This is a genomic window from Reyranella sp., assembly GCF_030651995.1.
Taxonomy (GTDB): domain Bacteria; phylum Pseudomonadota; class Alphaproteobacteria; order Reyranellales; family Reyranellaceae; genus Reyranella.
The window spans coordinates 1-55,822 of record NZ_JAUSBN010000021.1 but is presented as its reverse complement, the minus strand read 5'-3'; the positions used below and the strand labels follow the sequence as shown (position 1 = coordinate 55,822).

Below are 55,822 nucleotides of genomic sequence, written 5' to 3'. Positions count from 1 at the left end.
AGGGCACGAGATACGCGACGGTCTGGTACGCCGGCCCGCTGTCGATCAACAACCGGCGCGGCGCGTTCCAGTACATTCCGACGAACCTGATGAGCTTCACGGCGGCGGACGGGCGGACCGACCTCGACATGCCGGCCGATCCCGCCCTGCCGGACGACAAGCGCGACCTGCAGTTCACGGTGAACGGCCAGTTCCAGCCGGTGATCAAGAGCAGGCCCGGCCAGACCGAGATCTGGGTGCTCTCCAACGTGAGCGACATCGCCTACATCACCGTGCAGCTCACCGAGACGGCAACCGGCCGGCATCCGCCGATCGCCCTCGTCGGCCAGGATGGCGAGCCCTACGGGGCCGTCGAGCATCCGCCGACCCATGGCGGCACGCGGCTGCTGATCCCGCCGGCCAGCCGCTTCGCCATCGCCGTCACGATGCCGGCCCGCGGCGATCTCGTCCTGGAGATGCCGGACCGCGGTGGTGGCGCCCGGACGATGACCATGCCCGGGATCCTCTACACCAACGACGGCACCGACAAGCCGCCGGCGGTGCTGGGCAGCCTCACCGTGCTGCCCTCTGCGATCAGCTATGCCGATGGCTTCTTCGTGTTCCCGACGCAGGTGCTGGCGCACGCGACGGCCCCACAGGGATCGGCGCCCGGCGTGACGGTGCCCTTCCCCAAGGGCCAGCGTTTGCGCGGGCGGACGCCCTTCGTCGACCTGTCACGCGCGACGCCCGACGTCACGCGCAAGATCATCATCAACGGCGGGTTCCTGAACGACCTCGTGAGCAAGTCCGACGCCAAGTCCTTCACCTACGCCTTCGACGGCGCCGCCTTCCCCAACATGCCCCTGGTGCAGCCGCGGCTGGGTTCGATCGAGGAGTGGCAGTTCATCAACCGCAACAACGACGAGCACCCGATCCACGTGCACGTCAACGACTTCCAGGTGACGGCCTATCACGACCCGACCACCGGCCTGCGCACCGGCCCCGACAAATTCTTCGTCGACAATGCCAACGTGCCGGCGCCCGTGATGATGCCGGACGAGACCGTCGTGCAGCCCGGCTACATGGCGATGCGCACCCGCTTCGACGACTTCATCGGCCTCTACGTGATGCACTGCCACCGCCTCAACCACGAGGACAACGGGCTGATGGCGCTGGTCAACGTGATCCCCGCCGTCTCGGCCTATGCTGTCGTGGTGCCGGGTGGTGGCGGCAAGCCCACCACCGTGCGCGTACTCGACGCCAACGGCGACAGGCTGTTGGCCACCGTCACGCCGTTTCCCGGCCATGAAGGTCCCGTCAGCGTCGCGCTGGGCGATCTCGACGGCGACGGGGTACTCGACCTCGTGGTCGGCGCCGGCCAGGACCATGCACCGGACGTCGTCGCCTACGCGGGCGCCGCGAAGCCGGGCAAACCAGCCTTTTCCAGCGAGCTGGCACGCTTCCAGGCCTTCGGCGCCGATGCGCGCGGCGGAGTCAGCGTGGCCGCGGCGCAGATCGACGGCGCGACGTCGGACAACATCATCGTCGGCTCGGGCCCCGGCATCGCCAGCGAGATCAAGATCTATGGCGCGAAGCTGCCCAGGCCCGGCACCGTCCCGCCGCTCTTCACCTCATTTGCGCCCCATGCCGGCGAGTCCTCGGGGGTCTCCCTCACGACCGGCTTCGTGGACTTCTCGACCGGCCGCAACAGCATCGTCGCAGCCCCCGGCCCCGGCAGCGTGTCCGAGGTGAAGGTCTTCGTCTTCCCGCTGCTGAACCAGATCGGCGATTCGCCCGTCACGTCGCCCCAGCCCGGCATGACCGCCAGCTTCCAGCCGTTCGGCGACGACTATCGCGGTGGCGTGTCGCTGGCGACCGGCTGGCTGGCCGGCACTCTCGGCGGCGCCAAGCGCATCGTCGTCGGCCGGCTGGCCGACGAGGCGCAGGTGAAGGTCTACTCGAGCGGATCGGCGCTCGATGGCGGCCCTTCCATGTACCTGCACAGCCCGGTCCATCACGGGCACGGCGCGGCGTTCCGCGAGATCGCCGCCTTCACGCCCTTCGAAGGCACGGCCGGCGTGCGGGTGGCAGCGACCAGCACGACGACCGGTGCGGATCTCCTGGTGAGCGGTGTCTCCGCCCAGGGCGCGGCGATCGTCCAGAAGTACGATTTCGCGCGTGCCGACCCGAAGGCCACGACGCTCCGGGCCGTTAAGCTCGGCGACGTCGCGACGTGGGTGGCCGGGACGGTACCAGCAGTGCTGGCGGGCGACTGAGCGCCGTCAGACGCTGCCGGCCGAGAGCACCAGCTTCTGGATGCCCGTGTCCGCTTCGGGCGACAGGGTGACGGTGCCGTTCAGGCGGCCTTTCGCGCAGGCCAGCACGAAGCGGCCTGCCAGCGCGTGGATCGGCTCGATGCGCTCGAGCCGCCCTTCGCCGAGCCGCTGCTTCAGCGACGCGAGTTCGGCGTCACGCAGGGATGCCGGCGTGTCGAGCAGGAAGTTCACCGCGAACGGCCGGTCGCCGCCCTCGATACTTCCCGATGCATAAGCCGCGACGACCGCGTTTACCGCGCGCAGCAGCGCCGGCGACGGGTCCGCGAGAGCGGGTGGCGGCGAGGCGGCGTGCAGCCTCTCCGCGACGTCGAGCGTCAGGCGCGACATCGGGGCATAGGTGCGGTTGCCGAACGCGAAGACGCCCCAGCCGCGCTCCGGCAGCATCAGCACATGCGAGCCGTAGCCTGGCAGGCCGCCGGCGTGATGGATCCGCATGCCGAGCAGCGCGTCGGTCGAATGGGTGAGACCATAACCATAGGCGCTGGGCTGTCCGCCGCGGGCGCCAGGCGCCGTCTCGGGCACAAAGGGTGGCGCGTGCCACAGCACCATCTCCCGCACGCTCGAGCGGCGCGCCGGGCCGGACTCGGGCGCGTCGCGCGCCGGCCAGGCACTCAGCAGAAACGACACGTAGCGCGCATAGTCGGGCACGGTGGTGGCCAGGCCGCCCATGGCGCCGACCTCGCCGTCCGGCTCGATCCGCTCGCGCGACCAGGTCTCGCCGTCGAGGCGATAGCCGAAGGCATAGTCCCCGCGCGAAGCGGCGGCCGGCGCATCGAACGTCGTGTGCGCCATGCCGAGCGGCTCCAGGAAGGTGCGTCGCATATAGGCCTGGTAGGGCTCGCCGCTCACGTTGGTCAGCACGCGCCCCAGCAGCGCGTAGCCCAGGTTGCTGTACTCGAAGGCGAGACCGGGCGGGCGGGCGAACAGATGGCCGGTGGTAATCACCGTGTCGAGTTCCGCCGGCGACAGGCCCAGCACGCGGTCGCCCCACGGGTCGTCGGTGACGAAGCCCGCGGTGTGCGTCAGCAGGTGGCGCACCGTGACCGGCGCGCTGTCGAGTGTGGCCGGTTTCACCGCTGCGAACTGCGGCACGTAGTGGGCCAGCGGCGCGTCGAGCTGCAGCCATCCCCGGTCGCGCAGCGACAGGATGGCCAGCGCCGTCATGTTCTTGGTCATCGAGGCGATGCGGAAGGCGGTTCCCACCTCCACGTGACGCCCGGCTTCACGGTCGGCAAGGCCAACCGTCGTCGCATGGACGAGGCGGCCCTCCTGCACGATCCCCAGGGCAAGCCCCGGAATCCGTTCCTGTTCGGCGAAAGCGGCAGAGGCCGCATCGATCTCGGCGAGCAGTGTCGCCGGGTGCTCTGGGTCGGACATGCCTGCATCGTATCACAAGCTTCGGTCGCCGCGATTTTGCCTTGCTCACCCGGCAAGGTTGCGCGGCATGGCAAAGAGTCGCTCTCACCTCAAGCCCGTCGAGGCGTCCCCTCCCGCAGCGGGTCCCGACGACTCGGCGCTGTTGACGCTGCTGGCCCAGGGGCTCCGGCTGCAATCGTCCGACGGCCTGTGGCGGGTGAGCGGCAACACCCTGCCTCACCGGATCCTGCTGCGCGAGGCCGGCGGCATCTGGAACCGGCTGGACCAATGCTGGGACTTCGCGGGCGAGGATCCCACCACCCGGCTGGCCGCCGCCCTGGAAGCGGCACCGGCAGCATCGACCGGCCACAACAGCGGCGAGACGGCGCCGCCCAAGCCGCACTATCACGGCCATCGCGGCCGGGTGCGCGAGCGCGTGCTGAAGGCCGGCGTCGAGCCGCTGGCCGACTACGAGCTGCTGGAGCTGCTGCTCTTCTATTCGATCGAGCGGATCGACACCAAGCCGATGGCCAAGGCGCTGCTGGAGCGGTTCGGCACTCTGGGCGACGTGTTCGCCGCCGAACCGGCGCAGCTGCGCGAATTCGAGATCGACCAGCGCACGCTGGTCCACTTCAAGGCGATGCGCGAGGTCGGGCGGCGACTGGCCGAGCGCAAGGTCAAGGACATGCCGGTGCTGACCAACTGGCAGCAGCTCATCGACTATTGCCATGCGGCGCTCGCGCACGAGAAGACCGAGCAGTTCCGCATCCTCTTCCTCGACCGCAAGAACGTGCTGATCGCCGACGAGGTGCAGCAGCGCGGCACCATCGACCACACGCCGGTCTATCCGCGCGAGGTGGTGAAGCGCGCCCTTGCCTTGAATGCCGCCGCGCTGATCCTGGTGCACAACCACCCGAGCGGCGATCCCAAGCCCAGCCGCGACGACATCGAGATGACGCGCGAGATCAAGACGGCGTCTGAGGCGCTGGGCATCACCATCCACGACCACCTGGTGATCGGCCGCAAGGGGCACGCGAGCTTCAGGAGTCTGGGGCTGCTCTGACCATGGAGCGTCAACGGGTTGTCCCCGGCCGGGCCGATTCTCTGCTGACGGTGGCGCCGCAGGCCCCCTGGGTGTCGGGCCTACGACACCGCCCCAGTCACGGCAGGAAGACCGCAGCCGCCCGAGCAAACAATACAGCCGCTCGGTCGACCACCACGTCGGCGCGGGCAGACAGCAGGAGGCTCCTCAAGGAGGTCACTTCGTCAGCTGGTCGGTGCGGACACGCCTTTCGGCACACACAGAATATGTCCGGCAGCGAAGGAACGCCTCAGAACCTGAGAAGTTCCCTCTATCCGAATATATATGGACTCGACAAACCCAAGGGCGCATCAGCTGTTGCTACGGCGGAGTCGGCATGACCAAGGTTCTACCTTGTCTTGAGGACCGATGGCAGCCCACTAGGCGCTGACAGACCGCAAGAGCGGCAAGCCGTAGCTTTCACACAATCCCGACGGGCACCCACCGCAGGCGCGGTTCGCAAGACCAGCAGGACGGTGCGAGTTATGTCCGCTGCCCAGATAGAGGCGGAAAATTGCAATGGCCGTGATCCTCGTCGTTGAAGACGAAGCACTTCTCCGCATGTTGGCGGAGGGGATGATCCAAGGCTTGGGGCACCAGACCTTTTCAGCCGGCGATGTAGACGAGGCGCTTTCCCTCGTGCGTTCCCCCCAGCATCTCGATGCGCTCTTTACCGATATCCGCTTAAAGTCAGCGCCGCTGGGCGGCTTTGAACTTGCCCATGAGGCAATCACGCTTCGGCCGAGATTGCGTGTGCTCTACGCGACAGGCAATTCCCTGACCGACAAGACAAAAGCTCTGTTTGTCGAAGGCGCACATTTTCTTCCAAAGCCATACATGGATCATCAGCTTCAGAGCTCCATTGAAGCCATGCTCGCAGCGTAACCGTGAGTCGAGCCATTCATGAGGAACAACGACCATGCCTGGCGTGACGACGAACGTTCTGCAGGAGAACGACGAGCGCTATCGGACCTTGTTCGACCTGTGCCCCACAGCCGTCTATTCCTGTGATGCCTCGGGTGTGATTCAGCAATTCAATCGCCAGGCTGCGGAACTATGGGGCCGCGAGCCAGCGACAGGAGACACCGACGGCCGGTTTTGCGGCTCATTCAAGTCGTTCCGTTCGGATGGCAGTTTTCTGCCGCACGAGCAGTGCCCCATGGCCGATGTGGCGAGTGGCAAAACATCCGAGGTGCACGACGCGGAAGTGCTCATCGAGCGGCCTGACGGCTCGCGGGTCACGGTCGTCGTCAATGCTCGTCCAGTGAAGAACAAGCTCGGAGTAGTCACGGCGGCAATCAGTTGCTTTTATGACATCACCGCGCGCAAACAGGCGGAAGAGGCACTGCTCAAGGAAGGGGCCCTGCAGAGCGCGATTTTCAACAGCGCCAACTTTTCGAGTATTGCCACCGACGCCAAGGGCGTCATCCAGATTTTCAACGTCGGCGCCGAGCGGATGCTGGGCTACACGGCCGCCGAGGTGATGAACAAGATCACGCCGGCCGACATTTCCGATCCGCAGGAAGTGGTCGCGCGCGCCAAAGCGCTCAGCGTCGAGCTTGGGACCCCGATCACGCCGGGCTTCGAGGCCCTGGTCTTCAAGGCCTCGCGCGGCATCGAGGACATCTACGAGCTGACCTACATCCGCAAGGATGGCAGCCGGTTCCCGGCCGTGGTGTCGGTGACGGCGCTGCGCGACGCGCAGGCGACCATCATCGGCTATCTGTTGATCGGCACCGACAACACGGCGCGCAAGCGGGTCGAAGCCGAGCAACAAAAGCTCGATCAGCGCCTGCGCGACCAGCACTTTTATACCCGCTCGCTGATCGAATCCAACATCGACGCGCTGATGACCACCGACCCCTCGGGCATCATCACCGACGTCAACAAGCAGATGGAGGCGCTGACCGGCTGCACGCGCGACGAGCTGATCGGCGCGCCGTTCAAGGCCTATTTCACCGATCCCGAGCGGGCCGAAGCGGCGATCAGGCTCGTTCTGAGCGAAAAGAAGGTCACCGACTACGAGCTGACGGCGCGCGCCCGCGACGGGACGAAAACGGTGGTGTCCTACAACGCGACCACTTTTTACGACCGGGACCGCACGCTGCAGGGCGTCTTCGCCGCGGCACGCGACGTCACGGAGAGCAAGCGGGTCGAGATGGAGCTGAAGCAGGCCATGGCCGTGGCCGAGAGCGCGAGCAGGACCAAGTCAGATTTCCTGGCGAGCATGAGTCATGAGATCCGAACGCCCATGAATGCGATCATGGGTATCGCGGACCTGCTCGCGAAGACCACCCTTTCCCCGGAGCAAGACAAGTATGTGCAGATTTTTCGCCGTGCCGGCGACAATCTGCTGAATCTCATCAACGACATCCTCGATCTCTCCAAGGTCGAGGCCTCGCAGCTCGAGCTGGAACACACCGGGTTCTCGTTGAGCGAACTGCTGGAGAAAGTAACGGAGATGGTGTCACTCCGGGCTCATGAGAAAGGCCTGACACTGGTGTGCGAGATCGCGCCGAACGTGCCCATCGACCTGGTCGGCGACCCGACCCGGCTGCGGCAGGTGTTGCTCAATTTGCTCGGCAACGCGATCAAGTTCACGGAATCCGGCAAAGTGGCCCTGCGAATCACACTGGATGCGGACTCCTCCGTTCCGACCGCATTGCGTTTCGAGGTCTCGGACACCGGCATCGGCATTCAGGGCGCGAAACTGGGCCAGGTGTTTGAGCGATTCACCCAGGCCGATTCATCCACCACGCGCAGGTTCGGGGGCTCGGGGCTGGGGCTGACGATTTCGAAGCGGCTGGTAGAGCTGATGGGTGGACGCATCTGGGCCGAAAGCGATGTCGGGGAAGGCAGTGTGTTTTCCTTCGCCGTGCCGCTGGAGATCTGGGCCGGTGCCAGGCGGCAGGCGACCGTGCCGGTCGGTGCGGGTCCCGAGCCGCCGCTACCGGCGCTTCGTATTCTTCTGGCGGAGGACTCGCCTGACAACTGTACGATCACGATGGCCTATCTGGCGGACACGCCGTATCGGGTCGACATCGCCGAGACCGGAGCCATCGCCTGCGAGAAATTTGCATCGGGACAATACGACCTCGTCCTGATGGACCGCCAAATGCCGGTCATGGACGGCTTGACCGCGACGCGGACGATTCGAGCGTGGGAGCGGGCGAACGGCCAGCTGCCCACACCGATCATCGCGCTTACGGCCTCAGCCTTGAAGGGCGATCGAGAAATGTGTCTGGCGGCGGGGTGTACGGCCTATCTGTCGAAGCCAATCAAACAGGAGGTGCTGCTGCAAGCCATCAAGGAGCACTGCATCGTCGCGCCTCCGTCATCAGGAGAGGAAAGCCGCCCGGAGGGCACGATCCTTGTGCGCACGAAGCCTAAACTCGCAGACCTGATCCCGGCGTATCTGCAGAACTGCAGGCAGAACGTCATCGCGATGGCGGACGCCCTGGATCGGGTCGACTTCGAGACCGTGACGTTTCTGGGTCACCAGATGAAGGGCTCCGGCGGTGCCTTTGGCTTCCAGGCCATCACTGACATCGGCGCCGCCCTTCAAGAGGCGGGCGAGAGTGCCGACACCGCCGCATCGCGCAAGTCGATGGGCGACTTGTCCAGCTACCTCGATCGTGTCGCAACCATTTCCGATTAGTCCAGACGCGACGACATCGGGATGACGCGCGGGATCACGGCGGCAGCCGGGGCGCTGGGCATCACGATCCACGATCACCTGGTGATCGGCCGCAAGGGGCACGCGAGCGTCAGGAGCCTGCGTCTGCCTTGAACTGGCTGCGCCTTGAAGGAAGCTCGGCCCAAGCGGGTCCCTTCTCTAGATGCGCCTCATCGCGCGCGCTGCGTGGCGGAGACGATCTCTTCCTCGACCTCCCGCAACCGGTCCTTGCCGAAATACATTTCGTCGCCGACGAAGAATGTCGGGCTGCCGAAGTTGCCGCGCGCCACCGACGCCTCGGTGTTCGCGATCAGCTTGTCCTTGATCGACTGCTCCTGGGTGCGATCGAGGATCGCCCGGCCATCGAGTCCCGAGGCATCGAGCGCGTCCTGGATGACCGCGGCATCGTCCATCTTCTTCGGCTCCTCCCACATATGGCGGAAAACCTGATCGACGTAGCGGTCGAAGAATCCATCGCACTCGGCGACCAGTGCGCCGCGCATGATCTGCACGGTGTTGACGGGGAAATGCGGGTTCCTCCGGAACCCGGTGAGACCGTGCTTGCGGATGAACCGCTCGGTCTCGCGCTGCGCGTACTCGCCCTTGTTCCTGATGCCCTTGAACTGCACCATGGGTGGCTGGTTGTTGGTCAGCTTGAAGACGCCGCCGAGCAGCACCGGAACATAGGCGATCTGCACGCCGGTCCGCGCCGCAAGGGCGGGCAGGACCTTGTGGCAGAAATAGGCGTTGGGGCTGCCGAAATCGAAGTGAAACTCGACTTTTGGACTCATGATCAAACCCTCCGAGGGTACATGGTACTCACTTGGCCTGTTGAAGAGGCCGTTGCAAAAGGGCCAGCGCCGCGCCGGTCATCAACACGCCCGCGGCCACCAGCAGACTGATGCCGATGTTGCCGAACAGGTCTGCCACCAGCCCGGCTCCGTAGGGGCCCGCGATCTGGGCCACGGCAAAGATCAGCGTAAACAGGCTGATGGCGCTTCCCCAGGCTTGTGGCGGCAGGTTCTGCCGCACGAAGTTAGCACCCGCGCCGGGGACCATGAAGAGAAGACCACTGCCGACACCAGCAACACGGGCCCTTTCGGCAACACCACCGGCAAAGCGGTGCCGATGGCGATGCAGGTCATGATCAAGGCCATCGGCAAGCCCGAGGCATGGCGCGCCATGACGCGCCGCCACACGAACGGCGACACGCAGATGCTGGCGCCCAGCACGACCCACACGAAGGCGATGAAGCCGGCGCTCGCCCGCTGCTCGCTCATCCACGCAGACAGGAAAGTCAGGTAGACGAAGTAGCCGAGGCCGAAGCACGCATAGCCGGCCATCACGGGCAGCATGCGGCGCACCGGCAAGGGCGTCGGCTCGGTCAGTCCCGCCTGCACCGGCGCGTGCAGCCGCGAGGCCGCCCATAGGCCGAGCGGCAGGGCACAAAGGCTGACGGCACCGATGGCCATCCAGCCCACCGGCCACGACGCCGGTCCCCATGTGTCCAGCATCAGCGGCAAGCTCCCGCCGGTCAGCACCACGCCCAGGCCACCCCCCGCGCCGAATACTATGGCGATGGCCAGCGCGCTGCGGCGTGCATCACCCGGGAACAGCCCCGCCGCGAGCGCGCCCGCGGTGGAGAACGACAGCGCCCCCAGCAGGCCCACGGCGAAGCGCCAGAACGTCTGCCACGCCAACCCGGCGTCCAGCCCCGTGGCCAGCAGGGCCACGGCGGTGGTGGCCATGCCGAAGGCGAAGATGCGTGCGGGGGAGACGCGGCGGATGATCAACATGGTGAGCACTGCGCCCCCGAGGTAGCCCAGTGCGTTGGCGGTATTCAGCCAGCCGGCTTGCGCGTAGGTCCACCCCATCTCGGACTTCATCGCCGGAAGCAGCAGACCGTAGGCCAGGCGGGCAAAGCCGTGGGTCACGCAGACGCCCAGCGCAAGGCCGGCCAGCACCAGCCAGGGCCGCGCCCGGGCTGCGGTCTTCATGCGGCGCGCTGCCGGGTGTTCATGTCTGTCCTCGGAAGGTTACCGCCCCTGTCCCAACGCGCGTGCGAGATCGGCTCAATCGAACCCGTGGAAATGCGCGACATTGGCCAGGGCCTCGCGCTCGCTCACCAGCGTGTTCTCGATCTTGGAATGATCGGCGAAGCCCAGCGCCAGGCCGGAGACGAGCGCCTGGTCCGCCGGAATGCCCAGATGCTTGAAAACGGGCTTCTGATACGGGATCCACGCCGCCTGCGGGCAGGTGTCGAGGCCGAACTCCCGGGCCGCGAGCATGATCGTCTGCAGGTACATGCCGGCATCCGCCCAGTTGCCGCGGCCCAGGTAGGAATCCACCGTCACGAACAGGCCGACCGGCGCGTCGAAGAACAGGAAGTTGCGGGCCGCCTGCCGGGCGCTGGCGACGCGGTCCCCCTTGGGAACGCCGACGAGGCCATAGAGCGACCAGCCGACGCCGCGACGGCGATCGCGGTGCACAGGCTTCCACTCCGGCGGATAGTAGTCGTAGTCCTCGTACTTCTCCCCGCCGCCGCTGCGCACGAGCGCGAGCACGTCGTCGGTGATGGCCTGCTTGACGGCGCCGGCGCAGACGTAGACGTGCCACGGCTGCGTATTGGTGCCGCTCGGCGCACGCTGCGAGACCTGCAGGATCTTCTCGATCGTGTCCTTCGGCACCGGATCGGGCCGGAAGGCGCGGATCGACTTGCGGCTTGCGATGGCGTCCAGAACGTTCATGGGATTTCCCTTTGGTGGCAATGCTGCTGTCGACCTGCCGCGAGGCGCCGCGCGCGACTAGGCGCCCTTGAAGACCGGCGGGCGCTTCTCGATGAAGGCGCGCACCGCCTCCTTGTGGTCCTGGGTCTGCGCGACCCGGACCAGGCGATCGGCTTCCCAGTCGAGACAGGTCCTGAAGTCGGCCTGCGTGGCACGGTTGATGTTCTGCTTCATGTATCGGAGGGCAAGCGGCGGGCCGCTGGCAATCTGCTTCGCCAGCTCGGCCGCCCGGGTCGCCAGGTCTTCGTCGGCGACGACCTCGTTCAGCAGGCCCAGCGCCAATGCCTCCTCGGCGTACACGCGGCGCCCGGTGAAGTAGATCTCCTTTGCCTTCGCCGGGCCGACGATCTGCGTGAGCTGCCACGAGCCGCCATAGTCGCCCGAGAGCCCGATCGCGGCAAAGCCGGACGCATAGAAGGCGCTGGTTGCGCCGATCCTGATGTCGCACGCGAGCGCGATCGACATGCCCGCCCCGGCAGCGGCGCCCGGCAGGGCGGCGATGGTTGGCTTCGCCAGCTCGTACAGGCGCAGGGTCAGGGTCTGCTGGCGGTGCTGGAGCGCGCGAATCCTGTCGTCGATCGTGCGATCGTCGGGGCTGCCGCCGGCCATGCCCTTGACGTCGCCACCGGCGCAGAAGGACTTGCCGACGCCGGTGAGGATGATCGCGCGGACGTCCGGATCGGCCTCCAGCACGAGCAGGATCTCGCGCAGCGCGGGCGTGACGACATCGCCCAGCGCGTTGCGCTTCTCCGGCCGGTTGAACGACACGGTGGCGACGTGGTCCGCCACCGCGCACAGAAGCTGGTCCGTGCCGGTATCGACCGCCCGGGACATCACGCCGCCCAGGCGCGCTTCAGGGCCGGCCGCGCATTCAACCGCTCGATATAGGCGGCGACGTTGGGCTTGTCAGAGACGTCCGCTCCAAGCCGGCGCGCCACCGTGCAGGCATGCCCGGTCATGATGTCGGCGCCGCTGAAGTCTCCGGCGAGGAATTCGCGTCCGGCGAGATGGACGTCGATGGCGCCGAGCATGCGCGACAGGAGCTTGGTGGCTCGGTCGACGTTGACCTGATTGCGACGATCCGGCGGAAGGAGGATGGTTTCGACCACGATGATGTTCACCGGCGGCATGATCATGCCCTCGGCGTAATGCAGCCATTGCAGATACTGCGGGAACTCCGGCGAGGCCGTGTCCGGCACCAGGCGCCCCTTGCCATGCTTGGCGAGAACATACTGAACGATCGCACCCGACTCGAAGATCGTGGTGTCGCCATCCTGCAGGGCCGGCACCCGGCCCATCGGATGGACCTTGAGATACTCGGGCGAGCGCATGCCGGGATCACCGAGCTTGTGCTTTTCGAGATCGTACGGCAGCCCCAATTCCTCGAACAGCCAGACGATGCGGACCGAGCGGGTGTTTGGGGCGTGGTAGATCTTCATGACGTTCCTCGTGGCCGAAGCAGATGTGCCGGCGCGTGCGGTGCGACCGGACGACCGGCAAGACTGATTGAATCGGCCGACCGCCTGTGCGAGCGTAGCTTCAATAATTGAAGTGAGTCAACATGAGCCGCTCCGACTTGTCGCGATCGACTTGTAGTGTCGCCCGTACGATCGAGATCGTGGGCGACACTTGGGCGTTGATGATCTTGCGGGAGATGTTCCTCGGATCACACCGGTTCGACGAACTGCAGCAGTTCACCGGTGCCTCTCCGCTCATCCTGAGCCGACGATTGAGAAGGTTCGAAGCCGAGGGCATCGTCGAGCGCCGCCTCTATTCGGAGCACCCGCCGAGGCACGAATATCGGCTGACGCGGAAGGGACGCGACCTGTGGCCACTGATCATTGCGCTCAAGGAGTGGGGCGACCAATGGCTCTCGGGAAAGGGGCCACCGCCGGTCGCCTTGCGGCACACGGGCTGCGGGCAAACCACCCGACCCATCCTGGTTTGTTCGGCGTGCGGCGATCCGATCGACGCAATCACCGCGCGGCCTCATCTGTCAGCCGCAATGGCACGTGAACGCAATGCGCTGAGGTCCAGGTGACGCCGCGGGCGTGATCTCCAGCATCCTTCGGCCGATCCCAAACTCTCACGCGACAACACCGAGGCGATCCGCCAGGTCATGGGAATGCCGGCCTTTTGGACTGGACCGCCATCCACCAGCTGAACGGCGTGCCGAGGCAATGGCGTCCCGACCCTGTCGCTTCCTCGGCGCCTTCACGAACTCGGGATCACCGCAGCCGCCATCGGCATCAGGAGGCAATTCTGTCCGCACGGCTTCCCAAAGCCACGTCACATGCGTGGGAAAGCGTGCTTCGGTTCACTCAAGTCCAACCGCCTTCCGGAACTGGCGACTTCTTTCGCATCGGCGGCTGGACCTGCTCACCTCGATCGAGATCAGCAGCACCTCCTATTCGAGGTTCCAGCCGGCGAGCCAAGCCAGGTGGCGCGCCGCGCGCCGTTACCCTCTATCCCCCTGGACCTGCCGCGCCCTCACCTGCTCAGGCTCTTAGCCACCCGGCGATTGCGTCCTGACGTGGCAGTCCACCCGCATGAACGACCTTGCCTTCGACGACGATGCCCGGCGTCGAGGCGATTCCGTAGCCGGCGATCGCGGCGTAGTCGGTCACCTTCTCGACCGTCACCGCGATGCCGAGTTTGGCGGCTTCGGTCTTGACCATCTCGGCCGCGGCGTCGCAGCGCTTACAGCCGGGGCCGAGAATTTTAACGTCTTTCATGGGATCTCTCCTCTGTCAGTGGAACAGCGCATTGAACAGGAAGCCGACTGCCAGGATGCCGGTGCCGACGACGGCCACGAACACGGCGATCAGCTTCAGCGACAGCACCTTGCGCAGGATGATCATCTCGGGGAGCGAGAGGGCGATCACGCTCATCATGAAGGCGAGCGTCGTTCCGAGCGCGGCTCCCTTGCCGAGAAGGGCTTCCACGACCGGGATGATCCCGGCGGCGTTCGTGTACATCGGGATGCCGAGCGCGACGGCTGCCGGCACGGACCACCAGGCGTCAGCCCCCATGATCCGTACCATCAGCTCGGCGGGCACGTAGCCGTGAATCAGCGCGCCCGCGGCAATGCCCGCGATCAGCCACATCCACACCCGCCCGACGATATCCGTCACGGCCTCGACGCCGGCCTTCAGGCGGTCCACGATCGTGATCTGCTCGTCGGGCAACTCGAGGGCGCCGGCCCGGATCTCGCGCACCCAGGGCTCCAGCCAGCCCTCGAGCTTCAGCTTGCCGATGACGAATCCGCCGACGATCGCTACGGAAAGGCCGAAGGCGAGATAGGTCAGCGCCACTTCCCAGCCGACCAACGCGAACAGGAGGCCCAGGGCCACCTCGTTGATCATGGGCGCGGCGATCAGGAACGAGAAAGTGACCCCCAGCGGCACGCCGGCACTGACGAAGCCGATGAACAGGGGCACGGCCGAGCACGAGCAAAACGGCGTCAGAATTCCAAGCCCGGCGGCAGCGACGTTGCCGACGCCCTCGGCGCGCCCCGCCAGCATGGCGCGTGTCTTCTCGGGCGAGAAGAAGCTGCGCACGATACCCATGGCAAACACGACCAGGGTGAGAAGCAGGAGCACCTTCGGCGTATCGTAAACGAGGAAGGCGATTGCCTCGCCGAGGTGGCTCGAGCGCTCGACCGGCAGCACCGAGACGATCCATTCCGAGAACGGGATGAGTTGCGAATAGAGCAAGCCCCAGAGGACGAGACCGGCCACGGTGGCGGCAAGCCACCTCCAGGTGGCGTCACGTTCGCCGCCGGGCTGACGCAACGACGATTCGATCGACATCCGGCTGCTCCTTTCAGGTCATCTGGCAGAGCCTGAGAATGATCGCTATGGATACACGAACCTTCGGCCTTCTCTCGCTCTGCCACCTTGATCCACCGCAAGGAGCGGGCCGGCCAGACTTGCAATGTTCCAGCGTCGCCGCGATCGTGGCTCGGGAGCTGGGCTACCGCTGCACATCGAGCGCATCTTCGGCCTGTCGCCGTAGATCAGGGAGGCTTTCGTGATCTTCCAGAAGATTCTCGTGGCTGTCGACGGCGCGCCAATCTCGGCGCACGCGGCTGATATCGCGGCAGAGTTGGTGCAACTCGCGGGAGCGGAGATGGCATTCGTCCATGTCATCGACGCCGAACTCGTGAACGCCGCCGACACCGGCATTCAACCCGATGTATTTGTCGCCTCCGCCAAGGAGGACGCGCGAAAGCTGATCGACGATTTTCGCAAACGCCTCCCGCAGCAGGTGGCCGCCCTGGACTTCGTTCCGATCGGTGCTCCGCATACCGAGATCGTCAATGCCGCGAGGGACTGGCCGGCCGACCTGATCGTGATCGGCAGCCATGGACGGGGCGGCATAAAGCGCGCCCTGCTGGGGAGCGTCGCCGAGAGCGTCATGCGCAATGCCCCCTGTCCGGTTCTGGTCGTGCGGGCAAAAACCTAGCCTCGTCTCATCTGCGCCCGCAGCGGACTTGTTGAGTTCCATTTCGAGCTATACTTCCCGCCATGACTGGAAAAATCCTTGTCGGCATCGGCGGCTGGACCTTCGAGCCGTGGCGCGGCGTCTTCTATCCCGAGGACCTGACCCAGAAGCGCGAGCTGGAATATGCCAGCCGGCAGCTCACTTCGATCGAGATCAACGGCACCTATTATTCAAGCTTCAAGCCGGCAAGCTGGGCCAAGTGGCGCGACGAGACGCCGGACGGCTTCGTCTTTGCCGTCAAGGCCTCGCGCTTCTGCACCAATCGAAAGGTGCTGGCCGACGCGGGCGAATCGGTGCAGCGCTTCGTGACGCAGGGGCTGGTCGAACTGAAGGACCGGCTGGGCCCGATCAACTGGCAGTTCATGGCCACCAAGAAGTTCGAGCCTGCGGACTTCGAGGCCTTCCTGAAGCTGCTGCCGCGCGAGATCGGCACGCTGCCGCTGCGCCATGCGCTGGAGGTCAGGCACGACAGCTTCAAGGACGAGCGCTTCTACGCTCTTGCCGCCAAGTACAACGCCGCGATCGTCTATGCCCACGACAAGGATTTCCCCGAGATCGACCAGCCGACGGCCGACTTCACCTATGCCCGCCTGATGCAGTCCGAGGAGAAGGTGAAGACCGGCTACAAACCGGCAGACATCGACAAGTGGGCCAAGCGCGCCAAGGCCTGGGCGAAGAAGGGCGACGCCTTCGTCTACTTCATCTCCGGCGCCAAGGTCCGCAATCCCGCCGCGGCCCAGGCGATGATCAAGAAGCTCGGGAAATAGCAGCCGCCGCTTGACTCCTGCAGGGTCGGCACCTAATTGTTAACTCTATGGTTAACAATAAAAGCGTCACGCTCGACCGCACCTTCGCCGCCCTCGCCGACCCGACGCGACGGGCGCTGCTGGCCCGCCTCGACGCCGAGGAAGCCGTCACGGTCAGCGAGCTGGCGCGGCCCTTCCCGGTCTCGCTGCCGGCCATCATGAAGCATCTCGACGTGCTCTCCGACGCCGGCCTGATCGTGCGCTCCAAGTCCGGCCGCACCGTCACCTGCCAGCTCAAGGCCGAGCCGATGGAGCAGGCGATGAACTGGCTCGCCCACTACCAGCGCTACTGGACCCAACAGCTCGATCGCCTCGCCACCTTCCTGGAGGAAGAAGACAAATGGCCAGCAAGCCCAGCCTCGCCCTCAAGCGCCGCCTCAACGCCCCGCCCGAGAAAGTCTACGAAGCCTGGACGCAGCCCGAAAAAATGATCCGCTGGTGGGGGGTCACCGGCCACCACAAGACACCCATCGCCGAGACCGACCTCCGGGTCGGGGGCCGTTTCCGGGTCCAGTTCTGGACGCCGGACGACGAGCATCACAGCGTGAGCGGCGTCTATCGCGAGATCGCGCCGCCCACCAAACTGGTCTTCTCCTGGGCCTGGCAGAGTACGCCGGAGCGCGAGTCGCAGGTCACGATCGACCTGAAGGCGGACAAGGACGGCACACTCCTCACCCTGACCCACGAGCAGTTCTTCGACGAGAAGGCACGCGACGGCCATCGCGGCGGCTGGGGCATGGCGCTCGACAAGCTCGAGGAGCTGTTTGCGTGAACCACGCCGCCTTCCGCACGCCCGTCGGCCTGAGCGACGCCGGCCTCTGGGCGTTGCAGTTCGCCGCGTTGCCCGACGATGTCGCCGGGCTCGCGAAGGTGCTGCAGGGACTGCTCATCCACGAGCATATGCCGGATGTCTATGGCGTCAGGCTCTCGGACCGACAGCGGGGCGAACCCCATACCCGCAGCGCGGAGGAGATCCTCGAGCGGATCGCCGTCCAAGACCCGCAGCCGCTGTCCCGGGCCCGCTCGCCTGCAGAGCGTTTCGCGGGGTGCTGCCGACACTACGCTCTGCTGCACGTCGCGATGCTCAGGAGCAAGGGGATCGCGGCCCGGGCGCGCTGCGGCTTCGGCGCCTACTTCACGAAGGACAGGTTCATCGACCACTGGGTGGCGGAGGTTTTCGACGCGGCGCGGCGGCGCTGGATCCTCGTCGACGCCCAGATCGACGACCGGCAGCGCACCCTGTTCGGCATCGACTTCGACACCTTGGACGTGCCGCGCGACAGGTTCCTGGTGGCGGGCGATGCCTGGCGGCTGTGCCGCGCCGGCCAGGCGGACCCGCAGTGCTTCGGGGTCCTGGACATGGCCGGCCTCTGGTTCATCGCCAGCAACGTCATTCGCGATGTGGCCGCGCTCAACAACCGCGAGATGCTGCCCTGGGACGTCTGGGGCGGCATGACCCTGGTCGACAGTGAGATCGATCCCGCCTTCATCGACCGGCTGGCCCGCCTGACGCGCAAACCCGACGAGCACCTCGACGATCTGCGGGCCGTCTACGACGACCCGCGCATCGCGGTGCCCCCGACCGTCTTCAACGCCGTCCTCCGCCGCCCGGAAGCGGTTTCCCCGTTCGCCCTTTCGGCCTAAGCTGCTCCGGTCTGACCGGAGCTTCCAGAACCGAAGGAGGCATGCATGCCTGCACTCTCGCTCGACCACTACAACGTCTACTGCGCCAACCTCGAGGCGACCGTGCGCTTCTACGAGCGCTATGTCGGCCTGACCAACGGCGACCGTCCGCCCTTCCCCTTCCCCGGCGCCTGGATGTACGCGGGGGACAAGGCGATCCTGCATCTCATCTCCGAGAGCGGCCGCACCGACCAGGGCAGCGGCGCGATCGACCATATCGCCATCAACTGCGCCGACATCCGCGGCACCCTCGACCAGATCAAGCAGGACGGCCTGCCCTTCGAGGTCAAGAAGGTGCCGGCGCGACCGCTGCAGCAGGTCTTCGTCCATGATCCCGACGGCGTGATGATCGAACTCAACTTCTGGCACGAGGAAGACGTGGCGGAGCTCCAGGGTTACGACCCGATGAGCAACAAGATCACGGCCGAGAAGCAGAAGGTCCCGGCCTAGATGTTTCGGGCGGTGCGCGTCGCCGCCCTAACGCTGCTGCTCTGCGCCTCGGCCTTTGGTGGAGCGCAGGCGCAGAAGCGCGAGACGATTTCCTTCGAGAGCCGGCAGAAGGGCGAGCCCGTACAGGTTACAGCGGAGATCACCTGGCCGGCAAATCCCGGCGGAGGCCCCGTGCCGGCGATGGTGATCCATCACGGCAGCGGCGGTGTCGGGGAGCGCGAGGCCCACTACGTCCGCGAACTCGTGCCGATGGGCGTCGCCACCGTCGTGATCGACTCCTTCAAGCCGCGCGGCGTCACCTCGACCGTGCTCGACCAGTCCGCCGTCACCGGCCAGGACTTCAACCTCGACGCGCTGGCCGCGCTCAAGGCGCTCGCTGCCGATCCGCGCATCGACCGGCGCCGCATCGGCATCATGGGCTTCTCCAAGGGGGGCACGTCGGCACTGATGGCCTCACACGAGCAGCTCGTCCTCGCCGCCGGCGGCACGCCGGGCGGGCCGCGTTATGCGCTGCACGTACCATTATATCCGTCGTGCTATTCGCACTACTACCAGCCTCATACGACCGGCGCGCCAATCTACCTGCTGCTGGGTGGCGCCGATACCTATGTCGGTTACGAGCCCTGCGTGTCCTACGGGGAAGCACTGCGCGCGGCGGGCGCCACGATCCAGACCAAAGTCTTTCCCGGCGCGATGCATGGGTTCGATTACGGTCCGCGCTACTCAATTCCGAACGGCGAGAACTACTCGAAGTGCGTGAACCAGCAGCAGCCGGACCGCTCCTGGGTGATGCGCGACAGCGGTATCGTCACCTTCGGTCCCGGCGGAAAGCCGATTCCCGGTGCGATCGCCAACGCCGTGGCCGCCTGCAAGACACTGGGTGTCAAGGGTGGCGCCGACGACGCGGCGGCGAAGCAGTCGATGGAAGACCTCAAGGCCTACGTGCGGCGACACCTGCTCGGCGGCTAGCCTCAGTCGAGCGTCTGCGTGGCGGCGAGTTCATCCCAATAATCCGGCGGTAGCAGGTCGCGCCCGGCCAGTAGGCAGTCGAGATAGGCGCGTTGCGGCTTGAGGCCTTCAGCCTGCATCAGGGCGACGTAGACGATCGCCTCGACCTTCTCTCCGGTATCGCCGCGCATCACGCCGATCGTGCGACGCTCGTAATGCCGGTCGGCGACGCCTTCGTAGATGTCGAGTACGGCGAAGCCCGCGTCAGGCAGGGCGTTCAGCGTGCCATGCACGACGCCGCCCCCTGCCGGCACGATGTTGGCAGCCGCGGCGCCCTTCAAGTGACGCGCCGGCTTGTCGAAGACGAGCCGCCAGCCGTCGAGCCGGCCCGCGATACGCTCGCTGCGCGGCACCCCTCGTGGCGCCAGCCGCTGATCGAACAGGCGTACGGGGTCCATGTTGGAGCCGTAGGCGAAGTACCAGGTCAGGCCATCCGCCATACGCGCACCCCTTCTTCGTAACCGCGGATCTCGACGGGACCGAGATCCACTGCCCCGTCACACGGGGTCGAATCATGCACCGACTGCGAGATCAGCAACTGCGCTCCGACTTCCTTGGTGAGCTGTTCGAGGCGGGCGGCGAGGTTCACCGTGTCGCCGATCACCGTGTATTCCTTGCGTTGCGGCGAGCCGACCGTGCCCGTCACCGCCTCGCCGAGATGGACGCCGATCCCCACTTTCAACGCCCAGCCGGGATGGGTGTCGTTCCACCGTCCGACCGTGTCGATCATGGCGCGGGCCGCCGCCAGCGCGTTGCGCGCCGCCGCGGGATCTTCGAGCGGTGCCCCGAACACCGCCATGAATCCGTCGCCCAGGAACTTGTTGATGATGCCGTTGTTGCGGTCCACCACCTCGATCATCTCGGCGAAGAAGGCGTTGAGCAGTGCCACCGTCTCCTCGGCGCTGCGCCGGCGCGTCATCGCCGTGAAGCCGCGAATGTCGAGGAACAGCACGCACACGGGGCGCATCTCGCTCGGCGGATCGGTGCGCGTCGCCAGCAGGCGGTCGACCACGGCGGGCGAGACATGCTGGCCGAACAGGTTGGTCACCCGATCGCGCGCCGCCACGGCCCGCACCGACTTCTCGAACTGGGCGCGCAGGCTGGTTGCGACGAAGCCCGCCACCAGCCCGCAGGCGAACAGGACGAGGGTGCGGCTGAAATGGAACAGCAGTGTTTCCTGCGGGATGTTGCCCCACGGCTCGAGTGGCACCAGCCACAGGACCAGTACGATCTGCTGCAAGGCAGCGACGCTGCCGGTCCAGACCGACAGCCAGAAGTCGAGCCGCAGGGTCGAAAGCAGGATGAAGATGAAGTAGAGCAGCGGCGGCCAGAAGCTGAACACCAGCAGCGGGTCCATGTAGTGGCTGAGCGAAATGATGACGGCAGCCGGTAGCGACGTCTCGATCAGCGCATTGGCGAATCGCCCCACTCGCGGGAAATCGAGGTCCCGCATGGCCCTGAAACGCAGGAAAGTCAGCGAACCCAGTTCGTAAAGGAGAAAGGGGGCCACGCCCAGCAGAGGAACCCAGCCCGGCACGTCGCGCTGGAACATGCGGGCGGAATAGCCGGGAAAGAAGTTGGCGACCACGAGCGTGCCCGCCAGCAGCACAGCGAGAATGATCGCAAGGGCGCGCATGCGCTGCTGCTCGCTGCGGATGATCTCGCGGCGGAGCGCGTCTGAGAAGAAGTCGGGCGCCGCGGGAGGCATCGGCCGCCAAACTAGCCAGAGCCGCCGGGCTCCACAACGGGCCGGGGCGGTGCTAGGTACACTTCATGTCGATGAAGGAGATCGCGCGGGAGATCCAGGGCAAGGTCGCCAACCTCGCACTGCGCATGCCGATTTCCTGGGTGAACATCCTGGCCGGCCCGCCGATCGGGGTCGACGGCCGCACCCTGGATGGCCGTGCCCAGTGGTTTCTGAGGCTGCTCGCGTACAGCGGTCAGCCGGCCATGCACACGATGAGCGTCGCCGAGGCGCGCGAGGACTACGACGCCTTCATGAAGATGCTGGGCGGCCACCCCGCACCGGTGAGTTCCATCCTCGATCGCACCCTGCCTGGCCCCGCCGGACCGATGCGGATCCGCATCTACCGGCCGGCCGGCAGCGTGGCGCGCCTGCTGCCGACCATCCTCTATTTCCATGGAGGCGGATGGGTTATCGGGAGCCTCGAAGGCTACGATCTGGCCTGCCGCTACTTCTGCGCGCGCTCGGGCTGCGCCATCGTCTCGGTCGATTACCGGCTGGCCCCCGAACACAAGTTCCCGGCCGCGGTCGAGGATGCGGTCGCCGCCCATCGCTGGGTGGCGGGCGAGGCCGTCTCGCTTGGCCTCGACCCCGATCGCATCGTCGTGGCGGGCGATTCGGCCGGCGGGACGCTCGCCGCCGTTGTCGCCCAGGAATTGCGCCACGAGCCGCATCCGCCCTGCCTGCAGTGGCTGATCTATCCCGCGACCGACATGGCGGGCGACACCCGTTCCCATCAGAGCTGCGGCGACGGCTTCCTGCTCACCGAGGCAGACATGAGGTGGTTCCGCATGCACTACCTCCATGGCGACGGCGAGATCGGCGATCCCCGGGCCTCGCCGCTGCGCGCCGCCGACCTCGCCGGCGTGGCGCCGGCGCTGGTCTTCACCGCCGGTTTCGATCCGCTGCGCGACGAGGGCCGCGCCTATGCCGAGCGCCTGCAGGCGTCCGGCGTCAAGACCATCCATCGCGAGTTCGAGACGCTGATCCACGGCTTCATCGGCATGCGGGGTGTGGTGCATGCCGCGGCACGGGCGATGGACGACATGGTCGCAGGACTGCGCCATGAACTCGCGCAACTCGGACGATGACGGAGCATCGCAACATGGGCGACGGCACGACAGGAGCGGAAACGCGCGGCGAACGGGCGGGCCGGCGCGAACAGAACAAGGCCGAGAACCGCACCGCCCTGATCAAGGCGGCTCGTGCGGTGTTCGCCGAAATGGGCTACGGCGCGGCCAGCGTGCGCGACATCGTGCGCCGCACCGATCTCGCCTCGGGCACCTTCTACAATTACTTCAAGGACAAGGACGAGATCTTCGAGGCGGTGGTCGGGGAGCTGACCAGCGTGCTGCTGCAGCGCCATCGCGACGGCCGCGGTCGCGCCACCACGGCCGAGGCGTTCGTCCGCGAGCACTATGCCGCCTATTTCAACTTCCTGGCCGAGGATCCCGAACTGCTGGCGCTGGCGCGGTCGAGCTTCACGGCCGTCCGCACGCTCCTCGACAAGCCCGACGTGCGGGCGCTCGCGAAGGCCCTGAACGACGACATCCGCGCCGCCATCGCCCGCGGCATCCTGCCCAGCGTCGACGTCTCCTATCTCAGCGCCTCGATGTCCGGCATCGCCTTCGAAATCTCGATGGTGATGGTGGCCCGCGACCCGGTCGATCCCGCCGCCGCCGCCGAGTTCGCGACGCACCTCATGCTGGGTGGCCTCGACAAGCTGCCGCGGCGCTAATTCGAAAAGCTCCCGTCGTCTCTCCACTTCGCGCCTTCGGCGCTCCGGTCGAGACGACGGGATGAGTTATAGGCGTCGTTTCCATAACTCAGGAACGCTGCTCTTCTTGAGCTATAGGCGCCGGCGGGCCGCGCTATCCTCACAGCAAAACGGCGGCCCCTTGCGGAGCCGCCGCTTGATCTCAAGAACGACCTGAAACGCTTACGCGCCCTGGGCGATCGTGTTGCTCAGGATGCCGATACCCTCGATCTCCACCTCGCAGACGTCGCCCGGCTTCAGCCAGGGCTGCGGCTTGCGGGCCATCGCCACGCCCGAGGGCGTGCCGGTGATGATGATGTCGCCCGGATCGAGGGTCATGCACTTGCTGAGCTCGTGCACGAGGGTCGGCACGTCGAAGATCAGGTCGTCGGTGCTGCTGTCCTGCATGGTGACGCCGTTGACGCGGGTCATGATGCGCAGCGGCGCGGCACCCTTGGGCAGTTCGTCCGGCGTCACGATGTCCGGGCCGAAGCCGCCGGTGCCGTCGAAATTCTTGCCCAGCGTGAACTGCCCGCCCGACTTGCGCTGCCAGTCGCGGATCGAGCCGTCGTTGAAGCAGGCGTAGCCGGCGATCACCGAGAGCGCCTTCTCCTTCGGCACGTTGCGGCACTTCTTGCCGATCACGATGGTGAGCTCGGCCTCCCAGTCGAACTCCTTGGAATGCGTCGTCGCCAGCATCTTGCCCTTGTGCGGCACCAGCGTGTTGTTGAAGCGCGTGAACACCACCGGATACTGCGGGATCGGGCTGCCGGTCTCCTCGGCATGCTTGCGATAGTTAAGGCCGATGCAGAGGATCTTGCCGGGCGCCGGGATCGGCGTCAGGTACTTGGCCGACTTCTCCGACACGGTGGCGCCGGCCTTGGGCTTGGCGCAGGCCTTGAGCACCGCCTGCTGGAGCTTCTTGCCGCCCGCCAGGATCTCGACGACCGACTTCGGCCCGCGCGGCATCTGCTTGCTGAGATCGACGATCTTGCCGTCGCCCAGTTTGACGCCGACGGCGGGCTTGCCGCCGCTCAGGATGGTGCAAAGACGCATGAATTTCCCCCTTGAAGATTTCGTCCGAAATACGGCCGCGCGTAAAGTCCTCCCTCCCGCATCTTCGGTCAAGCTTGCCGCTTTTTTTGCTAGTCTCCGCCGATGCGTTTCCTCCTCCTGCTCCTCCCTCTGCTCTTCGCCGCCCTGCCCGCCTCGGCGCAGCTCGTCGTTCCGCTCACCACGCCAGACGGCCGGGTCGGCTGCACCCAGGGCAAGACCGGCATCGGCCGGCCGGCCGACTGGCGCGCCGTCGCCGATCCCGACGGCCCGGGCGGCTGGGCCCTTGTCGAGAGAGAGCCCGACCCGACCGATCAGCGCTTCCCGCTCTGCATTTCCGAGCAGGCGTCCGGCCGCGACTTCGACGCCACCCTGCGCTTCAAGCCGATCTCGGGGTCGCGCGACCAGGTGGCCGGCTTCATGTTCCGTGCCCAGAGCGCCAACGACTATTACGTCGTGCGGGCCAATGCCCGCGACAACTCGGTCCGCCTCTACCGCATGGACAAGGGCAAGCGCAGCCAGCTCGGCATGAAGGAAGCGCCGGTGACGCTCGGGCAGTGGCACTCGCTCCGGGTGATCGCGGTCAGCGACCGCATCGAGGTGGCTCTCGATGGCAAGAAGCTGTTCGACGTCAACGACCGCTCGCTGATGCAGCCCGGGCCCGTAGGGGTGTGGAGCCAGGGCGACAGCGTCACCCATTACGGCTCCCTGCTGATCGGCCCGCCGCCCTCGCGCTGAGCTAGCGGCGCGCCGCCAGCAGCGCGTTCGCCAGCTCGACGAACCCGTCGCCGGAGCGTGATCTCGTGACCCAGCGCGGCCGATGCTCCAGCAGCTCGGCAAAGTCCACCACGTTGGCCACGCCGACAGCGTTCGGGAAATAGCCGAACATCGGCGCGTCGTTGGGCGAGTCGCCGGAGAACACATAGCGCGCCTTCTCGGCCGCGAGGTCGATGCCGAACAGCTCCTGCATCATCGAGCGGCTGGTCGTGAGCTTGTCGTAATCGCCGAACCAGCCGTTGACGTGGATCGAACTCACCTTGGCCTTGGCGCCGTGGCGCTCGAAGATGGCCACGATGCGCTTGATGTCCGCGGGTGGCAGCGGCGGCACGTCCTCGCAGAAATCGACGGCGAGGTCGGCCAGGCGATACGGCTGGTCGGAGGCGATGCCGGCGCCGGGGACTTCCTGCAGCATCTCCGTCCGCACCCTTTCCAGCCGCCGCCGGCCTTCCGCGCGCTCGGCCTCGGACTGGATGAAGCGGGTGCGCAGGCGTTTCTGGCTGCGATCATGCCACATCCAGAAGGCGCCGTTCTCGCCGACCACGGCATCGACCGGCCAGAAGCGGGCGATGTGGTCACACCACCCGGCCGGCCGGCCGGTGACCGGCACGACCAGAAGACCGGCCCGCTTCAGCGCCTGCAACGCGCCATAGGCCTCGGCGGTCAGCGTCCCGTCGCTGGAGACGGTGTCGTCGATGTCGGTCAGAATCCCGCGTATGGCGGCCAGGGTCTCACGGGGGCAGTTCTCGAGCGGTTCCATGCGTCGTCTTCTAACATGGCGACCGAGGCCTTCGGGCGCTAAAAGCCCGGTCATGATCCCGCGCTATTCACGGCCGCAGATGGCCGCCATATGGGCCCCGGAGAACCGCTTCCGCATCTGGTTCGAGATCGAGGCGCATGCGTGTGACGCCATGTCCGAGGCGGGCATCATTCCCGAGGCCTCCGCTCAGGCGATCCGGGACGGCGGCCGGAAGGCCATGGAGGCACTCGACACCGACCCCGCCGGCAATGTCGAAAAGATCGACGCCATCGAGCGCGTGACGCGCCACGACGTCATCGCCTTCCTCACCTGGCTGGGCGAGTTCATTGGCCCCGACTCGCGTTTCGTGCACCAGGGCATGACCTCCTCCGACGTGCTCGACACCGGCTTCGCCGTGCAGCTCACCCAGGCCGCCGACATCCTGCTGGACGACGTCGACAAGCTGCTGGCGGCCCTGAAGAAGCGCGCCTTCGAGCACAAAGACACGCTCACGATCGGCCGCAGTCATGGAATCCATGCCGAGCCCACGACCTTCGGTGTGAAGCTCGCGGGCCACTACGCGGCCTTCGTGCGCAACCGCCAGCGGCTGGTGGCGGCACGCGCCGAGATCGCGACCTGCGCCATCTCCGGTCCCGTCGGCACCTTCGCCAGCGTCGATCCGCGGATCGAGGAGCATGTGGCGAAGAAGCTCGGCCTCGCCGTCGAGACGGTCTCGAGCCAGGTGATCCCACGCGACCGCCATGCCGCCTTCTTCGCGACGCTGGGCGTCGTCGCCTCCTCGCTGGAGAACCTGGCCACCGAGATCCGCCACCTGCAGCGCACCGAGGTGCGCGAAGCCGAAGAGTTCTTCTCGGCCGGCCAGAAGGGCTCGTCGTCGATGCCGCACAAGCGCAACCCGGTGCTGAGCGAGAACGTCACCGGCCTCGCCCGCGTCGTGCGCTCAGCCGTGGTTCCGGCGCTGGAGAACGTGACCCTGTGGCATGAGCGGGACATCTCGCACTCCTCGACCGAGCGCTACATCGCGCCGGACGCCACCGGCACGCTGGATTTCGCGCTGAGCCGCATGACCGGCATCGTCGAGCAGCTCGTGGTCCATGCCGGCCGCATGAAGGCGAACCTCGATTCGCTGGGCGGTCTCGTCTTCTCGCAGCGCATCCTGCTAGCGCTGACGCAGAGAGGCATGAGCCGCGAGGCCTCCTACGCCGCCGTCCAGCGCAATGCCATGGACGCCTGGCGCGGCAACGCCTCGCTGGTGGCGCTGTGCCGCGCCGACAGAGAGATCCGCGAGTTCCTGGCCGATGACGAACTCGTCGCGCTGTTCGACATGGGCTATCACACCAAGCACGTCGACACGATCTTCAAGCGCGTGTTTGGCTAGAAGTCCGACTCCTGTCCCCGACAGGCGAGAGGAGTCTGAGCGACGCGCCCTAGCGGACTTCCGTCATGATCTGCTTTTTGGCGTCATCGGCCAGCTGCTCGGACTGCTTACGGATGGCGTGCTCTTCCATCGGCTTGCCGGCGGCGGCAAAGTCCTTCATCAGCTTGTCGATGACGTCGGAATCGCCCGGCTTCTCGAAGTCGGCCATCACGACTTCCTTGGCATAGGCCTCGGCGTCGGCTCCGGTCTTGCCCAGAAGGCCGGCGGCCCAGAGGCCCAGCAGCTTGTTGCGGCGCGAGTTGACCCTGAATTTCACCTGCTCGTCATTCTCGTACTTGGCTTCGAAGGCTTTCTCGCGATCGTCGAACGTGGTCATCGGCCGCTCCCGTTGGGCATATCTCGTTGGGGCGGTATATAGCGATCGCGACACCGTCTTTCCACCCTGCGTTCGCAGTGGCAGTGTCACGCCCTGCAGAGAGGAAACCCAAGATGTCGCTGGAAAAACTCAAGGACTGGATCGGCCGGACGCAGTCCGTGGAGGATCTCGCCGCCCCCTTTCCGGTCCGCGCCCTGTCCGCGACCTTCGACGAGAAGGACGATCCCGCCCCGAAGAACGGCGATCCCCTGCCGCCGCTCTGGCACTGGCTCTACTTCCTGGAGGTCGCGCCTCAGTCGAAGATCGGCCCCGACGGCCATGCCGAGCGCGGCGACTTCCTGCCGCCGGTGCCGCTGCCGCGCCGCATGTGGGCCGGCAGCCGTTTCTCCTTCGACGGCGAGCCGATCCGCGTCGGCGAGACCATTCGGCGGCTCTCCGAGATCAAGTCGGTCGAGCCCAAGACCGGCTCGACCGGATCGATGGTGTTCGTCACCGTGCAGCATACGATTTCGGGCCCCCGCGGCCTCTCCTTCGTCGAGCAGCACGACATCGTCTATCGCGAGGCCGCAAAGCCGGGCGAGGCGCCCAAGCCGCCCCGGCCGGCGCCGGCCGATGCGACCTGGAGCCGGACCATCCTGGCCGACCCGGTGCTGCTGTTCCGCTTCTCCGCCCTCACCTTCAACGGCCACCGCATCCACTACGACCAGCCCTATGTGACGGGGGTCGAAGGCTATCCCGGTCTGATCGTGCACGGTCCGCTGATGGGCATGCTGCAGATCGAACTGGCGCGGCGCTCCAACCCGGGTAAGGTGGTCGAGAGTTTCGAGTTCCGCGCCTTGTCGCCGGTGTTCGGCGGCGCCGCTCTCGGCGTTCACGGACGGCGTGAACCGGACGGCTCGATCGCAACATGGATCGCCGATCCCACCGGCGGTCTCGCACAGCAGGGCAAGGCCACCTTCCGATGACCCATAAGCATCATGCCGGCTGCGGCTGTCTCGCCGCCCTCTCGCGCCGACACCTGATCGGCTTCGGTCTCGGCGCCGCCGCCGTCGCGGCTGCCGGCCCGGCGCTGGCCATCGACGACGGGTACGAGGCGATGCTGATGAAGTGCATCGACCCGCGCTTCACCACGGACACGTGGAAATACATGACCTCGCGCGGCTGGCAGAACAAGTACAGCCAGTTCAACATTGCAGGCGGGCCGATCGCCGCGGTGGCCCCGATCTTCCAGGAATGGCGTGCCGCCTGGGAGGCCAACCTCGACATCTCGGTCCAGCTGCACAACGTGAAGCGCCTGATCGGCATGGCCCATCGCGACTGCGGGGCGGCCGCCCTCGCCTATGGCGATCGGATCAAGACCGACCGTGCCTTCGAGACCGAGATGCTGAGTCAGGGGCTGCGCGCCTTCCGCGACCAGGCCAACAAGCGCCAGCCGCAGCTCATCGTCGAGCTTGGCATCATGGATCTCAATGGCACCGTCGAGACGGTGGCCTAGCTCTCGTCGCCGCGACCCTCGTGCCCGAGCAATCCCTCCCCTTCGTGATCGACAAGGATGCGGCGCTGGAACACCAGCTTGCCGCCCAGCGGGCACGACGCCCGGTCGATCCTCTGCTGTCCCTGGTCGTGCCGGTGTTCAACGAGGAAGAGACGATCGACCTCTTTCTCTCCACGGTGGTGCCCCTGCTCGAGCGTGACGGAGTCCTGTTCGAGATCGTCTTCGTGAACGACGGGTCGCTCGACGACACCTTCGCGCGCCTGTTCCATCACAGCCGCGCCGACCGCCGTCTCCGCATCGTCAACCTGTCGCGCAACTTCGGCAAGGAGGCCGCCCTCACTGCCGGCATCGACCATGCCCGCGGCGACATCCTGGTCCCCATGGACATCGACCTGCAGGACCCGCCCGAGCTGATCGGCTCGTTCATCGCGCGGTGGCGCGAGGGCTACGATATCGTCTACGGAATCCGCTCCGCGCGCCACACCGATACGCCGGCCAAGCGGGTTTCGGCGGGCTGGTTCTACCGGGTGTTCAATTCCATGTCGCCGGTGCGCATTCCGCCCAATGTCGGGGACTTCCGCCTGGTCGACCGTCGCGCCGTCGAGGTGCTGCGCCAGCTTCCCGAGCGCAACCGCTTCATGAAGGGGCTGTTCGCCTGGGTCGGCTTCAACTCTGTCGGCGTACCCTACGAGCGGCCCGAGCGCGTCGCCGGCACGAGCAAGTTCAACTTCTGGCGTCTGTGGAACTTCGCCATCGACGGCGTGGTGAGCTTCTCCACCGCTCCGCTGCGCGCCTGGTTCTATGTCGGCCTGGTGATCGCCACGGTGGCGGTGCTCTATGCCCTGTTCATCGTCACCCGCGTGCTGATCTTCGGTGTCGACACACCGGGCTACGCCTCGCTGCTGATCGCCATCCTTCTGATGGGCGCCATCCAGCTCCTGTCGCTGGGCATCATCGGCGAATATCTCGGCCGCCTGTTCGTCGAGGTGAAGGCTCGCCCGATCTATGTCGTCGAGGGAGTCTATGAGGATGCCCCCCCGAAGCCGCCGGTGACCTGACCGTCGATGGACCTCAAGGAAGAAGACATCCTGGGCGCGGGCATCGGCAGCCACTGGTACTACCGCTCGAAGGCGGCTGCGCTGCGCCGCGCCGTCGGCTCGCTGGCCCCGAAGCGGCTGCTGGACGTCGGCGCAGGCTCGGGCTTCTTCTCGCGCCATCTGCTCGAGCGAACCCCGGCCGAGAGCGCGCTCTGCGTCGACATCGGCTATGCCGCGGACCGCGACGACAACGTCGGCGGCAAACCGGTGCGCTATCGCCGCGACATCGGACCGACCGACTGCGACCTCGTGCTGATGATGGACGTGCTGGAGCATGTCGACGACGATCGCTGGCTGGTGCGCCACTATGCGGAGAAGGTGCCGAGCGGCGCACATTTCCTGGTGACGGTGCCCGCCTTCGAGTTCCTGTGGAGCGGCCACGACGTCTTCCTCGAGCACAAGCGCCGCTACCGCCTGCCCGGGATCGAGGCCGCGCTGCGCGATGCCGGCCTCGAGATCGTGCGCGGCAGCTACTATTTCGGCCTGGTCTTCCCGCTCGCCGCCGCGGTGCGCCTGGCCGACCGCAACACGACGGAGCCGCGCAGCAGCCTGAAGAAACAGGGCGCCGTCACCAACGGCATCCTCACCGCGATCTGCGTCGCCGAACTCCCGCTGTTCCCCTGGAACCGCCTCGCCGGCCTTTCGTGCTTCGTGCTGGCAAGGAAGCCTTAGTCACCCCTCACCTAACCTCTCCCCCTATCGGGGGAGAGGAATATGATTCTCAGACTCCTCTCCCCCGATAGGGGGAGAGGCTGGGTGAGGGGGTCACGCACAGCCCTAAAATCGGCACAGACATTGTTCTTCATGCCCGCCATGAGCAGCGCGCGAATAACGAAGGCACGCGAGTTTAGGCGGGACGGCACGAAACCCGAAAAGGTCTGCTGGGAACTGCTCCGCGATCGTCGTACTTCAGGCATCAAGTTTCGCCGGCAACATCCGATCGGGCCCTACTTCGCGGACTTCGCCTGTCTGTCGGCGAAACTGGTCGTCGAAATCGATGGCGAGCAACACGCGTTTCAGCAGGAGAGTGACGCCCGTCGGACCGCGTTCATGGAGAGTCGTGGCTGGCGCGTACTGAGGTTCTGGGCCGTTGAGGTTCTCGAGAGTCCGGAGGGCATCTGGATCGCAATCGAAGCAGCGTTGAAGGAGCGGTGACTCACCCCCTCACCTAACCTCTCCCCCTATCGGGGGAGAGGAATATGAAAGTCAGCCCGCCACCACGTTCTTCGAGACGATGCGCTTGCGCTTCGCGTTGATCTCGCGGAGCGTCACCATCATCTCCTCGGCGACGATGTCGCCGGGGATGCCGTCGCCCTCGGCTTCGAGTTCCTTCATGTCGACCCAGACGCCGTAGAGCGGCGCGGTCCGCGAGGTGATGATGCCGGCATGGAGGAGCGTCTTGATCAGCACCCGGAAGATGTTGGTGCTTTCCTTCAGGTTGGCGCGGCGGTCCTCGTCGGTGAAGACTTCCTTCATCGCGTCGCGCACCCACTGCCAGTCGAGCCCGTACTTGGCGTAGATGACCTGCTTCTGCTCGGCGTTGATCAGGTTGAACAGCAGCGTCTGGAAAATCTGCGCCGCCCAGTCCTCGACCTTCTTGTGCTCGTCCTCGCTGAGATGGCGGATCGTCCGGGACGCCCAGATCCGGCCGAAGCGATGATGGAAGGCCTCGTCGCTCATCACCAGCTGGACCAGCCGGCGCAGCACCGGGTCGTTGGTCTTGGCATTGAGCGTCGCGAAGGAGCCCATGGCGATGCCTTCGATCAGCATCTGCATGCCGACGATCTTCTTGTAGACCTCCTCCGTCGTCACCAGATCGGTGAGAACGGTGGCGATGGTCTTGCCCACCGGCAGGGGCGCCCCCCAGCGGCGGCCGATATAGCGCGTGAACCCTGCGACATGCCGGGCCTCCTCGCGGGCCTGGTTGGCGGCGTATTCCTGGGCGCCCGGATCGAGCAGGATGTGGCAGAGGCTGGCCGACAGCGAGAGCGCCCCCTGCTCGCCGTGCAGCAGGTTGGAGATCGACCAGTGCATGACGTCGTTGCCGAGCCCGATCCTCTGGCCCTCGTCCAGCCGGTCCGCCACCGCGCTCTTCAGCTCGACGACCGTGTCCAGCGGCATGATCGGCGTCTTCGCCATGTCGAAGGGCTGGTCGAAATCGATATAGCTCTTGTCGAACGGGTCCCAGAAATGGTCGTGGGTGGCCGAAATGATGCCGTCGAAGGCATCCGTGCGGCGTCCATAGCGGGGAACTTCCAGCATTGCCGGAAAATCCTCCCGTCCAACCGTGTCATAGGCCTTGTCGTAAGTGATTTGCTGGGCCATGTGAGGCCTCCTGTTCCGAGATCAATATGACGGCCCCGTCACCTTTTTCAATGGATTTTTCCCCAGTACCGGAGCATGGCGTTTCCGCCATATTCCGCCCGAACGGCGGGCGATCCGCATCGCCCGCGCAGGAGTAAGACATGTCCCGCCGTCGCCGCATCTACGAGGGCAAGGCCAAGACCTTGTTCGAGGGGCCCGAACCCGGGACGATCGTCCAGTACTTCAAGGACGACGCGACCGCGTTCAACAACCAGAAGAAGGGGGTGATCACCGGCAAGGGGGTGATCAACAACCGGATCTCCGAGTTCCTGATGACCAAGCTCGGGGAAATCGGCGTGCCGACCCACTTCATCCGCCGCCTGAACATGCGCGAGCAGCTCATCCGGCAGGTCGAGATCATCCCGCTCGAAGTTGTAGTCCGCAACGTGGCGGCCGGCTCCTTCGCCAAGCGCTTCGGCGTCGAGGAGGGCACGCAGCTCCCCCGCTCGATCATGGAGTTCTTCTACAAGAACGACGCGCTGGGCGACCCGATGGTCACCGAGGAGCACATCACTGCCTTCGGCTGGGCGACGCCCCAGGACCTCGACGACATCGTGGCGCTCACCCTGCGCGTGAACGATTTCCTGTTCGGCCTGTTCCTCGGCTGCGGCATCAAGCTGATCGATTTCAAGATCGAGTTCGGCCGCCTCTACGAGGACGACATGGTCCGGATCGTGCTGGCCGACGAGATCAGCCCCGATTCGTGCCGCCTGTGGGACCTCCGGACCAACGAGAAGATGGACAAGGACCGGTTCCGCCGCGACCTCGGCAAGGTCGAGGAAGCCTACCAGGAAGTGGCGCGGCGCCTCGGCATCCTCATCGACCAGGGACCGGGCGACGTGCGCGGCCCCACCACGCTGCAGTAAAGAGGCGACATGAAAGCCAGAGTCCACGTGACCCTCAAGAACGGCGTGCTCGACCCGCAGGGCAAGGCCATCGGACATTCGCTGAACCGGCTGGGCTTCCCCGAGGTCGGCGACGTGCGCCAGGGCAAGTTCATCGAACTGGAACTGGCCGAAACCGACGCGGCCAAGGCCAGGGCCCGTGTCGAGGAGATGTGCAGGAAGCTGCTCGCCAACACGGTGATCGAGAACTACTCGATCGAACTGGTGGGCTGATGAAGCCGAACAACCTCATCCTGGGGAGCGGTCCGCAGGACCGCGTCTCGAAGGATGGGAACGCGCACCGCCTTTGTTGCCGACCCTTCGAGACGCGCGCTGCGCGCGCTCCTCAGGGTGAGGGTCTTGCTGGTATGGACGGACGGAGATGAAAGCAGCTGTATTGGTCTTCCCCGGTTCCAATCGCGAAGGCGATGTGGCGCAGGCGATCGAGCTGGTCACCGGGCGCCGGCCGCAGATGGTTTGGCACGGCGACGGCGACTTCGAGAAGGTCGACCTGATCGTGGTGCCGGGCGGCTTCTCCTATGGGGATTATCTGCGCTGCGGCGCGATGGCCGCACAGTCACCGGTGATGGCCGAGGTCAAGAAGCGGGCCGCGCAGGGCGTGCCGGTGCTGGGCATCTGCAACGGCTTCCAGATCGTGACCGAGGCGGGTCTGCTGCCGGGCACCCTGATGCGCAACTCGCACCTCAAGTTCGTCTGCGCCGACGTCCACCTCCGGGTCGAGACCAGCCAGAGCCTGTTCACCAACCGCTACCAGGCGGGCCAGGTGATCAAGGTGCCGGTGGCCCACGCCGAGGGCAACTATTTCGCCGACGCCGACACGATGAAGCGGCTCGAGGATCGCGGCCAGATCGCTTTCCGCTACTGCGGCCCCGACGGCTCGATCGTCGACGGACGCGGCAATCCCAACGGCTCCAGCAGCAACATCGCCGGTGTCTTCAACGACACCAAGACGGTGCTGGGCCTGATGCCCCATCCCGAGAATGCGGTGGAGCCGATGTTCGGCGGCACCGACGGCAAGGCCCTGTTCGAGGGCATGGTCGAGGCGCTCTCGTGAGGCCCGCTTTGATGAAGGACGTGTCGTGACCGTCGCCCCGGAAAAGAACCCGCCCGTCAAGCTGCCGAACGAGCCGGAGATCACCCCGCAGGTCGTGGCCGAGCACGGTCTGGCGCCGGACGAGTACGAGCGCCTGCTCAAGATCATGGGCCGCACGCCCACGATGGTCGAGCTCGGCATCTTCTCGGCCATGTGGAGCGAGCACTGCTCCTACAAGTCCTCGAAAGTCTGGCTGAAGAAGCTGCCGACCAAGGCGCCCTGGGTCATCCAGGGCCCGGGCGAGAATGCCGGCGTCATCGACATCGGCGACGGCCAGGCCGCCATCTTCAAGATGGAGAGCCACAACCACCCCTCCTACATCGAGCCCTACCAGGGCGCGGCGACGGGCGTGGGCGGCATCCTGCGCGACGTCTTCACGATGGGCGCGCGGCCGGTGGCCAATCTCAACGCGCTGCGCTTCGGCGACCCGAAGCATGCCAAGACGCGCCACCTCGTGTCGGGCGTGGTGGCCGGCATCGCGGGCTACGGCAACTGCATGGGCATTCCCACCGTGGGCGGCGAGACCAACTTCCATGCCGCCTACAACGGCAACATCCTGGTCAACGCCATGACCGTGGGCGTCGCCGCCACCGACAAGATCTTCTATGCGGCCGCCGCCGGCATCGGCAATCCGATGGTCTATGTCGGCTCGAAGACCGGCCGCGACGGCATCCACGGCGCCACCATGTCGTCGACCGAGTTCAACGAGGATAGCGAGAGCAAGCGGCCGACGGTGCAGGTCGGCGATCCGTTCGTCGAGAAGCTGCTGCTGGAAGCCTGCCTCGAACTGATGGCAACCGACGCCATCATCGCCATCCAGGACATGGGCGCGGCCGGCCTCACCTCCTCCTCGTTCGAGATGGCGGCCAAGGGCGGGCTGGGCCTCGTCATGGAACTCGACAAGGTGCCGATGCGCGAGACCGGCATGAATCCCTACGAGCTCATGCTGTCGGAGAGCCAGGAGCGCATGCTGATCGTGCTGAAGCCCGGCCGCGAGGACGAGGCGCGCAAGATCTTCGAGAAGTGGGAACTGGACTTCGCCGTAATCGGCCACCTGACCGATACCGAGCGCATGGTGCTGACCTGGCACGGCGACGTGGTGGGCAACATCCCGATCCCACCGCTGGTCACCGAAGCGCCGATGTACGAGCGGCCGTGGACCCTGACGCCTTTGCCCCCGGAACTGGAGGCGTCGAAGGTTCCTGCGCCGACGGACTGGAAGGCCTCGCTGCTCACCCTGATGAGCTGTCCCGATCTCGCCAGCAAGGCATGGATCTGGCACCAGTACGACCATCTCATCATGGGCAACACCGCGATCCGCCCGCAGGGCGGCGACGCCGCGCTGGTCCGCGTGCCCGGTGCGCCCAAGGCTGCAAGCCACAAGGGGCTCGCCATGACGTCGGACTGCACGCCGCGCTACGTGCAGGCCCATCCGGAGACCGGCGGCCGCCAGGCCGTGGCCGAGGCGTGGCGCAACATCACCGCGGTCGGCGCCCGGCCGCTCGCCGTGACCGACAACATGAACTTCGGCAACCCTCAGAAGCCCGAGATCATGGGCCAGTTCGCCGGCGCCATCATGGGCATGGCGGAAGCCTGCATCGCGCTGGATTTCCCGGTCGTGTCGGGCAACGTCTCGCTCTACAACGAGACCGAGGGTCGGCCGATCCTGCCGACCCCGACCATCGGCGCGGTGGGCGTGATCGACGACATCGCCACCTCGGCGGGCTCGCGCCTCGTCCAGTCGGGTCTCGCCCTGGTGCTGATCGGCGAGACGAAGGGCTGGCTCGGCCAATCGATCTACCTTCGCGAGCTGCACGGCCGGGAGGAAGGCGCGCCGCCGCCGGTCGATCTCGCCGTCGAGCGCCGCAACGGCGACTTCGTGCGCGGCGAGATCGTCGGACGTCGCGTCCATGCCTGCCACGACCTCTCCGACGGCGGCCTGCTCGTGGCGCTTGCCGAAATGTGCCTGTCGGGCGGCACTGGCGCCTGCATCAAGCTGCCGGCGACCGACGTCGCGCCCCACGCCTATCTCTATGGCGAGGACCAGGGCCGCTACCTGATCGCCACCGACGACGGTCCCGCCCTCGTCGAGGCCGCCCGCAAGGCCGGCGTCCCCGCCGTGCTGCTGGGCTATTCCGGGGGGCCCGACATCACGGTCGACAGGCTGCTCACCCTGCCGCTCCAGGAGCTGCGGGACGCCCACGAGAACTGGCTCCCCGGCTACATGAACAGCGCCGCCTGAGGCCAACGAGAAGGATCGTCCCATGCCGATGCACGCCGACGACATCATCCGCCTGATCAAGGAAGGCATCCCCGACGCCGAGGTCGAGATCCAGGACCTCGCCGGCGATGGCGACCACTATGCCGCCACGGTGATTTCCCCCGCCTTCGTGGGCAAATCCAAGATCCAGCAGCACCAGATGGTCTATGGTGCCCTGGGCGGCCGTATGGGGGGCGTTCTCCACGCGCTGAAGCTGACCACCATGGCGCACAGGCCCTGAACGCCCTATATTCGGACAACCCCGCGCCCCCGGTGGCGCTCCACGGAGATCGATCATGAGCGAACCCCAGGTGTTCGAGCGTATCCGCGACGAGATCGGAAAGAACGACGTTCTGCTGTTCATGAAGGGCACGCCCGTATTTCCCCAGTGCGGCTTCTCGGCCGCGGTGGTCGACGTGCTGAGCCAGCTCGGCGTGAAATTCCACGGCATCAACATCCTCGTCGACCCGGAACTGCGGGAAGGCATCAAGAACTTCAGCCAGTGGCCGACGATTCCTCAGCTCTACGTCAAGGGCGAGTTCATCGGCGGCTGCGACATCATCCGCGAGATGTTCGAGACCGGCGAGCTCGAGCAGGTCCTCAAGGAAAAGGGCGTGGCGCTGGCGGAAGCCGCGTAACACCTTCCGCACAGTTCTGATCTTGTCGAAACGGGGGTGCTCAGGCGCCCCCGTTTTCGTTCGAGCGCGCCCCTCCAGCGGTGCGCTCTCCCTTGAGCCACTCGAATATCACAGCCTGATTGAGGCCTTGGAACCGTCCGACATCGAACGGTTATGGTATTGGAGTACCACACACGGATATCGACGATACTGCGAGGTCGGTACCTGCGTTGAGGTCGGAAGGGGGCTGTCATGTCGAACGGGACTTTCACGGACTTTCTGAACGCGCTGCGGGCCTTCGAATCCGGTGTCGACTACGACCGCTATCTCTCGGGGCAGATCACCGAGGGCCAAATCCGCAGCTGGGTGGGCGATGCCAACTGGAACGCCTATCAGGCCGGCCAGCTCTCCTGGCGTGACATGCAGTACACTTCCGTGAATTCGCTGGGCTTCGTCGGCTATCAATTCGGCGAGCCGCTGCTCATCGACCTCGGCTACTATCTGGACAATACGGGCAACCTGTGGACCGGCCGTTTCACCGGCAAGAACGGCGTCGACAGCTTCGCCACGCTCAAGACCGACATCCAGGAAGCCATCATCCTCGACGCCTTCGGTTACAACCTCAACGTCATCGAGAGCGGGCTCGAGGCCAAGGGCACCAGCCTCGACGCGCTGATCGGCAGCCAGCGCACCTATGTGGACACCACCGGGCAGAGCGTCACCGTCACGCTCACCCTTACAGGCATTCTTGCCGCCGCCCATCTGCGGGGGGCCTGGGGCACGCTGGACCTTCTCAACAATGGCAGCGCCTCGGCCGACGAATACGGCACCTCCATCCTCAAGTACATCCAGCAGTTCGGGGCCTACGACACGCCGAGCTATTCGACCCTCGTCGCCGCCCATCTAGCCGGCAAAACACTCTCCCTCGCCGAGGAGCTGTGGCACGACGACTTCAACGATGACGGCACCGTCTCCGACTATGCAGGCTGGGACGGCACCCAGGCGGACGGCGGCTCGACGGGCGGCTCAACCGGCGGAGAGACAGGGGGCGACGGCCAGACCGGGGGCGACGGCACGGCCACCGTGACCACCGTCAGCTGGATGTGGGGCGCCAATACGGTCCTCGCCTTCGACCCCGACCTCGACGTGCTCGATTTCGGCTGGTTCCAGAAGGACAATTTCTCCATCGCCGAGGTGGGCGGCTCGGTCGTCATCACCATCACCGGCAACAACCAGACCTACAGGCTCGATGGCGTGACGCTCGCCGAGCTGAGCATGGACAATATCCGCGCGAAGGACGCGAGCACGGTCCAGGAATGGGTCGCGGCCTTCGACACGGCGGAGCCGGCAATGCCCAGCCTGTCCATTGCCGACGTGTCGCTGAAGGAGGGCAATTCCGGCACCAGGCTCATGACCTTCACCGTGACCCTGTCCGCGGCGGCAGCCGGCCCGGTCACGGTCGCCTATTCCACGGCCGACGGCACCGCCACATCCGGCAGCGACTATGTTGCCGCGAGCGGCAACCTCACCTTCGCGGCGGGGGAAACGTCGAAGACCATCCAGGTCAAGGTCAAGGGCGACAAGGTGGCGGAGGGCAATGAGACCTTCACCGTCCGCCTCGCCAATGCCGCCGGCGCGACCATCGCCGACGGCCCGGCAACCGGCACCGTCACCAACGACGACGCAGCGGCCAAACTGCCCGCGCTCTCGGTCGGCGATGTCGCCATGCGCGAGGGCGATTCGGGCACCGCCGAGCTGATGTTCGTCGTCACGCTCGACAAGGCGGCGACCAGCCCCGTGACGGTGAACTATGCCACCGCCAACGGGACGGCGACCGCGGGATCCGACTATGCCGCGCTCACCGGAACACTGACCTTCGCGGTCGGCGAGACCTCGAAAATGGTGCATGTGGTCGTCAACGGCGACACCGCGGTGGAGGCGACTGAAACCTTCTCGCTCACTCTCTCTGGCGCCAGCGGCGCGACCATCGCCGACGCCACGGCGGTGGGCCAGATCACCGACGACGACACGCAGCAGGATCCGGGCAATGGTACCGGCAAAGTCTGGCTCATCAACTCCGTGAGCGGCGCCGATATCGTCGGCTTAGATCCGGCGGTGGACAGGATCGACCTCGGCAACGCCAACATCCATTCCTTCATCGTCATCGATACGCCCCAGGGCTTCGGCTTCAGGAGCCCCTGGAGCGGCGAGACGGTGATCGTGCAGGGTGTCCGCCTCGCCGATCTCTCGGTGGAGAACTTCCGGTTCATCGACAACGATCACTTGCGCGAGGCGCTGAGCGGCGCGCTCGCCTGGGAGAACGGACCGGTGCTCGCCGCCGACACCGTCTATATGCGCTCTCATGAAGTAGGACAGGTGGACCGGGTCGCCTTCGATCCCGCGACCGACGTGGTGAGCTTCAAATTCTATGGCAGCCGCGAAAACCTCTCGATGACCGACAGCAACGAAGGCGTGGTCATCGCGGATCTCAGCACGGGCCAGAAGCTCATCCTGCTCGGCGTCACCCGGGCCGACCTCTCCGCGGCCAATTTCGAGTTCACCTTCACCCAGGTCCGCGAGGACGACCTGTCCGGCAAGATCGGCCTGGGCCAGGTTTCCAACGCCCAGATCGTCGACTTCAACCTGCCGATTGCCGGCGGAGGCACGGTGGCGGGGGCGTCGGGGGCGACCGACGGCGCGACCGGGAACGAGGGCGGAGCGCTTCCCGCGCTCTCCATCGCCGACCTCTCGGTGGTGGAAGGCAATGGCGGCCATGCCCATTTCATGTTCGTGGTGACGCTCGACAAGGCTGTCGACGGGCCGGTAACGGTGGCCTATTCCACCGCAAACGGCACGGCCAAGGCCGGCAAGGACTACGTCGCCTCCAGCGGCACCGTCACCTTTGCCGCCGGCGAGACTTCCAAGATGGTCCACGTGGACATCAAGGGCGACGTGCTGGCCGAGAGCAACGAGACCTTCAAGGTCAACCTCTCCAGCCCCGCCGGCGCCACGATCGCCGACGGCACCGCCATCGGCACCATCATCGACGACGACGGCGCCCCGGTCCTGCCGGCCCTCTCCATCGCCGATCTCGCGGTCGCCGAGGGCAATGGCGAGCATGCCCACTTCATGTTCACCGTGACGCTCGACAAGGCCGCCGCAGGGCCGGTGACGGTGGCCTATTCCACCGCAGACGGCACGGCGACCGCCGGCTCGGACTATGTGGCCACCAACGGAACCCTCACCTTCACGGCGGGCGAAACCTCGAAGACGGTGCATGTGGATATCAGCGGTGACACCGTGTTCGAGGGGAACGAGACCTTCGCGGTCACGCTCTCCAACGCGAGCGGCGCCTCCCTCGCCGACGCCACCGCCATCGGCACCATCGTCAATGACGATCGTGCGCCGGACCAGGGCCATGTCGGCAACGGGAAGGCCGATACGTTCGCGATCACCTGGGCCTGGGGCAGCAACACGGCGATCGATTTCGACACCGCCCTCGACACCCTCGACTTCGGCTGGATGGCCAAGGACCATTTCTCCATCGCCGAAGCGAACGGCTCGACCGTCATCACCATCGAGGGCAACAACCAGACCTACAAACTGACCGACGTCTCGCTCGCGGAACTCTCCCTGATGAACATCGCGGCCAAGGATGCCAGCGCCGTCTCGGAGTGGACCGCAGCCTTGAGCACCGCACATGCGGCGCACGATTACGACCTCATGATCTGAGGCTGAAGGAACGTGCCGCCGGGCGCTGGACGCCCCTACCCGAACGCGTAAGCGGCCATCGAGAGATTGCCCAGGGTGAAGCTGCGATGCAGTGCCCGCCCGCGGGCGCCCTCGCCAGCGGCACCGTAGGCGACGTGCAGCGGCAGGAGGTGCTCGTCGGTCGGGTGGGCTTCCCGGGCATAGGGCGCGCGCGCGCGATAGTCGGCAAGCGACGCCTCGTCGCCCTTCTCCAGCGTATCGGCCAGCCAGTCGTCGAAGGCCTGCGCCCAGGGCTCGGGCTCCGACGGGTCCCCGCTGCGGATCAGCGCGCGCAGATTGTGGATGGCGCTGCCGCTGCCCATCACCAGGACACCCTCTTCACGCAGCGCGACGAGCTTGCGTCCGAGCGCGATGTGATGCGCCGGACCGAGGGCCGGTTGCACCGAAAGCTGGAAGATCGGGATGTCGGCCTCGGGCCACCCCAGCATCGCCGGCACCCAGGCGCCATGATCGAGGCCTCGGTGATGGTCGTGCGCGGCGCCCGTGAGCTTGGCCACCTTCTCGGCAAGAGCCGGCGCGCCGGGCGCGTCATAGCGCAGCTTGTAGAGCGCGTCGGGGAAGCCGTAGAAGTCGTGGATCGTGTCCGGCCGGCGGACTATCGATACAGCCGGCACGTCTGTGTCCCAGTGCGCCGACACCGCGACGATGCCGGCCGGGCGCGGAAGCTGCCGGCCGAGCCCGGCCAGGAAGCTCCGCGCGGGCGCGTCGCCGAGAATCAGCGTCGGCGCTCCGTGGGACACGAAGATGGTCGGCATCGACATTGCTTTATTCCTCGTCCGGCTCGTGGCAGCTTGTCTGAAGTTGGGTGTTGGAAAAGGGAAGTATTAAATCATGCACGTTATGCGGAGATTGCGACAGGCTGCGGCCTGTCTGGCCCTGTCGACGGCAGTGGCGGCGGTTGCTGCCCCGGCGTCGGCGCAGACCCTGAAGATGGTCGCCCATTCCGATCTGAAGGTCCTGGACCCGATCTGGACGACCGCCTTCATCACCCGAAACCACGGCTACATGATCTACGACACCCTGTTCGCCCAGGATGCCGATTCTCGCATCCAGCCGCAGATGGTCGACAAGTACGAGGCCTCGGCCGACAAGCTGAGCTGGACCTTCACGTTGCGCGACGGCCTCGAATGGCATGACGGCCAGCCCGTCACCGCCGAGGACTGCGTCGCCTCGATCAAGCGCTGGGGCGCACGCGACTCGCTGGGTCAGCAGATGATGGCCTCGGTCGGCACGATGAAGGCAATCGACGCCAAGACCTTCCAGATCGTCTTCAAGGAGCCGTTCGGCCTCGTCCTCGACGCGCTGGGCAAGCCGTCTTCCACCGTGCCCTTCATGATGCCCAAGCGCGTCGCCGAGACCGACCCGTTCAAGCAGATCGACGACTACACCGGCTCCGGCCCGTTCATCTTCAAGAAGGACGAGTGGAAGCCCGGCGAGAAGGTCGTCTACGTCAAGAACACCAAGTACAAGCCGCGCGCCGAGCCGGCCTCGGGCCTCGCCGGCGGCAAGGTGGTCAAGGTCGATCGCGTCGAGATCATCGAGATGCCCGATCCGCAGCAGCAGGTGAACGCCATCGCCGCGGGCGAGATCGACGTCATCGAGCAGCCGCCGCACGACCTGATCCCGCTCCTCAGGAAGGAAAAGGGTGTCACGCTCTACAACTGGAACCCGCTCGGTCACCAGTTCATCTTCCGCATGAACTGGCTCCAGCCGCCGTTCAACAATGCGAAGATCCGCGAAGCCGCTCTGCTCAGCATCCGCCAGGAGGACTATCTCAAGGCGACCGTCGGCGAGCCGGAGTTCTACAAGGTCTGCACGGCCGCGTTCATCTGCGGCACGCCCAACGCCGTCAATGCGCCGGGCGACCTGTTCGTGAAGCCGAACTTCGAGAAGTCGAAGGCGCTGCTGAAGGAAGCGGGCTACGACGGCACGCCGATCGTGCTGCTGCAGTCGACCACCCTGCCGGTTCTCACCAACATGGCCCCTGTGACAAAGGCGCTGCTCGAACAGGGTGGCTTCAAGGTCGACATGCAGTCGATGGACTGGCAAACCGTCGTCACGCGTCGAACCAACAAGGGTCCCGTGAGTCAGGGCGGCTGGAATCTCTTCCACACATTCTCGGTGGCGGCGGACATCCTGAACCCGATTTCGACCTCCTACATGGTCGCGAACGGCGACAAGGCGTGGTTCGGCTGGCCGAACGATCCGGAGATGGAAAAGCTGCGCGACGCCTACGCCAAGGAAACCGATCCGGTGAAGAACAAGGAGCTCGCGGCCGCCGTTCAGGCCCGGGCCTTGCAAACGGCGCAGTATGGCTGGGTCGGCCAATGGTACGGACCCGGCGCCATGCGCTCCAATATCTCGGGCTGGCTGAAGGCGCCGGTGCCGGTGATGTGGAACATCGAGAAGAAGTGACAGCGGGGCCGCCATCCGGCGGTCGCGTTGTCATCCTGGGCAGAGTGAAGGATCTCTCGCTCTGCCCGGGTGACACGTAGAGGGAAAATGCTCGACTTTATCGCCCGTCGTCTCATAGCCATCGTCCCCGTATTGGGGGTGGTGGCTGTCTTCGTCTTCCTCATGCTGCGACTGACGCCGGGCGATCCCGCCGCGGTCATCGCCGGCGACAACGCCACTTCGGACCAGATTGCGGACATCCGCACCAAGCTCGGCCTCGACGAGCCGATCTGGACGCAGTTCGCCATCTGGATCGGCAATGTCCTGCAGGGCAATTTCGGCGAGAGCTTCTTCTTCAAGAAGACGGTCGCCGAGCTGATCGCCCAGCGCGTCGAGCCGACGCTTGCGCTGGCGATCTGCACCCTGGTCTTCGCCGTCAGCATTTCGGTGCCGATCGGCGTCATGGCCGCCTACCGCCAGGGCTCCCTGATCGACAAGGCGGTGATGGGCTTCTCGGTGCTGGGCTTCTCGGTGCCGGGTTTCGTGATCGGCTACTGCCTGATCTACGTCTTCGCCATCGAGCTGGGCTGGCTGCCGGTGCAGGGCTATGTCCGCATCGGCGTCAACTTCTGGCAGTTCGCCGAACGCATGGTCCTGCCGTCGCTCACGCTGTCGGTCGGCTTCGTGGCGCTGATCTCGCGCATCACGCGCGCCTCGGTGCTCGAGGTGCTGAACGAGGATTACATCCGCACCGCCCGCGCCAAGGGCCTGTCCAACCGCGTGGTGCTGATGCGCCATGCGCTGCGTAACGCTGCCGTGCCGATCCTCACCGTCATCGGCCTCGGCATCGCCATCCTGATCGGCGGCGCGGTGGTCACGGAAAGCGTCTTCGGTCTGCCCGGTCTCGGCCGACTCACGGTCGAAGCGGTGCTGAGCCGCGACTTCCCGACCATCCAGACCGTCATTCTTCTCTTCTCCGTCGTCTATGTCGTGATCAACCTGCTCATCGACATCAGCTACACCCTGTTCGACCCGAGGATCCGGTATTGAGCTCGATCACCGAAGAAGTCGTCGACTCCGCCTCCATTGCGGCGGCGTCGACCAAGCGCAAGAGCCTCTGGCTCGTTGCTATCCGCAACCCGAACGTGATCTTCGGCGGCGTCATCCTGCTCACGATGCTGGTGATCGCCATCCTGGCGCCGTTCCTCGGCACCGTGGACCCGACCCGCATCGACCCGGCGTCGCGCAACAAGAAACCGGGTACCGAGATCACTTACCGTCTCGACGACGGGACGACGGTCAAGCGGGTCGCCATCATGGGCACCGACAGCCTGGGCCGCGACGTCTACAGCCGCGTCCTCTACGGCGCGCGCGTCTCGCTGGCCGTCGGCGTCGCCGTGTCGATCATCTCGGTCGCCATCGGCATGGTCATCGGCCTGGTGTCCGGCTACGTCCGATGGGCCGACGGGATCATCATGCGCATCATGGATGGGTTGATGGCGATTCCGGGCATATTGCTCGCGATCGCTCTCGTCTCGATCTGGCGCGCCGGCCTGATAACCGTGGTCTTCGCCATCGTCGTGCCCGACGTCCCAAGAGTCGTGCGTCTGGTGCGTTCGATCGTGCTGACGGTGCGCGAGGAGCCCTACGTCGAAGGCGCGATCTCGGTCGGCACGCCGACCTGGATCCTGATGTTCCGCCACATCCTGCCCAACACGGTGGCGCCGCTGATCGTGCAGGGCACCTTCCTCGCCGCCGCCGCGATCCTCACGGAAGCCGCGCTGTCCTTCCTGGGCATCGGCATCCCGCCGGAAATCCCGAGCTGGGGCAACATCATGGCCGAGGGCCGCACGCTGTTCCGCGTGTTCCCGCACAACATCCTGTATCCCGGCATCTTCCTTGCCTTGACGGTGCTGGCCATCAACATCATGGGCGACGGTCTGCGCGACACGCTCGACCCGAAAATGAGCAAGAAGGTGTGACCGACAGGTCACACCCTGAGCGAAGCGCAGCGAAGTCGAAGGGTCTTGTTCCCATGCCCGAAGCCTTTGCCGTTGAAACGAGATCCCTCCACTCGGCGCTTCGCGCCTCGGTCGGGATGACGGAGTTGAAGTCGTAATGTCTACCGAAGTAAAACGGCCCGTCCTCGAAGTCCGCAACCTGAGCGTCTCGCTGCCCAAGGGCGGCGACCGCGTCCATGCCGTCGAGAAGGTGAACTTCACCGTCAACCCCGGCGAGATCGTCTGCCTCGTGGGCGAGTCGGGATCCGGCAAGTCGGTCATCGCCTTCACGGTGATGGGCCTGCTGGCCAAGGCGCTGAAGCCGACCTCGGGCGAGATTCTGCTCGAGGGCGAGAACATCCTGACCGCCGGCGAGGAGAGGCTGCGCGAACTGCGCTGCACCCGGATGTCGATGATCTTCCAGGAGCCGATGACGGCGCTCAATCCCGTCATGACCTGCGGCGACCAGATCGACGAGGTGCTGAGCACGCACACCCAGCTCGATGCCGCGGCGCGCAAGGCCAAGATCATCGCCATCCTGGGCCGCGTGAAGCTGCCCGAGCCGGAACGCATCTATGGTTCGTTCCCGCACCAGCTCTCCGGCGGCCAGCGCCAGCGCATCATGATCGCCATGGCACTGGTCCTCGATCCCGTCCTGCTGATCGCCGACGAACCGACCACCGCCCTCGACGTTACCACCCAGGCCGAAATCCTGAAGCTCATAGCCGAGCTGCAGGAGGGCCAGGGCACCGGCGTGCTGTTCATCACCCACGATTTCGGCGTCGTGGCCGAGATCGCCCATCGCGTGGCCGTTCTGCGCTGGGGCCAGCTGGTGGAGATGGGGCCGACCGAGCAGATCCTGTCGCGGCCCGTGCAGGGCTACACCAAGATGCTGATCTCCTCGGTGCCATCGATCACGCCCGTCCATCGCGGCGTGCGGCGCGACGGCATCACCATCCTGCGCACCGAAAAGCTCGGCAAGATCTATACGGGCAACGCCTTCTTCCAGAAGGCGCGTGTCGTGAAAGCCGCCGTGGACGTCGACCTCGACATCCGCAGGGGCGAGACCTTGGGCATCGTGGGCGAATCCGGTTCGGGCAAGTCGACCGTGGCGCGCTGCATCGCCCGGCTGATCGACCCGACCGAGGGCAAGATCTATATCGGCGATACCGAAATCGCGACCATGTCGGCGCGCAAGCTGCGCCCGCATCGCCGCCGCGTGCAGATCGTCTTCCAGGATCCCTACCGCTCGATGAACCCGCGCATCACCGTGGGCGAGTTCATCATCGAGGGGCCGATGAACTTCGGCCTCGGGCGCCAGGAGGCGATGGCCCGCGCGCGCAAGCTGATGGAGACGGTGCGGCTCGATCCCAACTCGCTCGACCGCTATCCCCACCAGTTCTCCGGTGGCCAGCGCCAGCGCATCTGCATCGCCCGCGCGCTCGCCATGGAGCCCGAGCTGCTGATCGCCGACGAGGCCGTGTCGGCGCTCGACGTGTCGGTGCAGAAGCAGGTGCTGGAACTGCTGGACGAGATCCGCGTCCGTCTGAACCTCGCCGTGCTCTTCATCACCCACGATCTGCGCGTCGCTGCGCAGATCTGCGACTACGTCGCCGTTATGAGCAAGGGACACGTCGTCGAATACGGCTCGGCCGAGCAGGTCTTCGGCTCGCCCAAGGCCGACTACACCAAGGCCCTGTTCGCCGCCGCTCCCGGTCGCCACTGGGAATTCGGGAAGTTCGCCGCCTGATTTCACTCCAGGTCCTCGCCTCCTGACGGGGGCGAGGAGCTTGAAGCGATCTACTTCTTCGCCAGCAGTCCGGCGAGGCCGGTATAGGTTTCGGGCCGCAGCGTCCGCAGCTGCGCCTTCAGCTCGGGCGCAACCTCGAGCCCATCGATGAAAGTGGCGAAATCGGCCAGCGTCACCTGCCGGCCGCGCGTCAGCGCCTTCAGCTTCTCGTAGGGCATCTCGACCCCGGCGACGCGCAGCACGGTCTGGATCGCCTCGGCCAGCACCTCGGGATGCGCCTGCAGCGCCTCCGTGAGCGCCGCCTCGTTCACGCTCACCTTGCCGAAGCCGCGCAGCAGCGCGCCGTAGCCGATCAGCGCATGGGCGAAGGCGGTGCCGAAGGTACGGGCGACCGTCGAGTCCGAAAGGTCGCGTTGCAGGCGCGAGATCGGCAGCTTGCGCGAGAGATGTTCGAACAGCGCGTTGGCGACGCCGAAATTCCCCTCGGCATTCTCGAAGTCGATCGGGTTCACCTTGTGCGGCATCGCCGACGAGCCGATCTCGCCCTCCTTCGGCTTCTGCGTCACCCAACCGTCGGAGATGTAGCGCCACATGTCCTGCGACAGGTCGATCAGGATGGTGTTGATGCGGCGGAGCGTATCGAACATCTCCGCGAACGTGTCGTGCGGCTCGATCTGGGTCGTCACCTCGTTGAGCACGAGGCGCACCGGATGCGGGCCGGCCGCGCCCGGCAGGTTCAGCCGCTCGACGAAGGCGTGCGCGAACGCCAGCCAGTCGACCTGCGGCAGCGCCACCGTCTGGGCGTTGTAGTTGGCCGTCGGCCCGCCCCACTTCACCAGGATGGGGTTGCGAGCGAGCGTCGCGACCTGGCGGGCGAGCCGTGTCGCGAAGACGTTCATCTCCTTGCCGAAGGTCGTGGGCGTGGCGCTCTGGCCGTGCGTGCGCGCCAGCATGGCGGTGTCGGCGTGCCGGCGGGCAAGCCCCTCGATCTCCGTCGCGACCTTCGCGAGCGACGGCAGCATGACGGCCTCCACCGCACCGCGCAGGCAGAGGGCGTGCGCCGTGCTGTTCACGTCCTCCGAGGTCAGCGCGAAATGCACCCACTCCAGCACGTCGGTGAGGCTCGAATCCTTAAGCTTCAGCTTGATGAAGTATTCGACCGCCTTCACGTCGTGGTTGGTCGCGGGGATGCCGGCATGGCCCTCGCGCTCGAACTTGCGGATGATCCGCGCATCCTCCACCGAGATGTCCGGCAGGGCCGCCAGCAGCGCCTTCTCGGCCGCCGTGAGCGGGCGAATGCCGACGCCCGGTGTCTCCGAAAGGGCGGCGAGATATTCGCACTCCACGAGGACGCGCCTCTTCATGAGGGCGTATTCGCTGAAATGGCCGGCCAGCGCCTCGGAGGTCGAGCGATAGCGGCCGTCGACGGAGCTGACGGCGGTAAGGGTATCGAGCTGCATGCCGGTCACATAGCACAGGCCGCGGGCCGCAGCTTGCCGTCCACGGGATAGCAGGTTCAGACTGGCCTCATGGCTTCCGGCTTCCTCGAAGACGCTTCGTTCAACCAGTCGCCCGCCTTCGGCGACGTCGACCTGTTCTCGGCCGACCGGCCGCTCGCCGAGGCGGCAGCACGGGCGGGGCTCGACCTCGCCGCGCTGTCGGCCTGCGGCCGGGGCTATGGCGCGGCCGACACGCTCGACCTCGGCCGGCTGGCCAACGAGAACCCGCCCCGGCTGCGCACCATGGACGGCAAGGGCAACCGCCTCGACCTGGTGGAATTCCATCCCGCCTATCACGCGCTGATGAAGAAGAGCATCGGCCACGGCATCCACGCCTCGGCGCATGACGGCAGCGACCGGCCGGCGCCGATGTCGGCGCGCGCCGTCCGGCTCTATCTCGCGACCCAGGCCGAGAGCGGGCACATGTGCCCGATCACCATGACGCATGCCTGCATCGGCGCGCTGCGCTCCGAGCCGGCACTGCTGGCGAAGTGGCTGCCCAAGATCCAGACCCGGACCTACGATCCGCGCCCGCTGCCGTGGTGGGAGAAGAACGGCGTCACCCTGGGCATGGGCATGACCGAGCGCCAGGGCGGCACCGACGTGCGCGCCAACATCACGAGCGCCACCCAGCACGGCGACCATGCCGAGATCAGCGGCCACAAATGGTTCATGTCGGCGCCGATGTGCGACGCCTTCCTCGTGCTGGCCCAGGCTGAAACCGGCCTCACCTGTTACCTGATGCCGCGTTACCGGCCCGACGGCTCGCAGAACGCGATCCGCTTCCAGCGGCTGAAGGACAAGCTCGGCAACAAGTCGAATGCCTCCTCCGAGGTCGAGTTCCACGGCGCCTGGGCCGAGCGGGTCGGGGCCGAGGGCGCGGGCGTGCGCACCATCATCGAGATGGTGAACCTGACGCGCCTCGATTGCGCCATCGCCTCGGCCGGCCAGTCGCGCATTGCGCTCAGCCAGGCGATCCACCACATCCGCAACCGCTCGGTGTTCCAGCGAAGGCTGGCCGACCAGCCGGCCATGCGCGCTGTTGCCTCCGACATGGCGCTGGAGCTCGAGGCGCAGGTCGCGCTGGTGTTCCGCCTGATCCGCGCCGCTGAGCATGCCGCCGACGATCCGCGCGAGGCGGCCTACGCAAGGCTGCTCACGCCCGCCGTGAAGTTCCTGGTCTGCAAGAGCACGCCGCAGCTCGTCTACGAATCGCTCGAGTGCCTGGGCGGCAACGGCTACACCGAGGACCTGCCGATGGCGCGCTACTTCCGCGAATCGCCGCTCAACGCCATCTGGGAGGGCTCGGGCAACGTGATGGCCCTCGACGTGCTGCGCGCCGCCGGTCGTCACCCCGAGGCCGCGACCGACACGCTCTCGCGCCTCGTGCGCACCGCCGACCAGGCCTTCAAGGCCGGCCCGCTGGCGCAGGCGCTGGAGCAGACGTTGAAGTCCGGCGCCGCCGAGCGCCGCGCGCGCTTCGTCTGCGAGAGCCTGGCCAAGATCGCCGCCGTAGCGGCCCTGGTCGAAGCCGGTTCGCCGTTCGCCGCGCTCTACGCCGAAACGCGGCTGGGCGGCTCGCCCTTCGCACAGTTCGGCAGCGCCGATCTCGGCGGCAGCGAAACGGTGCTGATGGACCGCGCGCTGGCGGCGTGACCTCCCCCACGCTTGGCCGTGCTCGGGCAGGCCGGTAGACTTGCCCTCCTGTCGTTTCACCCCCTCAAAGAGTATCCGGATTTCCAGATGAAAAAGATCTTCACGGCGTGCCTCGGCACGGAGACCAATACCTTTGCCTCGATCCCGACGGGGCTCGGCCTGTTCGAGGAGACCTGCCTGTTCCGCAAGGGCAGCTACGGCGACAAGGTGCCGATGTTCGGCGCGCCGCTCGACGTCTGGCGCAAGCGCTCCGAGGCCAAGGGCTGGCAGGTGGTCGAGAGCCTCTGCGCCTTCGCGCAGCCGGCCGGCAAGACGGTGAAGAAGGTCTACGAGGCGTTCCGCGACGAGATCATCGCGGACCTGAAGGCGGCGATGCCGGTCGACGCCGTGTTCCTCTCGATGCACGGCGCCATGGTGGCCGAGGGCTATGACGACTGCGAAAGCGACCTGCTTGCCCATGTGCGCAAGGTCGTCGGGCCGGACGTGCCGGTCGGCGTCGAGCTCGACCTCCACTGCAACATCGGCGAAGGCACGATGCGCGACGCCACGGCGCTGGTCCTGTTCAAGGAATACCCGCATGTCGACGTGTCGGATCGCGCCGACGACCTGTTCAACGTCATGGAAGGCGCGATCGAGGGCCGCACCAGGCCGGTGATGGCCACCTGGGACTGCCGCATGATCGGCGTGTTCCACACCACGCGCCAGCCGATGCGCGGCTTCGTCGACAAGCTGATGTCGATGGAAGGCAAGGACGGCGTGCTCTCGCTCTCGGTCGCCCACGGCTTCCCGTGGTCGGACATCAAGGAGATGAGCAGCCGGATCATCGCCGTCACCGACGGCGACAAGGCCAAGGCGGAAAAGATCGCCAGGGAGCTGGGCCAGGAGTTCTTCGCCATGCGCGAGGCCACCCAGCCGCCCTACGTGACACTGGAGGCCGCCATGGCACGGGTCAGCTCGCACAACCTGCCCAAGCCCATGGTGCTGGCCGATGTGTCGGACAATGCCGGCGGCGGCGCGGCCTCGGATTCGACCTTCGTGCTGAAGGCGCTGCTCGACGGCAAGGTGAAGGACGCGGCGATCGCCATGTTCTGGGATCCCGGCGCGGTGAAGCTCGCCTTCGAGGTGGGCGAAGGCGCCGAGCTGGACATCCGCCTCGGCGGCAAGCTCGGGCCGCAGTCCGGCACGCCGGTCGATGCGCGCGCGCGGGTACTGAAGCTCGAGAAGAACGTGTTCATCCAGTTCGGCGGCACCCGCAAGGGTACCAGCCCGATCGGCGACGCGGCGGCCCTGCAGATCGAGGGCGTGACGGTGATCGTCAACTCCACGCGCTCGCAGTGCCACAGCCTCGACTGCTTCACCAAGCTCGGTGTCGATCCCTCGACCAAGAAGGTCGTGGTCGTGAAGTCGATGCAGCACTTCCACGCCGCCTATGCGCCGATCGCCAGCGAAGTGGTCTATGTCGCCGCCCCCGGCGCGCTGGTGCCGGACTGGTCGCTGCTGCCCTATACCAAGGCCGACAAGACGCAGTGGCCGTTCGTCGCCAATCCGCACGCCTGACGCAGCCGGGGCTCAGGGGCAGGCCGGTCGGGAACGGCGGAAAACCCATATTTCAGGGCGTTTACAGCGCTCCGACTCATTGGTATGTTCCGCCCCGTCGCGGCCGGGGATGGCCATTTTGTCGTTTTAGATCAACGACTTAACGGTATCCCGCCCCGGCGCGAGGGCAGCGATCCATGAAGATTCTCACCGGCAACAGCAATAAACCGCTGGCCGAAGCCATTTCCGCCAAACTAGCCTTGCCGCTGGTCAAGGCGAACATACGCCGTTTCTCCGATAATGAGATCTTCGTCGAGATCCTTGAGAACGTCCGCGGCGAGGACGTTTTCGTCATCCAGTCGACGAGCTTCCCGGCCAACGACCATCTGATGGAACTGCTGATCACCATCGATGCGCTGCGCCGCAGCTCCGCCCGCCGCATCACCGCGGTGATCCCCTATTACGGCTATGCCCGCCAGGACCGCAGGGTTGGCTCGCGTACGCCGATCTCGGCCAAGCTGGTCGCCAACCTGATCACCCATGCCGGCGCCCATCGCGTTCTGACGCTCGACCTGCATGCCGGCCAGATCCAGGGCTTCTTCGACATCCCGCTCGACAATCTCTATGCCGGCCCGGTCTTCTCCAAGGACATCAAGGAGACGCTGAGCAACCGCAACCTCACCGTCGTGTCGCCCGACACCGGCGGCGTGGCCCGTGCCCGCGCCATCGCCAAGCGCATCGATGCCGACCTCGCCATCATCGACAAGCGCCGCGAGGCCGCCGGTATCAGCGAAGTCATGAACGTGATCGGCGACGTGAAGAGCCGCGACTGCATCCTGATCGACGACATCGTCGATTCGGGCGGCACGCTCTGCAATGCCGCAGTCGCATTGATGGAGCAGGGCGCCACGTCGGTCTCGGCCTACATCACCCATGGCGTGCTGTCGGGCGGTGCGGTCGCTCGCATCGCGGCCTCGCCGATCGAGAAGATGGTGATCACGGATTCGATCATGCCCACCGAGGCGGTGCGCGTGTCGCCCAACATCAAGCCGCTCAGCATCGCGACGCTGATGGCCGAGGCAATGCGGCGCATCACCGACGAGGCATCCGTTTCGAGCCTGTTCGACTAGAAATTTCAAGAGATCCGGCGATGGGCACCCCTGGAGGCCACGCCGCGATGAGAGAGCAACCCAAGGAGAGTTAAAATGGCAGAGACGACCAAAGTCGTCGCGAAGATGCGGGACCGGGCCGGCAAAGGGGGCGCCCGTTCCAGCCGTCGCGAAGGACTGATTCCCGCCGTGATCTACGGCGACAAGCAGCCTCCCGTCATGATCGCCGTCGAGCCGAAGACGATCGAGCGCGAGATTCACAAGGCGGGCTACTTCAATCACCGCATGAAGATCGCCGTCGATGGCACGGACTACGATGTCCTGCCGCGCGACGTGCAGGTCGATCCGGTGACGGACAAGCCCCTGCATCTCGACTTCCTGCGCATCGGGCCCGACTCGATCATCACCGTGCAGGTGCCCGTGCGCTTCCGCAACGAACTGGCCTCGCCGGGCATCAAGCGTGGCGGCGTGCTCAACGTCGTGCTGCACGAAATCACGATCCGCACCCGGGCCGATTCGATTCCGGAACTCTTCGAGGTCGACCTGACCGGTCTCGAGATCGGCCACTCGATCCACATGTCGACGCTCAACATTCCCGAGAGCGCGCGCGTGGTGACCCGTGACAAGAACGCCACCGTGGCCTCGATCGCCGCGCCGACCGTGGCGCGCGAAGCGGCCGCGACGGAAGGGGCTGCGGCCGACGGCGCTGCGCCGGCGGCAGGTGCGGCTCCGGCGGCGGGTGCTGCTGCGGCCGCGGGCGGCAAGGCCCCCGCGGCGGGCGGCAAGGCCCCCGCGCCGGCGAAGAAGTAACGAGCGGGCGAAGGCTCCGCTCCGTCGATGCTTCTGCTGGTCGGGCTCGGCAATCCCGGGCCGCGCTACGCGGGGCACCGGCACAACGTTGGATTCATGGCGGTGGACGAGATCGTCCGCCGCCGTGTCTTCTCCCCGTGGCGTGCGCGTTTCAACGGCGAGGTGGCCGAGGGCCATCTCGGCGGCGAGCGCGTCATCGTCCTGAAACCCATGACGTTCATGAACGAATCGAGCAAGGCCGTGGGCGAGGCGGTGCGCTTCCTCAAGGTTCCGCTCGACCGGCTGGTCGTCTTCCACGACGAACTCGACATCGCGCCCGGACGGGTGCGGATGAAGAAGGGCGGCGGGGCCGGCGGACACAACGGCCTGCGCGACATCGACGCCCATGTCGGCAAGGACTATCGCCGCGTCCGCATCGGCATTGGCCATCCCGGCCACAAGGACCTGGTGCTGCACTGGGTGCTGCGCGACTTCGAGCGCGACGAGCGCGATCCGAAGGACGGCTGGGTCCCGAAGGTGCTGAGCGCGCTGGCTGAGGAAGCCGCGCTGCTGATCGAAGGCGGCGCCAAGGCCGACGAGAAATACATGAGCCGGGTGGCGCATCTCGCGCCACCTCCCGACCTTCCGGCCCGCCTCGACATCAAGGGCCTGGGCAGCAAAGAGTAGATCATGGGTTTCAATTGCGGAATCGTCGGCCTGCCCAATGTCGGCAAGTCGACCCTGTTCAACGCGCTGACCGCCACCCAGGCGGCGCAGGCGGCCAACTATCCGTTCTGCACCATCGAGCCCAATGTCGGCCGCGTCGCCGTGCCCGATCCGCGGCTCGACAAGCTCGCCGCCATCGCGGGTTCGGCCAAGATCATCAACACCCAGCTCGAATTCGTCGACATCGCCGGCCTGGTGAAGGGCGCCTCGCGCGGCGAGGGCCTGGGCAACCAGTTCCTCGGCAACATCCGCGAGGTCGATGCGATCGTCCACGTGCTGCGCTGCTTCGAGGATGGCGACGTCACGCATGTGAGCGGCAAAGTCGATCCGGTGAGCGACGCCGAGGTCGTCGAGACCGAGTTGATGCTGGCCGACATGGACAGTCTGGAAAAGCGCCTGCCCAACCTGGAGAAAAAGGCCAAGGGGGGCGACAAGGAGTCCGCGGCCGAAGTGCCCGTCGTGAAGAAGGCGCTCGAGGCGCTGCGCGACGGCAAGCCGGCCCGTGAAGCCAAGCTCACCGACGACGAGCGCGCGGTGATTGACCGGCTCCAGCTCATCACCGCCAAGCCGATGATGTATGTGCTGAACGTCGAGGAAAGCTCGGCCGCGACCGGCAACGTGCACAGCGCCAAGGCCGAGGCCTTCGCGAAATCACGCGGCATGCCGTCGGTCGTGATCTCGGCCGCCATCGAGGCCGAGGTGGCGCAGCTCCCGGCCGAGGACCAGAGCGACTATCTGTCGTCGCTCGGCCTGGAGGAAACCGGCCTCGCGCGCGTCGTGCGTGCGGGCTACGCCCTGCTCGACCTGGTGACCTTCTTTACGGTCGGCCCGAAGGAGGCCCGCGCCTGGACGGTGCGCCGCGAGGCCACGGCGCCGCAGGCCGCCGGCGTCATCCATACCGATTTCGAGAAGGGCTTCATCCGCGCCGAAACCATCGCCTACGACGACTATGTCACGCTGAACGGCGAGGCCGGCGCCCGCGATGCCGGCAAGCTCCGGCTCGAGGGCAAGGAATACGCCGTCAAGGACGGCGATGTGTTTCACTTCAGGTTCAATGTTTAACGCGTCATCGCGTTAAACATTGGCGAGCGCAGATTAGATAAGAAAGCGAAAGGTCCCCCTGAATTCACAAACGAAGTGCAACACCAGCTTAGGGTGTTGCAATGGGCGAACAATACGACCAGCTCAGTCTTGAAGAGCGCGGCAAGGTTGCCGAGCTACACCAGGCCGGCCATTCGATCCGCCAAGTC

At 66.1% G+C, this 55,822-nt stretch carries 54 protein-coding genes and 1 pseudogene (1 of these 55 cut by a window edge); 39 read left to right on the top strand and 16 right to left on the bottom strand.

Features of this window, described 5'->3' with window-relative positions:
• Positions 1–2,255, top strand: the 3' portion of a protein-coding gene (locus Q7V45_RS05090) for a multicopper oxidase domain-containing protein (RefSeq protein ID WP_304848015.1). Its footprint begins 895 nt before the window's first position; 2,255 of the gene's 3,150 nt are visible here — the last part of the coding sequence; its start codon lies beyond the left edge, outside the window; its stop codon occupies positions 2,253–2,255.
• Positions 2,256–2,261: 6 nt separating this feature from the next.
• Here Q7V45_RS05090 and Q7V45_RS05085 read toward each other — a convergent pair whose 3' ends face one another.
• Positions 2,262–3,692 carry a serine hydrolase gene (locus tag Q7V45_RS05085; RefSeq protein WP_304848012.1) on the bottom strand — a complete coding sequence of 477 codons (1,431 nt, stop codon included), beginning with the start codon at positions 3,690–3,692 and terminating at the stop codon, positions 2,262–2,264.
• 67 nt (positions 3,693–3,759) lie between these two features.
• Here Q7V45_RS05085 and radC point away from each other — a divergent pair, with 67 nt between their 5' ends.
• The 4 genes and pseudogenes from radC to Q7V45_RS05065 all read left to right on the top strand — a co-directional run.
• Complete coding sequence (gene radC, locus Q7V45_RS05080) at positions 3,760–4,734, top strand: DNA repair protein RadC (protein WP_304848009.1); 975 nt, start codon at positions 3,760–3,762, stop codon at positions 4,732–4,734.
• Between the two features lie 537 nt (positions 4,735–5,271).
• Positions 5,272–5,637 carry a response regulator gene (locus Q7V45_RS05075; RefSeq protein WP_304848005.1) on the top strand — a complete coding sequence of 122 codons (366 nt, stop codon included), beginning with the start codon at positions 5,272–5,274 and terminating at the stop codon, positions 5,635–5,637.
• Between the two features lie 34 nt (positions 5,638–5,671).
• A complete protein-coding gene (locus Q7V45_RS05070) occupies positions 5,672–8,410 on the top strand; it encodes a PAS domain-containing hybrid sensor histidine kinase/response regulator (RefSeq protein WP_304848001.1) in 2,739 nt (912 codons plus the stop codon).
• A 6-nt stretch (positions 8,411–8,416) separates the two neighbouring features.
• Positions 8,417–8,542: pseudogene (locus tag Q7V45_RS05065) on the top strand (JAB domain-containing protein); the annotation flags it as partial.
• Positions 8,543–8,598: 56 nt separating this feature from the next.
• Here Q7V45_RS05065 and Q7V45_RS05060 read toward each other — a convergent pair.
• The 5 genes from Q7V45_RS05060 to Q7V45_RS05040 form a co-directional block, all read right to left on the bottom strand.
• A complete protein-coding gene (locus tag Q7V45_RS05060; protein WP_370692557.1) occupies positions 8,599–9,222 on the bottom strand; it encodes a 2-hydroxychromene-2-carboxylate isomerase in 624 nt (207 codons plus the stop codon).
• 180 nt (positions 9,223–9,402) lie between these two features.
• Positions 9,403–10,425 carry a YbfB/YjiJ family MFS transporter gene (locus Q7V45_RS05055; RefSeq protein WP_304847995.1) on the bottom strand — a complete coding sequence of 341 codons (1,023 nt, stop codon included), beginning with the start codon at positions 10,423–10,425 and terminating at the stop codon, positions 9,403–9,405.
• Between the two features lie 75 nt (positions 10,426–10,500).
• Positions 10,501–11,175 (bottom strand): nitroreductase, encoded by a 675-nt coding sequence (locus tag Q7V45_RS05050; protein WP_304847992.1) that lies wholly within the window; start codon positions 11,173–11,175, stop codon positions 10,501–10,503.
• Between the two features lie 57 nt (positions 11,176–11,232).
• Positions 11,233–12,048 carry an enoyl-CoA hydratase gene (locus tag Q7V45_RS05045; protein ID WP_304847989.1) on the bottom strand — a complete coding sequence of 272 codons (816 nt, stop codon included), beginning with the start codon at positions 12,046–12,048 and terminating at the stop codon, positions 11,233–11,235.
• Positions 12,048–12,653: a glutathione S-transferase family protein gene (locus tag Q7V45_RS05040; RefSeq protein ID WP_304847986.1), complete on the bottom strand. Its 606-nt coding sequence runs from the start codon at positions 12,651–12,653 to the stop codon at positions 12,048–12,050. The genes Q7V45_RS05045 and Q7V45_RS05040 overlap by 1 nt, the downstream gene beginning before the upstream one ends.
• A gap of 122 nt (positions 12,654–12,775) precedes the next feature.
• On the opposite strand from Q7V45_RS05040, the gene Q7V45_RS05035 reads away from it, so the two are divergent.
• Positions 12,776–13,255: a helix-turn-helix domain-containing protein gene (locus Q7V45_RS05035; RefSeq protein ID WP_304847983.1), complete on the top strand. Its 480-nt coding sequence runs from the start codon at positions 12,776–12,778 to the stop codon at positions 13,253–13,255.
• Between the two features lie 457 nt (positions 13,256–13,712).
• Here the strand turns inward: Q7V45_RS05035 and Q7V45_RS05030 are convergent, their stop codons facing one another.
• Positions 13,713–13,949 (bottom strand): thioredoxin family protein, encoded by a 237-nt coding sequence (locus Q7V45_RS05030; protein WP_304847980.1) that lies wholly within the window; start codon positions 13,947–13,949, stop codon positions 13,713–13,715.
• 15 nt (positions 13,950–13,964) lie between these two features.
• Entirely contained in the window at positions 13,965–15,026 is a 1,062-nt protein-coding gene (locus Q7V45_RS05025; protein ID WP_304847977.1) for a permease, read from the bottom strand.
• A gap of 220 nt (positions 15,027–15,246) precedes the next feature.
• Between Q7V45_RS05025 and Q7V45_RS05020 the strand changes: the two genes are divergently transcribed.
• From Q7V45_RS05020 to Q7V45_RS04990, 7 genes are all read left to right on the top strand, one after another.
• Entirely contained in the window at positions 15,247–15,681 is a 435-nt protein-coding gene (locus tag Q7V45_RS05020; protein ID WP_304847974.1) for a universal stress protein, read from the top strand.
• A 62-nt stretch (positions 15,682–15,743) separates the two neighbouring features.
• On the top strand, positions 15,744–16,487 hold the full coding sequence (locus tag Q7V45_RS05015) for a DUF72 domain-containing protein (RefSeq protein WP_304847971.1): 744 nt from the start codon (positions 15,744–15,746) through the stop codon (positions 16,485–16,487).
• 47 nt (positions 16,488–16,534) lie between these two features.
• Positions 16,535–16,957: a helix-turn-helix transcriptional regulator gene (locus Q7V45_RS05010; RefSeq protein ID WP_304847968.1), complete on the top strand. Its 423-nt coding sequence runs from the start codon at positions 16,535–16,537 to the stop codon at positions 16,955–16,957.
• Positions 16,867–17,298, top strand: coding sequence for an SRPBCC domain-containing protein (locus Q7V45_RS05005; protein WP_304847966.1), 432 nt, complete (start codon positions 16,867–16,869; stop codon positions 17,296–17,298). Before Q7V45_RS05010 ends, Q7V45_RS05005 begins: the two co-directional genes overlap by 91 nt.
• On the top strand, positions 17,295–18,170 hold the full coding sequence (locus tag Q7V45_RS05000; protein ID WP_304847963.1) for a transglutaminase-like domain-containing protein: 876 nt from the start codon (positions 17,295–17,297) through the stop codon (positions 18,168–18,170). The genes Q7V45_RS05005 and Q7V45_RS05000 overlap by 4 nt, the downstream gene beginning before the upstream one ends.
• 45 nt (positions 18,171–18,215) lie before the next feature.
• Positions 18,216–18,659, top strand: coding sequence for a VOC family protein (locus Q7V45_RS04995; protein WP_304847960.1), 444 nt, complete (start codon positions 18,216–18,218; stop codon positions 18,657–18,659).
• Positions 18,660–19,628, top strand: coding sequence for a dienelactone hydrolase family protein (locus Q7V45_RS04990; protein ID WP_304847957.1), 969 nt, complete (start codon positions 18,660–18,662; stop codon positions 19,626–19,628).
• A 2-nt stretch (positions 19,629–19,630) separates the two neighbouring features.
• Here the strand turns inward: Q7V45_RS04990 and Q7V45_RS04985 are convergent, their stop codons facing one another.
• Both Q7V45_RS04985 and Q7V45_RS04980 read right to left on the bottom strand, forming a co-directional pair.
• Positions 19,631–20,107, bottom strand: coding sequence for a gamma-glutamylcyclotransferase family protein (locus Q7V45_RS04985; protein ID WP_304847954.1), 477 nt, complete (start codon positions 20,105–20,107; stop codon positions 19,631–19,633).
• On the bottom strand, positions 20,092–21,375 hold the full coding sequence (locus tag Q7V45_RS04980; RefSeq protein ID WP_304847951.1) for an adenylate/guanylate cyclase domain-containing protein: 1,284 nt from the start codon (positions 21,373–21,375) through the stop codon (positions 20,092–20,094). Before Q7V45_RS04980 ends, Q7V45_RS04985 begins: the two co-directional genes overlap by 16 nt.
• 65 nt (positions 21,376–21,440) lie before the next feature.
• Between Q7V45_RS04980 and Q7V45_RS04975 the strand changes: the two genes are divergently transcribed.
• Both Q7V45_RS04975 and Q7V45_RS04970 read left to right on the top strand, forming a co-directional pair.
• Positions 21,441–22,502, top strand: coding sequence for an alpha/beta hydrolase (locus Q7V45_RS04975; RefSeq protein ID WP_304847948.1), 1,062 nt, complete (start codon positions 21,441–21,443; stop codon positions 22,500–22,502).
• A complete protein-coding gene (locus Q7V45_RS04970) occupies positions 22,499–23,149 on the top strand; it encodes a TetR/AcrR family transcriptional regulator (protein WP_304847945.1) in 651 nt (216 codons plus the stop codon). The genes Q7V45_RS04975 and Q7V45_RS04970 overlap by 4 nt, the downstream gene beginning before the upstream one ends.
• A 201-nt stretch (positions 23,150–23,350) precedes the next feature.
• Here Q7V45_RS04970 and Q7V45_RS04965 read toward each other — a convergent pair whose 3' ends face one another.
• Positions 23,351–24,223, bottom strand: coding sequence for a fumarylacetoacetate hydrolase family protein (locus Q7V45_RS04965; protein ID WP_304847942.1), 873 nt, complete (start codon positions 24,221–24,223; stop codon positions 23,351–23,353).
• Between the two features lie 102 nt (positions 24,224–24,325).
• Between Q7V45_RS04965 and Q7V45_RS04960 the strand changes: the two genes are divergently transcribed.
• Positions 24,326–24,958 (top strand): family 16 glycoside hydrolase, encoded by a 633-nt coding sequence (locus Q7V45_RS04960; protein ID WP_304847939.1) that lies wholly within the window; start codon positions 24,326–24,328, stop codon positions 24,956–24,958.
• Between the two features lies 1 nt (position 24,959).
• Here the strand turns inward: Q7V45_RS04960 and Q7V45_RS04955 are convergent, their stop codons facing one another.
• A complete protein-coding gene (locus tag Q7V45_RS04955) occupies positions 24,960–25,757 on the bottom strand; it encodes an HAD family hydrolase (protein ID WP_304847936.1) in 798 nt (265 codons plus the stop codon).
• Between the two features lie 52 nt (positions 25,758–25,809).
• On the opposite strand from Q7V45_RS04955, the gene purB (Q7V45_RS04950) reads away from it, so the two are divergent.
• Positions 25,810–27,135: an adenylosuccinate lyase gene (gene purB / locus Q7V45_RS04950; protein ID WP_304847933.1), complete on the top strand. Its 1,326-nt coding sequence runs from the start codon at positions 25,810–25,812 to the stop codon at positions 27,133–27,135.
• 49 nt (positions 27,136–27,184) lie between these two features.
• Here purB (Q7V45_RS04950) and Q7V45_RS04945 read toward each other — a convergent pair whose 3' ends face one another.
• Positions 27,185–27,511 (bottom strand): DUF1476 domain-containing protein, encoded by a 327-nt coding sequence (locus Q7V45_RS04945; RefSeq protein ID WP_304847929.1) that lies wholly within the window; start codon positions 27,509–27,511, stop codon positions 27,185–27,187.
• A gap of 113 nt (positions 27,512–27,624) precedes the next feature.
• On the opposite strand from Q7V45_RS04945, the gene Q7V45_RS04940 reads away from it, so the two are divergent.
• The 5 genes from Q7V45_RS04940 to Q7V45_RS04920 are packed head-to-tail and all read left to right on the top strand — an operon-like array spanning position 27,625 to position 31,258.
• The gene (locus Q7V45_RS04940) at positions 27,625–28,476 is read left to right on the top strand and encodes a MaoC family dehydratase N-terminal domain-containing protein (protein WP_304847926.1); all 852 of its coding nucleotides are present in this window, start codon (positions 27,625–27,627) and stop codon (positions 28,474–28,476) included.
• Positions 28,473–29,006 carry a hypothetical protein gene (locus Q7V45_RS04935; RefSeq protein ID WP_304847923.1) on the top strand — a complete coding sequence of 178 codons (534 nt, stop codon included), beginning with the start codon at positions 28,473–28,475 and terminating at the stop codon, positions 29,004–29,006. Before Q7V45_RS04940 ends, Q7V45_RS04935 begins: the two co-directional genes overlap by 4 nt.
• A gap of 20 nt (positions 29,007–29,026) precedes the next feature.
• Entirely contained in the window at positions 29,027–30,064 is a 1,038-nt protein-coding gene (locus Q7V45_RS04930) for a glycosyltransferase family 2 protein (protein ID WP_304847920.1), read from the top strand.
• Positions 30,065–30,070: 6 nt separating this feature from the next.
• Positions 30,071–30,775, top strand: coding sequence for a bifunctional 2-polyprenyl-6-hydroxyphenol methylase/3-demethylubiquinol 3-O-methyltransferase UbiG (locus Q7V45_RS04925; protein WP_304847917.1), 705 nt, complete (start codon positions 30,071–30,073; stop codon positions 30,773–30,775).
• 42 nt (positions 30,776–30,817) lie between these two features.
• On the top strand, positions 30,818–31,258 hold the full coding sequence (locus Q7V45_RS04920) for an endonuclease domain-containing protein (RefSeq protein WP_304847914.1): 441 nt from the start codon (positions 30,818–30,820) through the stop codon (positions 31,256–31,258).
• Between the two features lie 51 nt (positions 31,259–31,309).
• Here Q7V45_RS04920 and Q7V45_RS04915 read toward each other — a convergent pair whose 3' ends face one another.
• Positions 31,310–32,428 carry a ferritin-like domain-containing protein gene (locus Q7V45_RS04915; protein ID WP_304847911.1) on the bottom strand — a complete coding sequence of 373 codons (1,119 nt, stop codon included), beginning with the start codon at positions 32,426–32,428 and terminating at the stop codon, positions 31,310–31,312.
• A 140-nt stretch (positions 32,429–32,568) separates the two neighbouring features.
• On the opposite strand from Q7V45_RS04915, the gene purC reads away from it, so the two are divergent.
• From purC to Q7V45_RS04880, 7 genes are all read left to right on the top strand, one after another.
• Positions 32,569–33,333: a phosphoribosylaminoimidazolesuccinocarboxamide synthase gene (gene purC / locus Q7V45_RS04910; protein WP_298313592.1), complete on the top strand. Its 765-nt coding sequence runs from the start codon at positions 32,569–32,571 to the stop codon at positions 33,331–33,333.
• A gap of 9 nt (positions 33,334–33,342) precedes the next feature.
• A complete protein-coding gene (gene purS, locus Q7V45_RS04905; protein ID WP_304847904.1) occupies positions 33,343–33,585 on the top strand; it encodes a phosphoribosylformylglycinamidine synthase subunit PurS in 243 nt (80 codons plus the stop codon).
• 148 nt (positions 33,586–33,733) lie between these two features.
• Positions 33,734–34,426 carry a phosphoribosylformylglycinamidine synthase subunit PurQ gene (gene purQ / locus Q7V45_RS04900; RefSeq protein WP_296332655.1) on the top strand — a complete coding sequence of 231 codons (693 nt, stop codon included), beginning with the start codon at positions 33,734–33,736 and terminating at the stop codon, positions 34,424–34,426.
• Positions 34,427–34,487: 61 nt separating this feature from the next.
• Positions 34,488–36,707 (top strand): phosphoribosylformylglycinamidine synthase subunit PurL, encoded by a 2,220-nt coding sequence (gene purL / locus Q7V45_RS04895; protein WP_304848142.1) that lies wholly within the window; start codon positions 34,488–34,490, stop codon positions 36,705–36,707.
• Between the two features lie 22 nt (positions 36,708–36,729).
• Complete coding sequence (locus tag Q7V45_RS04890) at positions 36,730–36,966, top strand: BolA family protein (RefSeq protein ID WP_304847896.1); 237 nt, start codon at positions 36,730–36,732, stop codon at positions 36,964–36,966.
• 55 nt (positions 36,967–37,021) lie between these two features.
• Positions 37,022–37,363 (top strand): Grx4 family monothiol glutaredoxin, encoded by a 342-nt coding sequence (gene grxD, locus Q7V45_RS04885; RefSeq protein ID WP_304847893.1) that lies wholly within the window; start codon positions 37,022–37,024, stop codon positions 37,361–37,363.
• A gap of 231 nt (positions 37,364–37,594) precedes the next feature.
• Positions 37,595–41,074, top strand: a complete 3,480-nt coding sequence (locus Q7V45_RS04880; RefSeq protein WP_304847889.1) for a Calx-beta domain-containing protein — start codon at positions 37,595–37,597, stop codon at positions 41,072–41,074.
• A gap of 35 nt (positions 41,075–41,109) precedes the next feature.
• Here Q7V45_RS04880 and Q7V45_RS04875 read toward each other — a convergent pair whose 3' ends face one another.
• Positions 41,110–41,874, bottom strand: a complete 765-nt coding sequence (locus Q7V45_RS04875; RefSeq protein ID WP_304847886.1) for a class III extradiol ring-cleavage dioxygenase — start codon at positions 41,872–41,874, stop codon at positions 41,110–41,112.
• 70 nt (positions 41,875–41,944) lie between these two features.
• Here Q7V45_RS04875 and Q7V45_RS04870 point away from each other — a divergent pair, with 70 nt between their 5' ends.
• The 4 genes from Q7V45_RS04870 to Q7V45_RS04855 all read left to right on the top strand — a co-directional run bounded on the left by Q7V45_RS04870 (position 41,945) and on the right by Q7V45_RS04855 (position 47,257).
• On the top strand, positions 41,945–43,528 hold the full coding sequence (locus Q7V45_RS04870) for an ABC transporter substrate-binding protein (protein ID WP_304847882.1): 1,584 nt from the start codon (positions 41,945–41,947) through the stop codon (positions 43,526–43,528).
• Positions 43,529–43,615: 87 nt separating this feature from the next.
• Positions 43,616–44,557: an ABC transporter permease gene (locus Q7V45_RS04865; RefSeq protein WP_304847880.1), complete on the top strand. Its 942-nt coding sequence runs from the start codon at positions 43,616–43,618 to the stop codon at positions 44,555–44,557.
• On the top strand, positions 44,554–45,489 hold the full coding sequence (locus Q7V45_RS04860; protein WP_304847877.1) for an ABC transporter permease: 936 nt from the start codon (positions 44,554–44,556) through the stop codon (positions 45,487–45,489). Before Q7V45_RS04865 ends, Q7V45_RS04860 begins: the two co-directional genes overlap by 4 nt.
• Positions 45,490–45,625: 136 nt before the next feature.
• Positions 45,626–47,257, top strand: a complete 1,632-nt coding sequence (locus Q7V45_RS04855; protein ID WP_304847874.1) for an ABC transporter ATP-binding protein — start codon at positions 45,626–45,628, stop codon at positions 47,255–47,257.
• 50 nt (positions 47,258–47,307) lie between these two features.
• Here Q7V45_RS04855 and purB (Q7V45_RS04850) read toward each other — a convergent pair whose 3' ends face one another.
• On the bottom strand, positions 47,308–48,717 hold the full coding sequence (purB, locus tag Q7V45_RS04850; protein ID WP_304847871.1) for an adenylosuccinate lyase: 1,410 nt from the start codon (positions 48,715–48,717) through the stop codon (positions 47,308–47,310).
• A gap of 69 nt (positions 48,718–48,786) precedes the next feature.
• Here purB (Q7V45_RS04850) and Q7V45_RS04845 point away from each other — a divergent pair, with 69 nt between their 5' ends.
• From Q7V45_RS04845 to ychF, 6 genes are all read left to right on the top strand, one after another.
• Positions 48,787–50,412, top strand: coding sequence for an acyl-CoA dehydrogenase family protein (locus tag Q7V45_RS04845; protein ID WP_304847868.1), 1,626 nt, complete (start codon positions 48,787–48,789; stop codon positions 50,410–50,412).
• An 87-nt stretch (positions 50,413–50,499) separates the two neighbouring features.
• Positions 50,500–51,969 carry a M81 family metallopeptidase gene (locus Q7V45_RS04840; protein ID WP_304847865.1) on the top strand — a complete coding sequence of 490 codons (1,470 nt, stop codon included), beginning with the start codon at positions 50,500–50,502 and terminating at the stop codon, positions 51,967–51,969.
• Between the two features lie 176 nt (positions 51,970–52,145).
• Positions 52,146–53,078 (top strand): ribose-phosphate pyrophosphokinase, encoded by a 933-nt coding sequence (locus tag Q7V45_RS04835; protein WP_304847862.1) that lies wholly within the window; start codon positions 52,146–52,148, stop codon positions 53,076–53,078.
• Between the two features lie 75 nt (positions 53,079–53,153).
• Positions 53,154–53,867, top strand: coding sequence for a 50S ribosomal protein L25/general stress protein Ctc (locus Q7V45_RS04830; protein WP_304847859.1), 714 nt, complete (start codon positions 53,154–53,156; stop codon positions 53,865–53,867).
• 27 nt (positions 53,868–53,894) lie between these two features.
• Positions 53,895–54,533 (top strand): aminoacyl-tRNA hydrolase, encoded by a 639-nt coding sequence (gene pth, locus Q7V45_RS04825; RefSeq protein WP_304847856.1) that lies wholly within the window; start codon positions 53,895–53,897, stop codon positions 54,531–54,533.
• Between the two features lie 3 nt (positions 54,534–54,536).
• Positions 54,537–55,634: a redox-regulated ATPase YchF gene (ychF, locus tag Q7V45_RS04820; RefSeq protein WP_304847853.1), complete on the top strand. Its 1,098-nt coding sequence runs from the start codon at positions 54,537–54,539 to the stop codon at positions 55,632–55,634.
• The last annotated feature ends 188 nt before the right edge of the window (positions 55,635–55,822 follow it).

Coding starts and splice junctions, on each gene's coding strand:
- radC (WP_304848009.1), top strand. CDS start 3,760: ATGGCAAAGAGTCGCTCTCACCTCAAGCCCGTCGAGGCGTCCCCTCCC.
- Q7V45_RS04835 (WP_304847862.1), top strand. CDS start 52,146: ATGAAGATTCTCACCGGCAACAGCAATAAACCGCTGGCCGAAGCCATT.
- Q7V45_RS05085 (WP_304848012.1), bottom strand. CDS start 3,692: ATGTCCGACCCAGAGCACCCGGCGACACTGCTCGCCGAGATCGATGCG.
- Q7V45_RS05070 (WP_304848001.1), top strand. CDS start 5,672: ATGCCTGGCGTGACGACGAACGTTCTGCAGGAGAACGACGAGCGCTAT.
- Q7V45_RS04935 (WP_304847923.1), top strand. CDS start 28,473: ATGACCCATAAGCATCATGCCGGCTGCGGCTGTCTCGCCGCCCTCTCG.
- Q7V45_RS05035 (WP_304847983.1), top strand. CDS start 12,776: ATGAGCCGCTCCGACTTGTCGCGATCGACTTGTAGTGTCGCCCGTACG.
- Q7V45_RS04840 (WP_304847865.1), top strand. CDS start 50,500: ATGAAAAAGATCTTCACGGCGTGCCTCGGCACGGAGACCAATACCTTT.
- Q7V45_RS04925 (WP_304847917.1), top strand. CDS start 30,071: ATGGACCTCAAGGAAGAAGACATCCTGGGCGCGGGCATCGGCAGCCAC.
- Q7V45_RS04975 (WP_304847948.1), top strand. CDS start 21,441: ATGTCGATGAAGGAGATCGCGCGGGAGATCCAGGGCAAGGTCGCCAAC.
- Q7V45_RS05015 (WP_304847971.1), top strand. CDS start 15,744: ATGACTGGAAAAATCCTTGTCGGCATCGGCGGCTGGACCTTCGAGCCG.
- Q7V45_RS04870 (WP_304847882.1), top strand. CDS start 41,945: ATGCACGTTATGCGGAGATTGCGACAGGCTGCGGCCTGTCTGGCCCTG.
- purQ (WP_296332655.1), top strand. CDS start 33,734: ATGAAAGCAGCTGTATTGGTCTTCCCCGGTTCCAATCGCGAAGGCGAT.
- Q7V45_RS05005 (WP_304847966.1), top strand. CDS start 16,867: ATGGCCAGCAAGCCCAGCCTCGCCCTCAAGCGCCGCCTCAACGCCCCG.
- purC (WP_298313592.1), top strand. CDS start 32,569: ATGTCCCGCCGTCGCCGCATCTACGAGGGCAAGGCCAAGACCTTGTTC.
- Q7V45_RS05075 (WP_304848005.1), top strand. CDS start 5,272: ATGGCCGTGATCCTCGTCGTTGAAGACGAAGCACTTCTCCGCATGTTG.
- Q7V45_RS04990 (WP_304847957.1), top strand. CDS start 18,660: ATGTTTCGGGCGGTGCGCGTCGCCGCCCTAACGCTGCTGCTCTGCGCC.
- Q7V45_RS04945 (WP_304847929.1), bottom strand. CDS start 27,511: ATGACCACGTTCGACGATCGCGAGAAAGCCTTCGAAGCCAAGTACGAG.
- purB (WP_304847871.1), bottom strand. CDS start 48,717: ATGCAGCTCGATACCCTTACCGCCGTCAGCTCCGTCGACGGCCGCTAT.
- pth (WP_304847856.1), top strand. CDS start 53,895: ATGCTTCTGCTGGTCGGGCTCGGCAATCCCGGGCCGCGCTACGCGGGG.
- purB (WP_304847933.1), top strand. CDS start 25,810: ATGATCCCGCGCTATTCACGGCCGCAGATGGCCGCCATATGGGCCCCG.
- Q7V45_RS04955 (WP_304847936.1), bottom strand. CDS start 25,757: ATGGAACCGCTCGAGAACTGCCCCCGTGAGACCCTGGCCGCCATACGC.
- Q7V45_RS04875 (WP_304847886.1), bottom strand. CDS start 41,874: ATGTCGATGCCGACCATCTTCGTGTCCCACGGAGCGCCGACGCTGATT.
- Q7V45_RS04985 (WP_304847954.1), bottom strand. CDS start 20,107: ATGGCGGATGGCCTGACCTGGTACTTCGCCTACGGCTCCAACATGGAC.
- Q7V45_RS04915 (WP_304847911.1), bottom strand. CDS start 32,428: ATGGCCCAGCAAATCACTTACGACAAGGCCTATGACACGGTTGGACGG.
- Q7V45_RS04845 (WP_304847868.1), top strand. CDS start 48,787: ATGGCTTCCGGCTTCCTCGAAGACGCTTCGTTCAACCAGTCGCCCGCC.
- Q7V45_RS04855 (WP_304847874.1), top strand. CDS start 45,626: ATGTCTACCGAAGTAAAACGGCCCGTCCTCGAAGTCCGCAACCTGAGC.
- Q7V45_RS04880 (WP_304847889.1), top strand. CDS start 37,595: ATGTCGAACGGGACTTTCACGGACTTTCTGAACGCGCTGCGGGCCTTC.
- Q7V45_RS04865 (WP_304847880.1), top strand. CDS start 43,616: ATGCTCGACTTTATCGCCCGTCGTCTCATAGCCATCGTCCCCGTATTG.
- Q7V45_RS04995 (WP_304847960.1), top strand. CDS start 18,216: ATGCCTGCACTCTCGCTCGACCACTACAACGTCTACTGCGCCAACCTC.
- Q7V45_RS05045 (WP_304847989.1), bottom strand. CDS start 12,048: ATGTCCCGGGCGGTCGATACCGGCACGGACCAGCTTCTGTGCGCGGTG.
- Q7V45_RS05025 (WP_304847977.1), bottom strand. CDS start 15,026: ATGTCGATCGAATCGTCGTTGCGTCAGCCCGGCGGCGAACGTGACGCC.
- Q7V45_RS05055 (WP_304847995.1), bottom strand. CDS start 10,425: ATGAAGACCGCAGCCCGGGCGCGGCCCTGGCTGGTGCTGGCCGGCCTT.
- Q7V45_RS04920 (WP_304847914.1), top strand. CDS start 30,818: ATGATTCTCAGACTCCTCTCCCCCGATAGGGGGAGAGGCTGGGTGAGG.
- Q7V45_RS04940 (WP_304847926.1), top strand. CDS start 27,625: ATGTCGCTGGAAAAACTCAAGGACTGGATCGGCCGGACGCAGTCCGTG.
- Q7V45_RS04960 (WP_304847939.1), top strand. CDS start 24,326: ATGCGTTTCCTCCTCCTGCTCCTCCCTCTGCTCTTCGCCGCCCTGCCC.
- Q7V45_RS05050 (WP_304847992.1), bottom strand. CDS start 11,175: ATGAACGTTCTGGACGCCATCGCAAGCCGCAAGTCGATCCGCGCCTTC.
- Q7V45_RS04890 (WP_304847896.1), top strand. CDS start 36,730: ATGCCGATGCACGCCGACGACATCATCCGCCTGATCAAGGAAGGCATC.
- Q7V45_RS04980 (WP_304847951.1), bottom strand. CDS start 21,375: ATGCCTCCCGCGGCGCCCGACTTCTTCTCAGACGCGCTCCGCCGCGAG.
- purS (WP_304847904.1), top strand. CDS start 33,343: ATGAAAGCCAGAGTCCACGTGACCCTCAAGAACGGCGTGCTCGACCCG.
- Q7V45_RS04970 (WP_304847945.1), top strand. CDS start 22,499: ATGACGGAGCATCGCAACATGGGCGACGGCACGACAGGAGCGGAAACG.
- Q7V45_RS04830 (WP_304847859.1), top strand. CDS start 53,154: ATGGCAGAGACGACCAAAGTCGTCGCGAAGATGCGGGACCGGGCCGGC.
- ychF (WP_304847853.1), top strand. CDS start 54,537: ATGGGTTTCAATTGCGGAATCGTCGGCCTGCCCAATGTCGGCAAGTCG.
- Q7V45_RS04965 (WP_304847942.1), bottom strand. CDS start 24,223: ATGCGTCTTTGCACCATCCTGAGCGGCGGCAAGCCCGCCGTCGGCGTC.
- Q7V45_RS05010 (WP_304847968.1), top strand. CDS start 16,535: ATGGTTAACAATAAAAGCGTCACGCTCGACCGCACCTTCGCCGCCCTC.
- Q7V45_RS05040 (WP_304847986.1), bottom strand. CDS start 12,653: ATGAAGATCTACCACGCCCCAAACACCCGCTCGGTCCGCATCGTCTGG.
- Q7V45_RS05030 (WP_304847980.1), bottom strand. CDS start 13,949: ATGAAAGACGTTAAAATTCTCGGCCCCGGCTGTAAGCGCTGCGACGCC.
- grxD (WP_304847893.1), top strand. CDS start 37,022: ATGAGCGAACCCCAGGTGTTCGAGCGTATCCGCGACGAGATCGGAAAG.